General features: G+C 49.3%; 54 protein-coding genes, 1 tRNA gene and 1 pseudogene. 28 read left to right on the top strand and 28 right to left on the bottom strand.

Annotated features, from left to right (window positions below):
• Window positions 1–126: 126 nt before the first annotated feature.
• Window positions 127–306: pseudogene (locus tag IQ217_RS19475) on the bottom strand (hypothetical protein); the annotation flags it as partial.
• A 239-nt stretch (window positions 307–545) separates the two neighbouring features.
• Between IQ217_RS19475 and IQ217_RS07505 the strand changes: the two are divergent.
• The 9 genes from IQ217_RS07505 to IQ217_RS07465 all read left to right on the top strand — a co-directional run bounded on the left by IQ217_RS07505 (window position 546) and on the right by IQ217_RS07465 (window position 7054).
• The gene (locus IQ217_RS07505; protein ID WP_194019467.1) at window positions 546–950 is read left to right on the top strand and encodes a hypothetical protein; all 405 of its coding nucleotides are present in this window, start codon (window positions 546–548) and stop codon (window positions 948–950) included.
• Between the two features lie 49 nt (window positions 951–999).
• Complete coding sequence (locus IQ217_RS07500; protein ID WP_194019466.1) at window positions 1000–1383, top strand: DUF302 domain-containing protein; 384 nt, start codon at window positions 1000–1002, stop codon at window positions 1381–1383.
• 75 nt (window positions 1384–1458) lie between these two features.
• The gene (locus IQ217_RS07495) at window positions 1459–2673 is read left to right on the top strand and encodes an HAD-IC family P-type ATPase (RefSeq protein ID WP_194019465.1); all 1215 of its coding nucleotides are present in this window, start codon (window positions 1459–1461) and stop codon (window positions 2671–2673) included.
• 81 nt (window positions 2674–2754) lie between these two features.
• Window positions 2755–3105 (top strand): HPF/RaiA family ribosome-associated protein, encoded by a 351-nt coding sequence (locus IQ217_RS07490; protein WP_190599008.1) that lies wholly within the window; start codon window positions 2755–2757, stop codon window positions 3103–3105.
• A gap of 107 nt (window positions 3106–3212) precedes the next feature.
• Window positions 3213–3782: a c-type cytochrome gene (locus IQ217_RS07485; RefSeq protein ID WP_194019464.1), complete on the top strand. Its 570-nt coding sequence runs from the start codon at window positions 3213–3215 to the stop codon at window positions 3780–3782.
• 453 nt (window positions 3783–4235) lie between these two features.
• The gene (locus tag IQ217_RS19370; protein WP_338117489.1) at window positions 4236–4679 is read left to right on the top strand and encodes a sterol desaturase family protein; all 444 of its coding nucleotides are present in this window, start codon (window positions 4236–4238) and stop codon (window positions 4677–4679) included.
• Between the two features lie 243 nt (window positions 4680–4922).
• Window positions 4923–5165 carry a thioredoxin family protein gene (locus tag IQ217_RS07475; RefSeq protein WP_194019462.1) on the top strand — a complete coding sequence of 81 codons (243 nt, stop codon included), beginning with the start codon at window positions 4923–4925 and terminating at the stop codon, window positions 5163–5165.
• 12 nt (window positions 5166–5177) lie between these two features.
• Complete coding sequence (locus IQ217_RS07470) at window positions 5178–6185, top strand: permease (protein WP_194019461.1); 1008 nt, start codon at window positions 5178–5180, stop codon at window positions 6183–6185.
• A 194-nt stretch (window positions 6186–6379) separates the two neighbouring features.
• Complete coding sequence (locus IQ217_RS07465) at window positions 6380–7054, top strand: class I SAM-dependent methyltransferase (protein WP_194019460.1); 675 nt, start codon at window positions 6380–6382, stop codon at window positions 7052–7054.
• A gap of 74 nt (window positions 7055–7128) precedes the next feature.
• On the opposite strand, the gene IQ217_RS07460 is transcribed toward IQ217_RS07465, so the two are convergent.
• From IQ217_RS07460 to aqpZ, 4 genes are all read right to left on the bottom strand, one after another.
• Window positions 7129–8526, bottom strand: coding sequence for a 1-acyl-sn-glycerol-3-phosphate acyltransferase (locus IQ217_RS07460; RefSeq protein ID WP_194019459.1), 1398 nt, complete (start codon window positions 8524–8526; stop codon window positions 7129–7131).
• Window positions 8527–8550: 24 nt separating this feature from the next.
• A complete protein-coding gene (locus tag IQ217_RS07455; protein WP_010872494.1) occupies window positions 8551–8955 on the bottom strand; it encodes an NIL domain-containing protein in 405 nt (134 codons plus the stop codon).
• 7 nt (window positions 8956–8962) lie between these two features.
• The gene (gene topA / locus IQ217_RS07450) at window positions 8963–11674 is read right to left on the bottom strand and encodes a type I DNA topoisomerase (protein WP_194019458.1); all 2712 of its coding nucleotides are present in this window, start codon (window positions 11672–11674) and stop codon (window positions 8963–8965) included.
• Window positions 11675–12241: 567 nt separating this feature from the next.
• Window positions 12242–13006 carry an aquaporin Z gene (aqpZ, locus tag IQ217_RS07445; protein ID WP_190599016.1) on the bottom strand — a complete coding sequence of 255 codons (765 nt, stop codon included), beginning with the start codon at window positions 13004–13006 and terminating at the stop codon, window positions 12242–12244.
• A 346-nt stretch (window positions 13007–13352) separates the two neighbouring features.
• On the opposite strand from aqpZ, the gene IQ217_RS07440 reads away from it, so the two are divergent.
• The 5 genes from IQ217_RS07440 to IQ217_RS07420 all read left to right on the top strand — a co-directional run bounded on the left by IQ217_RS07440 (window position 13353) and on the right by IQ217_RS07420 (window position 17458).
• Window positions 13353–13667 (top strand): metalloregulator ArsR/SmtB family transcription factor, encoded by a 315-nt coding sequence (locus IQ217_RS07440; protein ID WP_190599017.1) that lies wholly within the window; start codon window positions 13353–13355, stop codon window positions 13665–13667.
• Window positions 13668–13900: 233 nt separating this feature from the next.
• Window positions 13901–14950 (top strand): histidinol-phosphate transaminase, encoded by a 1050-nt coding sequence (gene hisC, locus IQ217_RS07435; protein ID WP_194019457.1) that lies wholly within the window; start codon window positions 13901–13903, stop codon window positions 14948–14950.
• 4 nt (window positions 14951–14954) lie between these two features.
• Window positions 14955–15758 (top strand): histidinol-phosphatase, encoded by an 804-nt coding sequence (hisN, locus tag IQ217_RS07430; RefSeq protein WP_194019456.1) that lies wholly within the window; start codon window positions 14955–14957, stop codon window positions 15756–15758.
• A gap of 34 nt (window positions 15759–15792) precedes the next feature.
• Window positions 15793–16212 (top strand): hypothetical protein, encoded by a 420-nt coding sequence (locus tag IQ217_RS07425; protein WP_194019455.1) that lies wholly within the window; start codon window positions 15793–15795, stop codon window positions 16210–16212.
• Between the two features lie 205 nt (window positions 16213–16417).
• Complete coding sequence (locus IQ217_RS07420; protein WP_190599066.1) at window positions 16418–17458, top strand: GntR family transcriptional regulator; 1041 nt, start codon at window positions 16418–16420, stop codon at window positions 17456–17458.
• A 66-nt stretch (window positions 17459–17524) separates the two neighbouring features.
• On the opposite strand, the gene IQ217_RS07415 is transcribed toward IQ217_RS07420, so the two are convergent.
• From IQ217_RS07415 to ureA, 10 genes are all read right to left on the bottom strand, one after another.
• Window positions 17525–18937, bottom strand: coding sequence for a DUF3370 domain-containing protein (locus tag IQ217_RS07415; RefSeq protein WP_194019454.1), 1413 nt, complete (start codon window positions 18935–18937; stop codon window positions 17525–17527).
• A 100-nt stretch (window positions 18938–19037) separates the two neighbouring features.
• A complete protein-coding gene (locus tag IQ217_RS07410) occupies window positions 19038–19277 on the bottom strand; it encodes a hypothetical protein (RefSeq protein WP_190599022.1) in 240 nt (79 codons plus the stop codon).
• Between the two features lie 15 nt (window positions 19278–19292).
• Window positions 19293–20183 carry a sulfite exporter TauE/SafE family protein gene (locus IQ217_RS07405; protein ID WP_194019453.1) on the bottom strand — a complete coding sequence of 297 codons (891 nt, stop codon included), beginning with the start codon at window positions 20181–20183 and terminating at the stop codon, window positions 19293–19295.
• 5 nt (window positions 20184–20188) lie between these two features.
• On the bottom strand, window positions 20189–20728 hold the full coding sequence (locus IQ217_RS07400) for a rhodanese-like domain-containing protein (RefSeq protein WP_194019452.1): 540 nt from the start codon (window positions 20726–20728) through the stop codon (window positions 20189–20191).
• Window positions 20729–20798: 70 nt separating this feature from the next.
• A complete protein-coding gene (locus IQ217_RS07395; RefSeq protein ID WP_194019451.1) occupies window positions 20799–21332 on the bottom strand; it encodes a DUF3122 domain-containing protein in 534 nt (177 codons plus the stop codon).
• A 47-nt stretch (window positions 21333–21379) separates the two neighbouring features.
• Window positions 21380–22078: an MBL fold metallo-hydrolase gene (locus IQ217_RS07390; RefSeq protein WP_194019450.1), complete on the bottom strand. Its 699-nt coding sequence runs from the start codon at window positions 22076–22078 to the stop codon at window positions 21380–21382.
• Between the two features lie 130 nt (window positions 22079–22208).
• Window positions 22209–22964 (bottom strand): SIMPL domain-containing protein, encoded by a 756-nt coding sequence (locus IQ217_RS07385; protein ID WP_194019449.1) that lies wholly within the window; start codon window positions 22962–22964, stop codon window positions 22209–22211.
• 224 nt (window positions 22965–23188) lie between these two features.
• A complete protein-coding gene (locus IQ217_RS07380) occupies window positions 23189–24379 on the bottom strand; it encodes a transporter substrate-binding domain-containing protein (protein ID WP_194019448.1) in 1191 nt (396 codons plus the stop codon).
• 215 nt (window positions 24380–24594) lie between these two features.
• Window positions 24595–24667: transfer RNA gene (locus tag IQ217_RS07375), tRNA-Glu, on the bottom strand.
• A gap of 156 nt (window positions 24668–24823) precedes the next feature.
• Window positions 24824–25126, bottom strand: a complete 303-nt coding sequence (gene ureA / locus IQ217_RS07370) for an urease subunit gamma (protein ID WP_190599029.1) — start codon at window positions 25124–25126, stop codon at window positions 24824–24826.
• Between the two features lie 160 nt (window positions 25127–25286).
• Here ureA and IQ217_RS07365 point away from each other — a divergent pair, with 160 nt between their 5' ends.
• Window positions 25287–25700 (top strand): MAPEG family protein, encoded by a 414-nt coding sequence (locus tag IQ217_RS07365; protein WP_194019447.1) that lies wholly within the window; start codon window positions 25287–25289, stop codon window positions 25698–25700.
• Between the two features lie 205 nt (window positions 25701–25905).
• On the opposite strand, the gene crtB is transcribed toward IQ217_RS07365, so the two are convergent.
• The 3 genes from crtB to IQ217_RS07350 form a co-directional block, all read right to left on the bottom strand.
• Complete coding sequence (crtB, locus tag IQ217_RS07360) at window positions 25906–26919, bottom strand: 15-cis-phytoene synthase CrtB (RefSeq protein WP_194019446.1); 1014 nt, start codon at window positions 26917–26919, stop codon at window positions 25906–25908.
• Window positions 26920–26979: 60 nt separating this feature from the next.
• On the bottom strand, window positions 26980–28398 hold the full coding sequence (gene pds / locus IQ217_RS07355) for a 15-cis-phytoene desaturase (protein WP_194019445.1): 1419 nt from the start codon (window positions 28396–28398) through the stop codon (window positions 26980–26982).
• A 298-nt stretch (window positions 28399–28696) separates the two neighbouring features.
• Window positions 28697–28972: a hypothetical protein gene (locus tag IQ217_RS07350; RefSeq protein ID WP_228016639.1), complete on the bottom strand. Its 276-nt coding sequence runs from the start codon at window positions 28970–28972 to the stop codon at window positions 28697–28699.
• Between the two features lie 210 nt (window positions 28973–29182).
• On the opposite strand from IQ217_RS07350, the gene IQ217_RS07345 reads away from it, so the two are divergent.
• The gene (locus IQ217_RS07345; protein ID WP_190599034.1) at window positions 29183–29911 is read left to right on the top strand and encodes a Bax inhibitor-1/YccA family protein; all 729 of its coding nucleotides are present in this window, start codon (window positions 29183–29185) and stop codon (window positions 29909–29911) included.
• A 207-nt stretch (window positions 29912–30118) separates the two neighbouring features.
• Here the strand turns inward: IQ217_RS07345 and IQ217_RS07340 are convergent, their stop codons facing one another.
• Window positions 30119–30373: a DUF1816 domain-containing protein gene (locus IQ217_RS07340; RefSeq protein WP_190599035.1), complete on the bottom strand. Its 255-nt coding sequence runs from the start codon at window positions 30371–30373 to the stop codon at window positions 30119–30121.
• Window positions 30374–30540: 167 nt separating this feature from the next.
• On the opposite strand from IQ217_RS07340, the gene IQ217_RS07335 reads away from it, so the two are divergent.
• Window positions 30541–32364 carry a DUF389 domain-containing protein gene (locus IQ217_RS07335; RefSeq protein WP_194019443.1) on the top strand — a complete coding sequence of 608 codons (1824 nt, stop codon included), beginning with the start codon at window positions 30541–30543 and terminating at the stop codon, window positions 32362–32364.
• 31 nt (window positions 32365–32395) lie between these two features.
• Window positions 32396–32686, top strand: coding sequence for a 4a-hydroxytetrahydrobiopterin dehydratase (locus tag IQ217_RS07330; protein ID WP_190599037.1), 291 nt, complete (start codon window positions 32396–32398; stop codon window positions 32684–32686).
• A gap of 127 nt (window positions 32687–32813) precedes the next feature.
• Here the strand turns inward: IQ217_RS07330 and IQ217_RS07325 are convergent, their stop codons facing one another.
• The 5 genes from IQ217_RS07325 to IQ217_RS07305 form a co-directional block, all read right to left on the bottom strand.
• Entirely contained in the window at window positions 32814–33326 is a 513-nt protein-coding gene (locus IQ217_RS07325) for a peptidylprolyl isomerase (RefSeq protein WP_190599038.1), read from the bottom strand.
• A 66-nt stretch (window positions 33327–33392) separates the two neighbouring features.
• Window positions 33393–34058, bottom strand: a complete 666-nt coding sequence (locus tag IQ217_RS07320; RefSeq protein WP_228023944.1) for a cytochrome b/b6 domain-containing protein — start codon at window positions 34056–34058, stop codon at window positions 33393–33395.
• A gap of 40 nt (window positions 34059–34098) precedes the next feature.
• Window positions 34099–36411, bottom strand: a complete 2313-nt coding sequence (gene glgB / locus IQ217_RS07315) for a 1,4-alpha-glucan branching enzyme (RefSeq protein WP_194019442.1) — start codon at window positions 36409–36411, stop codon at window positions 34099–34101.
• A gap of 208 nt (window positions 36412–36619) precedes the next feature.
• Window positions 36620–37402, bottom strand: a complete 783-nt coding sequence (locus tag IQ217_RS07310) for an MBL fold metallo-hydrolase (protein WP_194019441.1) — start codon at window positions 37400–37402, stop codon at window positions 36620–36622.
• A 64-nt stretch (window positions 37403–37466) separates the two neighbouring features.
• Window positions 37467–38084 carry a hypothetical protein gene (locus tag IQ217_RS07305; RefSeq protein ID WP_194019440.1) on the bottom strand — a complete coding sequence of 206 codons (618 nt, stop codon included), beginning with the start codon at window positions 38082–38084 and terminating at the stop codon, window positions 37467–37469.
• Window positions 38085–38221: 137 nt separating this feature from the next.
• Here IQ217_RS07305 and pyrE point away from each other — a divergent pair, with 137 nt between their 5' ends.
• Window positions 38222–38818: an orotate phosphoribosyltransferase gene (gene pyrE / locus IQ217_RS07300; protein WP_194019439.1), complete on the top strand. Its 597-nt coding sequence runs from the start codon at window positions 38222–38224 to the stop codon at window positions 38816–38818.
• Between the two features lie 53 nt (window positions 38819–38871).
• Here pyrE and IQ217_RS07295 read toward each other — a convergent pair whose 3' ends face one another.
• Complete coding sequence (locus IQ217_RS07295; RefSeq protein WP_194019438.1) at window positions 38872–40260, bottom strand: gluconeogenesis factor YvcK family protein; 1389 nt, start codon at window positions 40258–40260, stop codon at window positions 38872–38874.
• Between the two features lie 191 nt (window positions 40261–40451).
• On the opposite strand from IQ217_RS07295, the gene IQ217_RS07290 reads away from it, so the two are divergent.
• From IQ217_RS07290 to IQ217_RS07265, 5 genes are all read left to right on the top strand, one after another.
• The gene (locus IQ217_RS07290; protein ID WP_194019437.1) at window positions 40452–42059 is read left to right on the top strand and encodes a 2-isopropylmalate synthase; all 1608 of its coding nucleotides are present in this window, start codon (window positions 40452–40454) and stop codon (window positions 42057–42059) included.
• A 253-nt stretch (window positions 42060–42312) separates the two neighbouring features.
• Window positions 42313–45822 carry an EAL domain-containing protein gene (locus tag IQ217_RS07285; RefSeq protein WP_228023943.1) on the top strand — a complete coding sequence of 1170 codons (3510 nt, stop codon included), beginning with the start codon at window positions 42313–42315 and terminating at the stop codon, window positions 45820–45822.
• Between the two features lie 106 nt (window positions 45823–45928).
• Complete coding sequence (locus IQ217_RS18840) at window positions 45929–46201, top strand: hypothetical protein (RefSeq protein WP_199309774.1); 273 nt, start codon at window positions 45929–45931, stop codon at window positions 46199–46201.
• Window positions 46198–46593: a type II toxin-antitoxin system VapC family toxin gene (locus IQ217_RS07275; RefSeq protein ID WP_194019436.1), complete on the top strand. Its 396-nt coding sequence runs from the start codon at window positions 46198–46200 to the stop codon at window positions 46591–46593. The genes IQ217_RS18840 and IQ217_RS07275 overlap by 4 nt, the downstream gene beginning before the upstream one ends.
• 300 nt (window positions 46594–46893) lie before the next feature.
• Window positions 46894–48501, top strand: coding sequence for an NCS2 family permease (locus IQ217_RS07265; RefSeq protein WP_194019435.1), 1608 nt, complete (start codon window positions 46894–46896; stop codon window positions 48499–48501).
• Between the two features lie 53 nt (window positions 48502–48554).
• Here IQ217_RS07265 and IQ217_RS07260 read toward each other — a convergent pair whose 3' ends face one another.
• Window positions 48555–49088, bottom strand: a complete 534-nt coding sequence (locus tag IQ217_RS07260; RefSeq protein ID WP_194019434.1) for an ATP-binding protein — start codon at window positions 49086–49088, stop codon at window positions 48555–48557.
• Window positions 49089–49419: 331 nt separating this feature from the next.
• On the opposite strand from IQ217_RS07260, the gene IQ217_RS07255 reads away from it, so the two are divergent.
• Together IQ217_RS07255 and IQ217_RS07250 are read left to right on the top strand one after the other, a co-directional pair.
• Window positions 49420–50169, top strand: coding sequence for a pseudouridine synthase (locus tag IQ217_RS07255; RefSeq protein ID WP_190599054.1), 750 nt, complete (start codon window positions 49420–49422; stop codon window positions 50167–50169).
• A gap of 26 nt (window positions 50170–50195) precedes the next feature.
• Window positions 50196–50753, top strand: a complete 558-nt coding sequence (locus IQ217_RS07250) for a YqeG family HAD IIIA-type phosphatase (protein WP_228023947.1) — start codon at window positions 50196–50198, stop codon at window positions 50751–50753.
• A 381-nt stretch (window positions 50754–51134) separates the two neighbouring features.
• Here the strand turns inward: IQ217_RS07250 and IQ217_RS07245 are convergent, their stop codons facing one another.
• Both IQ217_RS07245 and IQ217_RS07240 read right to left on the bottom strand, forming a co-directional pair.
• The gene (locus IQ217_RS07245) at window positions 51135–53558 is read right to left on the bottom strand and encodes a DUF3769 domain-containing protein (RefSeq protein WP_194019432.1); all 2424 of its coding nucleotides are present in this window, start codon (window positions 53556–53558) and stop codon (window positions 51135–51137) included.
• Between the two features lie 229 nt (window positions 53559–53787).
• Entirely contained in the window at window positions 53788–53904 is a 117-nt protein-coding gene (locus tag IQ217_RS07240) for a photosystem II reaction center protein I (RefSeq protein WP_010873313.1), read from the bottom strand.
• A 151-nt stretch (window positions 53905–54055) separates the two neighbouring features.
• On the opposite strand from IQ217_RS07240, the gene IQ217_RS07235 reads away from it, so the two are divergent.
• Window positions 54056–54631, top strand: coding sequence for a DciA family protein (locus IQ217_RS07235; protein ID WP_194019431.1), 576 nt, complete (start codon window positions 54056–54058; stop codon window positions 54629–54631).
• 420 nt (window positions 54632–55051) lie between these two features.
• The coding region (locus IQ217_RS07230; RefSeq protein ID WP_194019430.1) for a DUF4347 domain-containing protein at window positions 55052–57671 on the top strand (2620 nt) is incomplete at its 3' end.

The raw sequence follows: 57671 nt of genomic DNA, 5'->3' as shown, positions 1-57671 counted from the left end.
CCAGTTTCCATCATTCCTTGCCATATCGTCTTTCACTATCGGTAAACCACCGCACCAACCTGCCCTATTCCCGAACGGTCTTGACTCCCTCCTCATACAACCTCCTATCTTTGATTCCTAAGCTTTCTCCATTGGCGTTCTCAATCGTGCCATGGGGGCACCACTACGCTCGTTGAAGCGAAGACCGCATTCATTACAGGAATACTCTTACACTATCTGTTCTACCTTCAGCTTCTTTCTTCCATTCTTCACTATCCGTTCACTCTCACAATACACACAGCCTATTTTTTTAATCTTATACTGCATAACCATTCTAACTTTCACTCCCTAAACAGACAGTGCTTTGGCAGTCGATCTCACTGGTCGATGGGATAAATATAGGCGCAAGTTTGTAACGTTTCAAGGCGTTCTCATACAAATCATCCAACTCATACATTGCATATATATTATTTCAAACATCATACTGTCATACTAATCGTAAGTGACAAAACAAGTATGTTCAGATAAAACTTGCAATAGAATTGTAATCAATTTAGGTGATCGCTATGAGTAATCAATTAGGGCTATGGATCGATCACAAAAAAGCTGTAATTGTATCGATTGCGGAAACAGAAGAAAAGATTAAAGAAATTCTATCAGACGTAGAAACACAGCCTCGGCGTTCTGGTGATTCACCCATGAAGGGATCTTATGAAGCACTTCAAGTCCCTGCCGATGATAGTCAGCAGAATACTTTGACCCAAGACTTTAACACTTATTATGATGAATTAATTGACTATATTCGTAATGCGGAATCTATTTTTATCTTTGGACCAAGTAGCGCTAAAAATGAGCTGAAACAATGTCTTGAAGCAAATAATCTTGGTGCTAAGGTTATCGGGATGGAAACATCTGACAGTATGACAAATCCTCAAATTGTGGCGAAGGTTAGAGATTTTTTTGCGGACTAGTAATCCATTAATCGATAAGCTCAAATCGTCAATATCAAAGGACAATTTCATGTATTACATAGTTGAAACTGATAAGTTATTTGACCTAGCGGTTAAAGACTTGGAATCAGTGGTGGTGAGTCATGGCTATGGAGTATTACACATTCATGATTTGGGAGCTACACTGCGGAGTAAAGGGATTGAATTTGCGGAAGAGTGCAAAATTTTTGAAGTCTGTAATCCAGTGCAAGCGGCCAAGGTTCTTGCCATTGATATGTGCCTAAGTATGGCTCTACCCTGTCGAATCTCAGTGTTTACAGAAAAAAATGTTACCAAGATTGGGATGATTAAACCAGAAAAAATGTTGGCGGCGTTGTCTCAGAATCCAGCCCTATCTGCAATTGCCAAAGAGGTTGAGGAAATGACTATTCAAATTATTAATGCAGCGCAATAGATAGTCCCAATTACTGAATGAATCACGATCTGATTTATTTTTCGGTGATTGCTAGATATCAGGAGACATCCCACCATGACTGTATTTGCCGATCCGGAGACTCTTTCCCATTTATCCCTTGAAGAATTTCAACAACAATTAAACACTTCACTTCAGGGATTAAGTCAGAAAGAGGCAGGCGATCGCCAATTGCGGGATGGGGAAAATGAACTGACGGAGGAGAACACTAGTCCCGTCATGCAGTTTTTATCGCATTTTTGGGGGCCGATCGCCAGTGAAACCGCCCATCAACTCGGACTCAAGGGCGATATTCTCGATGCTAGTCTTTTGGGAAAAGTGCCATTGCACCAAATTGGACAAACTAACGAGGCGATCGAGGCGGCCGCAGGGTTTGCCCAAGTCTTTCCCGAACACAAATATCACATTGTCGATGTGCTGCAACAGAGGGGACATTTGGTCGGTATGGCGGGGGATGGGGTGAATGATGCTCCAGCCCTGAAAAAAGCCGATGCAGGCATTGCGGTGTCAGGGGCTACTGATGCTGCCCGTGCGGCGGCGGATATTGTGCTACTCACCCCCGGACTCGGTGTCATTGTGGAAGCCATTCAGGAAAGTCGCCGTATCTTTCAGCGCATGAATAACTACGCAATTTATCGAATTACGGAAACGATTCGGATTTTGTTGTTTATGACCCTTTCGATTCTGGTCTATAACTTCTATCCCGTCACCGCGATCATGATTGTGTTGCTCGCCCTGTTAAACGATGGTGCAATTATCTCCATCGCCTACGATCACACCCGTCCCGCCAAGCGTCCTGAAAGATCGAATATGCCAGTGGCTCTGGGGTTAGCAACGGTTTTAGGACTGACCGGTCTAGCAAGTTCCTTTGGCATGTTGTACCTCGGAGAACGGACTTTCCAACTTGATCGCGATACATTGCAGACATTGATCTATCTAAAACTCTCGATCGCCGGCCATCTAACTATCTTTGTAACCCGTACCAAAGGCCCTTTCTGGTCAATTACCCCAGCACCAATTTTATTAATTGCTGTACTTGGAACTCAAGGGGTGGCAACCCTAATTGCCGTTTATGGATTTTTTATGGCCCCACTGGGCTGGGGTTTAGCAGGAATTGTTTGGGGTTATGCCTTCATCTGGTTTTTGGTTGCGGACTGGATCAAACAAAGAACCTACAGTGTTTTTAACTACGACCAGCCAGTTTATATTACCTCCGGTTTAAGGAAGTTGCATCAATGGTTTTCCCATCCCCATTTACGGAAAACAAACTAACACTCTTAATTTTTTATCGTAGGAGCAATTCATAAACTCCCCTTACTTTTATCCCCATCACAATTACAAGAGGAAACTACCATGCAAGTCCAAATCAATACCGGTCATAACATTAAAGGTCACGAAGCACTGGCTACTGAGGTTAGTAGTGTAGTGGAAGAGAGTCTGAGCCGATTCAGCACTCGCCTCACTAACGTTGATGTTCACCTAAGTAATCAGAACAGCGAGCAGGAGGACGGCAATGACAGTATGCGCTGCATGATTGAAGCCCACATCGCAGGATACCAAGCCCTCGCGGTAACCCATCAGGCAGCAACCCTAGACCAAGCTGTTGACGGGGCTGCGGAGAAATTAACCCACTTGATTGAACACACCCTGGGGCGGCTAGAGCATCAAGCGAGTCATCGGACTGACCCACCTCTGTCTAGTTAGATCAATAGTCAATAAATTTTCCCAATAGTAGGGGCAATTCATAAATTGTTCCTACACAAAATAGGAGTTTCCACTTTCGCTTCTATTTCAATTATGGAGAACCGATCATGAAACATTTAATTAGGCGATCTCTAGCTAAAAATAAATTCATTTCCATTTGGTTATTCATCAGTATGCTAGCAGCAGTACTGCTCTATGCCTGTATGTCACCATTGCCTACAGTTAACAGCGCTCAATATCGGCCAGTTCCCACATCGTCACAAAATGGCAACCCCGTAATGGCCCAACAGCAAATATTTGCCTCTAATGGTGAGCGTATTTATTTCACGACGACAAGTGATCGCGGTACGAATATCACTGCGACTGGCATAATTTCATCGGGAGGAATAATGGGAAATGGAGAAATGATGGGTAATAGCTTCTTAACCTGTGCTTCCTGCCATGGCTCCGATGGACGTGGCGGTGTCCATACGATGATGGGAATGCAGAGAATCAATGCCCCTGACATTCGTTGGTCAGCCCTTAAGGATGAATTCATTGATGATGAAAAATTCCGTTTGGCGATCGCCGAAGGTCAAGACCCTGACGGCGAAAAAATGTTGAACAGAGATATGCCGCGCTGGCAAATGGGCGATGAAGATCTAGCCGACTTGATTGGTTTTCTCAAGACCTTATAAAACCAGCACTCGTGTCTGTTTCTGATGAAAAACTAGAACAAATAAACCAATATATTATTCTATCGAGAGGAAACTGAATTGATCGACCACTCATTTGCGTTCTATGGATTGGCTTTCTTGGGTATTATCCTGGCACGATACTTTGTTCTGGCGGGGGCAATAGACCTATTGTTGTCCGTCGGTTTTGGTCGACCCACTATCGACAACTGTGCAAGTACCACTGCCGATCACAGCAAAGTGCTGCCAGCGTATCGAGATCCACCACCCGGGCGATTTTTTTGCAGAGAGATTTCACCAGAAATTCGACGGGATATCGCACTCTCGGTACTTTCTTCAGTCGTATTTGCACTGGGGACAGCATCGATCCTGTCGGCATACGACTCAGGTATTACCCGTTTATACGCTGACATTCATCAGTATTCACTATGGTATCTATGTGTTAGTTATATCATAGTGATCGTGCTCCAAGACGCCTACTTTTACTTTTTGCATCGGCTGTTTCACCATCCTTTACTATTCCGCTGGTGGCATCAGGGACATCACCGATCAAATCATCTGACACCCTGGACATCTTTTGCTTTCGATCCACCGGAAGCGATCGCCCATGTGCTGTTTTTAGTTGGCATTGCGTTGGTGATTCCTCTCCATTTTATTACTGTCATTGCGGTGCTAAGCACTATGACTATATGGGCAGTGGTGAATCATCTCGGACTTGATCGGTTGCCGGCTAATTTCCCCCATCATTGGTGTGGCCGCTGGTTTATCGGTCCAGCTCACCATGCGATTCATCATCGTCAATATAGATTTCATTATGGACTGTATTTTACTTTTTGGGACAGACAGCTCGGCACCCAAGCACCTTACTATGACCAGGGATTTGACGATGTTACCCACTGAAATGGGTAATCCTATGCAAGGAAGGATCATGAAGGTTAAATTGAGCAAAAATCAATTAGCTGATTCCGAGCAAGTTTAAATTGTTTCCCAATGCGGCTCTCGCACAAGCGAAGCAATGGATTGGTGGCGATCTCAATGATATTTAGGGCAAATATAATTACATTTTTTCATAAATTTTCCATAAAAAGAAAATTTGACAGTCAAATGAACTAAATTAGAAAACATAAAAAAAGGAGTTATGCCATGAGCACTATCAAGATTGAAATTTTGGGTGCAGGCTGTAAAAAGTGTCAACAATTAGAAGTAAATGTTAAAGAAGCTGTAGCAAATCTAAATTTGACTGCTGAAGTTTTGCATGTTACCGACCCCATTGAAATTGCTAAACGAGGTGTGATGTCTACCCCGGCTATGACAATCAATGGCAGAGTTGTCAGTAAAGGTCAAGTCATTAATGCCAAACAAATTCAGCCCCTATTAAAGGGTTAAAAAGGCAAAATTATGTTTGACCCATTTTATCCTTTTGATTGGTTGGCAAACCAAATTGTCACCCAAGTCTTGGGATTGTCGATGTCATCCCATTTAGGATCAAGTCTGCACTTCTTTCTTTATGATGTGCCCAAAGTATTAACATTACTAATTGTAATTAGCTTTATTGTTGGGACATTTCAAAGCTTTTTGGAGCCAGAACGGGTTCGCTCTTTGTTGGAAGGAAAGCGTACTTTTGTGGGAAATATTTTGGCCGCAATGGTCGGAATTGTCACACCATTCTGTTCTTGCTCTGCGGTTCCTTTGTTTATTGGCTTCTTAGAAGCAGGGGTACCTTTAGGAGTTACCTTTTCTTATCTGATGGCAGCACCAATGGTCAATGAGGTTGCTGTTATCCTGTTGTGGGGATTATTTGGCTTGAAGGTAACCCTAATCTATATTGGCTTTGGGGTAGGTTTGGCGATCGCTTCTGGATACATCATCGGACTGATGAAATTGGAAAAATGGGTAGAACCCTTTGTGTGGGAACTGCAAAAATCACGTCAAACAATACCGATAGAAAAAGAAGACGATCTAAAACCAGTGGTGTTAACTTGGGGACAAAGATTTGATCAAGGAAGATTCCAATCCAGCGAAATTGTGCGATCGGTTTGGCTTTATGTGGTGATTGGAATTGCGATCGGTGCGGGGATTCATGGTTATGTGCCGACAGATTTTATCACCAAATATGCAGGGGCAAATAATCCTTTGGCCGTACCAATTTCGGTGATTTTAGGTGTTCCACTCTATGCCAATATTGCGGGGGTTATGCCTATTACTGAAGCTTTAGTCAATAAGGGAATGCCCATGGGTACAGTATTATCTTTCACAATGGCGGTAACCGCACTATCTCTGCCGGAAATAGTAATTCTTAAAAAAGTACTGCGACCACAACTATTAGCTGTATTTATTGGGTTAATGACCATTGGTATTATCAGTATTGGCTACCTATTCAACGCCATCATCAAAGGATGGGTTTGATTATTTTTTCAGAGAGCCTAGCATGGTAGTTGATATTTACTTATTTTGGGGATGATTTGTCTATTTTATCCCCTTTTTTTGTTACCTCACTTATGTTTCAACACTTTTGGGGGTATTTCAATATTCAGTCCTTCGTTAAAATAAATAGTGAAAATGGCTCTTTTCCAACGATTCATCATTAAAAGTTAAACCCCATGGCCCTGCTTAATCCTGACCAGCGCAGTAAGCTCGACCCCAGCAATGATGGTCAGTTTTATGCCTATCCCCGCTTTGTTACCCATGTGGACAATGGCTTCATCGACCAATTAACAGAGCTTTATCGGCAAAAGCTCAAACCTGGCACAAAAATTTTAGACTTGATGGGGAGTTGGGTATCCCATTTGCCCGGAGAAATGAACTTTGCCCATGTGGAAGGTCATGGTTTAAATGAGGAAGAATTGGCAAAAAATCCCCGGCTAGATCATTACTTCGTACAAAATCTCAATGAAAACCCCGCTTTGGGTTTCCCAGATGGAGAATTTGATGCCGTATTAATGGCGGTATCGGTGCAATATTTGCAATACCCTGAAGCCGTGTTTAGTGAAATTGCTCGTATTCTCAAGCCCGGTGGTGTGGTAATTGTCAGTTTTTCCAATCGCATGTTTTACCAAAAGGCGATCGCCGCTTGGCGGGACGGCACCGATGCCAGTCATTTGCAGTTAGTCCGGGCCTATATCCAATCGGTAAAGGAATTTGGCCCACCGGAAATCATTGTTAAACCAGGGCAAAACTTACCGGGATTCTTACAACTTTTAGGTATGGCTGGTAGTGACCCCTTTTATGCAGTGGTGGCTTCGGTGGAGAATGGAACCGTAGATAACCATGGATAGGAGCAGAACTGAAACAGATTTGGAAGGCTGATGATCAATCAGATTGCTAACACCAGGTAAACCATTGGTAACAATTAAATAATCAGACCGGATAACTTTTCCTGTAAAACCTCAGTTACCTTGGCGATCGCCAATTTTCGATTGCCCTGGTAATCGCTATAATAATCATCCACTAGAATGGGTTGACCAAAGGTAAGTTGGGCCCGCTGACGCCCCAGAATGGGACGGTTATTGAGGTTGCCCCCCTTCATACGGGTAATGACATTCCAAAGCAATAAAAGGGTGTCGGCAAACCTTTCCACCGTTGGTTTTTCTTTGACATAGTGGCCCGTTACGGCAACAAAATTTTCCACCAGCCGCATATGCCACATTCTTAAATCTGCTTCTTCAGCAATGCGATCAGCCAAGCCTTTTTTTACGGGAAATAAAGCTTGTTCATCCCGTAATTCTTCTCGATAAATATAGTCCCAACCAGCCTGTTCCAACCGTCGGCAACGATCCGGGAGGGTTCCCTTGGGGGTAATTTGAAAATATTCTTCCCCCACGGTTAAGGCCGCATGAAGCAAATTCTGCAAACGGGAAGCTAGTAATTGATTTGGATCTGTTTCCAAGCTGTTAAAGTTTTCTTGCAAACGGTTGGCTAAATCTTTCATTGTTGGCAAATTTTGATGGTAAAACTGCCGGTAAAAATTCTCCATTAGATCCAACATAACTTCGCCTAAATGGTAAAGTCGTTCGTATAGCTTGGCTTCTCCCAAACTATGGTCGTCGCTGGGGGGAATGCCGCAGTCCTGTTCCAATTGGGAAAGCAAATTTTCAATCTCTTGCCAGGGGGGAGTAAGGTAAAAGTATTGAATACCCACTGGCAAAATTAACGTCTGCTCCTGCCGTTGGGCTTTGCGTAAATCCTCCACGCACCAAAATCCCATTTGGGCAATGCCTGGTTCCAGGGGAGAAATCAGTTCGTTGTGACCGTTGGTGGCTCCTTCCGGCGCGGCGGCCAGGGGGTATTGGCCATTGAGCATTAGTTCCCGAGCCGACCGTAAACCGGGACGGTCTAATTTACCTCGTTGAATGGATGTACCCCCTAAACGGGGAAATAACCACCGTAAAAAATCTCCCCCCCAGAGGGGAATGCCCCGGTCATACATGAAGTGGGAATGGCTTAACGGCGGCGGTTGCAGGGGGCCTTTTTTGAGTGCTGGCGGCAATAAATTCCAAAATAAATACCCCATACACAACGGATCATTGATGCTGGGGTGGCGGAAGGCCAACAGTAGGCGGTTTTTCCCTTGGCTAAAGTCAGTGTAGGCCTGGACTAAAGTTTCTAAATTTTCGGCCTCGATTTTGGCGATCGCCGTTTGGGAGCGGATCCACCAGGGGAGAATCCAAGGTCCGAGCCGGAGCAACCAAGGCTGGAGATCGGGAGCTAAAAAGTCCAGGGGGGGTTGGGCTTGAATGGGGGATTCCATGGAAATAATTGCCGGTGATGGAGCCTAAAAATTAGTGGCGATCGCCTGGACAGGACAGGAGGGAATACATTGCTCACAGACCACACAACGTGAACGACGAAACATCAGGCGAAAACTATCCGGGTCTAAACTCAGAGCTTCTGTGGGGCAGACCCCCGTACAGAGCCCACAGTCCACACAGCTTTGGTCATCAATGACAATTTCGCGACTCGCCAAGGAAACTTCAATACTTTGGGAGCGCATCCATTCCAAAGAAGCCTCCAGTTGGTCAATGTCCCCGGACAATTCCAGCACCACTTTGCCCACCTGGTTGGGGGCTACCTGGGCCCGGATAATATTGGCGGCAATATTAAAATCCTTGGCCAGGCGATAGGTGACGGGCATTTGCACCGCGCTACGGGGAAAGGTCAGGGTCACGCGCTTTTTCATCCTGGTCTCAACTAGCCTCGCTAGACTGGTCTGGATTGGTAGCTTTACTGGGGGATTTTTTCCTAGTGGTGGTGCGTTTAGTGGTAGTTTTTTTTGCGGTACCAGTGGCACTGGCTTTTTTAGTGCTGGTTTTCTTCGTCCCTTTGGCTGTGGTGGTGGTCTTTTTACGGCTAGTTTTCTTCCCACTGGCTGCCTTTTCTGCCAATAAAGGTAAGGCCTTTTCTAGGGTAATGGTTTCTTCCGTTTCCCCTTCCGGCAAGCTGGCATTGACTTTGCCATGTTTGATGTAAACCCCATAGGGGCCTTTGAATAAATTCACCGGCTCTTGATCTTCGGGGTGGAGGCCCAACTGTTTGAGGGGAGTGCGGCTACCCCGGCCCCGTTTTGGTTCCGCCAACAGTTCTAAGGCCCGGTCCAGGGTGATGGTCAAGACATCGTCCTCCCCTTTAAGGGAACGATAATCCTTGCCGTCCTTACCTTGGTCGTGGACCACATAGGGACCAAACCTTCCCAGACTAGCTTTGATATTTTTGCCCGATTCGGGATGGCCCCCCAAAGTACGGGGTAGAGCCAACAATCCCACCGCCATTTCTAGGGTGACATCCTCCGGCTTAACTCCCTTGGGTAGAGAAGTGCGTTTCGGCTTCTTATTTTCCTCCGTGGCTTCCCCTAGCTGGACATAGGGACCATAGGCACCAATCAGCACAAAAATTGGTTCCCCCGTTTCAGGATGGGCGCCCACTTTATCGGGGCCTTCGGTTTTTTGCTTGAGTAACACTGCGACCTGGTCTGGGTTAAGGTCCGCTGGGGTTAAATCGTGGGGGATGGATGCCGTAATAATTTCTTCCCCCTGGGGAATTTCGATATAAGGGCCAAATTTGCCAATTTTCACCTTGGCGGCCAGGTTTTCCAACTCAATGGCCTTGGCGATCGCCGGATCGATCTGGTCTTGGCGTACTTTGACTTGGTTTTCTAGCCCTGATTCCCCCAGGAAAAAGCCCTGGAGATAGGGGAGCCATTGGGTTTTGCCCACGGCAATTTCGTCTAACTTTTGCTCCATACGGGAAGTGAACCCCGTATCCACTAAGTCGGGAAAATGGGACTCCAGCAAACTGACCACCGCAAAGGCCGTAAAGGTAGGGGTTAACGCCTTAGCTCGCATTTGCACATAGCCCCGGTCAATGATGGTGCCGATAATGCTGGCGTAGGTACTGGGACGGCCCACCCCTTCACTTTCCAATGTTTTCACCAAGGAAGCTTCCGTATAGCGAGCAGGGGGTTGGGTTTCGTGGCCTACGGTGTTAATTTCTTGGCAACTCGGGCGATCGCCGACTTTGAGGGGGGGCAAGATTACTTCTTGGTTTTCCAAGGCGGCATCGGGATCATCGGAGCCTTCCACATAGGCCCGGAAATAACCAGGGAAGTCAATGCGCTTACCCCCAGCTCGAAATTCTGCATCTTCCACCTTTAATAAAACGCTCAGTTGGGTGATTTTAGCGTCGGCCATCTGACAGGCCACGGTCCGTTTCCAGATCAATTCATACAGGGCTAATTCCCGTTCCTTTAACCCCGTGCGGTTGGGAATGCGAAACTCTGTTCCAGCGGGGCGAATGGCTTCGTGGGCTTCCTGGGCCCCTTTACTTTTGGTGGTGTATTGCTTGGGTTTGGGACTGAGATATTCCTTACCGTACATTTGTTGGACGCAACTCCGGGCCGCCGTCACCGCCTGGTCGGAAAGATGCACCGAATCCGTCCGCATATAGGTGATGTAACCCTCTTCGTAAAGCTTTTGGGCCACCCGCATGGTATCCCGGGCGGAAATACCCAATTTGCGGTTAGCTTCCTGTTGCAGAGTAGAGGTGGTAAAGGGGGGAGAAGGCTTACGGATACTTGGTTTTTCCTCCGTATTAATCACTTCCCAGGGTTGCCCCCACAAACGATCCCTCAAGGCGATCGCCTGGGCTTCATCCAGTACCACCACCCGTTTATCTGGCAGCAAAGCACCGGTATTAGGGTCAAAGTCACTGCCAGTGGCCAATTTCACCCCAGCGAGGGTGGCTAACTTAGCCTGGAAAGGATTTTTGCTTTGTTCCAGTTCTGCTTTTAGATCCCAGTAACCAGCGGTTTTAAAAGCTCGGCGGGCCCGTTCCCGTTGCACAATTAAACGCACCGCCACCGACTGCACCCGGCCAGCGGATAAGCCCCAGGCAATTTTTTTCCACAGTAACGGGGAAAGGGTATAACCCACCAAGCGGTCTAAAATCCGGCGAGTTTCCTGGGCATGGACCAAATTTTCGTCAATCTCACGGCAGTTGTCCAAGGCATGGCGAATGGCTTCCTGGGTGATTTCATGGAATACCATCCGTTTAATGGGCACCTTCGGCTGGAGCAGTTGTAATAAATGCCAGCTAATGCTTTCCCCTTCCCGGTCTTCGTCCGTAGCCAGAATCACTTCATCGGCATTTTTCAGGGCGGATTGTAATTCCTTCACCACCTTTTTCTTGGTTTTGGGCACCACATAAAGGGGGCTAAAATGGTCTTCCACGTTGACGCCTAAATTGGCCCAATTTTTGTCCTTGTAGGCTGCGGGCACCTCATCTGCCGAAGCCGGTAAATCCCGTACATGGCCCATGGAAGCTTCCACCCGATAATCTTGAGGCAAATAATTGCGGATGGTGCGAGCTTTGGTGGGGGATTCGACGATGACGAGTTTGGACATAGGGAGGGGATGAAACTGGGGATGGAACCGGAGGGGAAAATTTGGGCGGGTCTGAGGTGGACTATCTATATGGATGACTTTAGCGGACTAAGCCATAACTAATACTTATCTTAATCTTCCCAGAAGATCAAACCTGGCTTGGAGGTGTTGACATTCCCACCATCCAATCGTTAGGGAAGACTGGGTGAAATTCCCTGGATTGCCCCAGGCGCTGACGACGTAACTCTGCACATGTTCGGGGCGGGCAAGACACCATTGGTGGTTAGCTTTCTTTGCAAGAGCCCGTTGGTCAGGTTTTAGTTTGTATCCCAAATTTCCCAATCATGGGGGAGCCTGATCTAGTTTCCCGCTAACCTTGGGGTATGGGAGGGCTTTGCAGACACAAGGAACTTTGGGGGGCACCAATGCTGGTAGCCACAAAAATCAGCCCATTGACCCTACAAATTTGCCACAAAAATCTCCCCGAGGGCTAGCACAACGGAGGCTATCTGGGGAGCAACAACATCAACAAAGCTAGGATAACCTAACTCTACGATTAAATAAGGGGAGTGGGGACGATTTCTTTCCCTAGTTTTCCCCTTCTGGTTCTGGGGCCACTGCAGGGCGACTTAAATCTTCCAAGACATTGTGATAGACAAAGCCAGCCAACAATGCTCCGGCGATCGGGGCTAGCCAAAACAACCATAGTTGACCAATTAAAGCAGGATTGCCACAGAAAAGAGCAACTCCGGTGCTGCGGGCTGGGTTGACGGAGGTGTTGGTAATGGGGATGCTGACTAGGTGAATTAGGGTCAGGGCCAAACCGATGGCGGCGGGGGCAAACCCAGCGGGAGCAGGCTTATCCGTTACCCCAAGGATGACCAATAGGAACATGAAAGTCAACACAAACTCGATTAACAGCGCTGCCATGAAGCTATATCCCTGGGGGGAATGGTCCCCAAAACCGTTGGTGGCCAAGGGGTTAGATTGGGCTGGATCGAGGATAAAGTTAGGATTGCCCTGGGCAACGATAAGAATAAAAAAGCCAGCTAAGATCGCCCCTAGTACCTGAGCTCCAATATAGGGGGCTAACTGGGAACTGGGGAATCTTTTGCCCATCCAGAGGCCAAAGGAAACAGCAGGGTTAAAATGACCACCGGAAATGTGGCCTAAACCGTAGGCCCCAGTGAAGACGGTCAGGCCAAAAGCAACGGAAACCCCCAGATAACCCAAACCAAACTCGTTGGTGTTTTCGCCACCGGGAACAGAAATAAATGCGGCAAAAACAGCGCTGCCACAACCGCCAAGCACTAGCCAAAAAGTGCCGATAAATTCAGCAATGTACTTTTTCATTTGCGTTTTAAAAAAGGTAAAAAGAGTTTATTTTAGTCAGGCTCTACTTAAGCCTAGATGCGATCGACTAGTTCGGATCAAAAATATCCACCACGAAAAATAACATTGTTTTGTCAAAATCGGCACAAAATTCGGCAAAACTTTACTTTTGAGCGAAAAATTTGTCTCAATATCCCCCCATCAAGCCTTCCCCTTTGGTTTTAAACTTATATTTCAGCTTGATTTTGCCTTCTGTGTAAAAGTTAAATAATCCTCCAGAAAAGTTTGCACCATAGCCAGACAAAAGCTTGGGGGCATCTCAATCAAGCGCACTGCAAACAATGCATTGGTATTTCCTTATATTGCTGTGAAACCAACGGAAAAAGATCTAATTAGTGCCGGATTCCACGCCCTCTCTGACCCCATTCGCCTACAGGTACTGACGTTACTGGAAAATCAGGAACAATGCGTGTGTGACCTGTGCGAGCAACTGACCATTAGCCAATCCAAGTTATCATTCCATCTCAAGCGCTTGCGGGATGCGGAATTGGTGCACACTCGCCAGGAGGGCCGCTGGATTTATTACCGTCTTAACCCAGACCAGTTTCATTGTCTCCGCCATTATTTAGATTCCTATGGCCAGATAGCTCAGGAATACGCAGCCCGCCATTGTTGTGAATAATTGGCAGTTGGGCAATGGTATCTTTCTGTGCCCCCTCAATTCTTCGGTGGAAAACTTAAGGATTCATCAGCTCCATCTTGGTAGATCAATTAGGAACGTTAAAAACAGCCTCAACAAAACCCCATTGTTCCCCTATGTCCTGCCTTTACAGCGGCAACGGTGTCGGGGTATGGTCTGTATTGGGAGAAGCTTTGAACAAAGGGATTTTTTGCCCCTTTGGCCGTAATTTCGCAATGGTGTCCATCCGTCCATCTGTCCGTCAAACCCCTGCCTATGTGCCCGGGGAACAGCCCCAAACTAACGATTTTATTAAGCTCAACACCAACGAAAATCCCTACGATCCGCCGGCCCAGGTGTTGGCAGCGGTGGCGGCAGAATTACCAAAGGTACGGCTTTACCCTGATCCCGTTTCGACCCAGTTACGTCAGGCGGCGGCGGATTTGTATGGAGTGCAGTTAAATCAGGTGTTGGCGGGCAATGGCTCCGACGATATTCTCAATATTGTGGTGCGCACCTTTGTTGATCCAGGGGAAATCGTTGCTTTTTTAGATCTTACTTACTCTTTGTATGAAACGATCGCCTCGGTGCATGGAGCTAAGGTGCAAAAGATTGCCACCGATGCCAATTTTGATTTAACCGGGCCGGTGATTTGTCCGGGGGCAAAATTAATTTTCCTCGCTTCTCCCAATCCCCCCAAAGGCAAACATTTAAAGCGAGAATTTCTGTGGCAGACCTGCGCCCAGGCCGAAGGAGTGGTGGTAATTGACGAAGCCTATGGGGATTTTTCCGACGAGGACCATTGGGATTTTCTGCAAGAGTTCGACAATGTGATTATTTCCCGCACCCTCTCGAAAAGTTATAGCCTGGCGGGGATGCGGGTGGGATTGGCGATCGCCGCGCCGACATTGATCGAGGAAATGGATAAGGTGCGGGATTCCTATAACCTTGACCGGGTGGCCCAGGCCTTGGGCACTGCCGCTTTACGGAACCAAGCTGAATTTGTACCCCTGTGGCAAAAGGTACGTTCTACTCGCACCCGTTTGATGGCGCAATTGGCCAAGTTGGATTTCCAGGTTTGTCCTTCAGATGCCAATTTTGTTTTTGCCGCCCCCCGTTGGATTGCCGCCGCCGACCTGTACCAAGCCCTGAAGGAAAAGAAAATTTTGGTGCGTTATTTTAACCATCCCCGCATTACCAATTATCTACGCATTACAGTGGGCACCGATGCAGAAATTGACCAATTATTGTCGGCGATCGCCAGTTTGAAGGGGTCTTTGGAATAGAAAAATGTTGCCAGAGGTTGAACAAAGATTAGCCATCGCTCAGCAATTGGCCACCATTTCCGGGGACGTACTCGCTCAATATTTCCGTCGCTCCCATCTCCAGAGTGGCACAAAAACCGACCAGGTTTCCGCCATTGTCACCCAGGCTGACGAAGAAGCAGAACAGGCCATGGTTGATTTAATTCAAGCAAAATTGCCCCAGGACAGTGTAATTAGGGAAGAAGGGGAGAATATTAGCGGAGAATCGGGTTATACCTGGGTGCTAGACCCCATTGATGGCACTTCCTCCTTTGTGCGGGGCTTGCCAATTTTTGCCACCCTGATTGGCTTAGTGGATGAAAATATGCAGCCAGTGCTGGGCATTGCCAATCAACCCATCAGCGGCGATCGATGGCAGGGGGTACAGGGAGAGCAGAGTAACGTTAACGGCATGCCCTTGGTTAATCCCTATGAAAAGAGCGAAATTAATTTAGCCTCCGCCTGTATTGCCTCCACCACACCGTTAATGTTCACCACCCCGGAGCAACAGCAGAAAATGGCAAATATTTATCGCCAATGTCAGCGCACCGCCTTTGGGGGAGATTGTTTTAATTACCTTGCCGCCGCCAGTGGTTGGACGGCCATGCCCGTGGTGATAGTGGAAGCGGATCTGAACTTTTATGATTTTTGTGCGCTAATCCCCATTTTGACCGGGGTTAATTATTGTTTTACCGATTGGCAGGGGCGGGATTTAACCCCCACATCCACCGAAGTGGTGGCTAGCCCCAACATAAAATTGCACAGTGAAATTCTAGCTTTCCTGCAATAATTGATCCGTGTTTGCTTCTGGAGGGGGTTGACGGGTGCAATTAAGCTTTCAGGAACGTTTGGAGTCCATTAAGGCCGGTTGCCTAGGGGCGATCGCCTTTGGGCTGGTTTATGGATTGACCTGGCTGGGGAATAGCTATTTCAGCCTATTAACTACACCAAATTCGGACTGGATGAGCCTGGGTTTGAACGTTGGGAGTAGTTTGCTGAGTGGCTTTTTATTTGCTGTCACCTATCGCTACATCATTCGCCAAGATGACAATGCCCATCTCCGGGACGGGGCCGTGCTGGCCTTTACCCTCGTGCGGAGCGGCGGATTGATTGAATTGCCCACCACTGAAGATCCCTTGGCGATCGCCATTTTGATGGGGGAAAGTCTGATTAGTTTTGCCGTAGTTCGTTCCAGCCTGGATTGGGCCATGGATTGGGGTTGGCTCCGCCCCTTTAACAGTTGAGGGAAATTTTAAAAATTTGTGGCTAGTGAAAATTGATTGGGAAAACGTTGGCAAATTTCGTTAGCGACAACTAATCATTTGGACCAGATGACCAGTGGCGATCAAAACCTAATTGCCAATGAACCTTTCCCTGGTGGAGACCGTCTTTAGCCGTGGGATAAAATCCGGACTTCATCTGCCTACTCCTCGTTTACCCTTCCCTAAAATGCTACAGTTCCAAATTCAAAACGACAGCGAAATTCCTGCTTCTAAGCAGTTATTTGACCAAATCCGTTTTGCGATCGCCTCCCGTCAATATCATCCGGGGCATCGTTTACCCAGCACCAGGCAACTGGCCATGATGACGGGCCTACACCGCAACACCATCAGTAAGGTTTACCAAAATCTGGAAGATGCGGGCTTAGTGGAATCCATCGCCGGTTCAGGTATTTACGTTAAAGCCCCCAGCACCGAGGAGGGCATTATCCTTGATGGCCCCCTATTCCGAGAATACCCCGAAGCCAGCCAGCTAATCCAAAAAACCATTGATGAACTGCTCAGCCAAGGGTTAAACCTTTCCCAGGTGAAAGAGCTTTGTTTAGAAACCATTGACTGGCGACTGCGCAGTACCGCTAGGGTGTTGGTTACCGTTCCCCAACGGGACATTGGGGCCGGACAATTAATTCTCAACGAATTGGAACAAGCCCTGGTAATTCCTGTGCAGTTAGTGCCCATGGAAACCCTCAAACAAGCGCTGTCGGAACTGCCCTCCGGCACAGTGGTCACCAGTCGCTACTTCCTGGCTGAAGCGGAGTCCATTGCCACTCCCTACGATGTACGGGTTATTCCCGTTGATATTTACGACTACAGCAAAGAACTAGAACTGGTTAAGGCCCTACCGGAAAACTCCTGTTTAGGCATTGTCAGCCTAAGTCCCGGCATTCTCACCATTGCGGAAATTCTTATCCATAGCCTGCGGGGAGAATCCCTGTTTTTGAAATCGGCCTTGGTGAGCGATCGCCCGAAATTACGCTCCCTAGTCCGTACCGCCCGCACTATCATCACCGATCCCGCCAGTGAACCCATTGTGCGCCAGGCGATCGAAGCGGAACGCCATGATTTGATCCGGATGCCGGAAATTATTTGTTCGGAACATTACATCGGCGAGAAATCCATTGCCATCCTCAAACGGGAATTGGGCCTAGGGGAAGAGGAAGGGGAAGAAGAACAGAGCCCAGGGGTGAAAGTTAGCGTGGCCAAAAGTTAGTTTTAGTTGTCCTAACTTGCTAAACTCAGGCGATCAATTCCCCATTAGCCTCCCCCAGTTCCCTGGTCAGCGAGTCCTCACTGTCAACAGTTGGGGCGGTGTGGCATCGGGGGGATAGAGTAGATCCACCTGAACAGTGCGTTTTTCCCCCGGTTTTAGGTCTAGGGTGACCAAGTCTTCTCCCTTTTGCCCCCGTCGTTGCACCAGATGGTAGTAACGGTTATTGGTCTGACCCCGGCGATCGGTGTAACTGAATCTTACTGTGCCCCGGAAAAAGACATTGACAGCGGGAGGAACGAGAAAAGTTAACTGGTCATTGGATGCGTCATTAAACTTGAGTGGGGTTTCCACCGTCAGATCAACGGTCTGATTGCGGTTGGTGTTGTTCACCAGGGGTAAAGTCAAACTATATTGCACCCCATAATTGCCATGGGATTCATAGGCCGTATCCGGATAACGCACCGCCATGGGGGCAGACTGATTTTGGCCAGTGCCCATGCGTCCTCCCTCTAGGGAACTGATGGGATAGGAAAAGCCCCGTCCTGGTTCGGGAATATTTAATTGTTGGCTGTTGTCGTCGGTGATGGTGCCCTGCCACTGGGAGCCAATGGAAACCCCTGCCACCCGGCTATAAATTCGCCGTTGGCTATTGCGGGGAATACGGTCCCTGGGTTGCATGAGGTTAGCCGTTTTAAGCAAGTTTTCCCAATCCGCTAAGCGGGGAGCTTGTTCTACGCCAAAATTATCTTGGGGAGCATACATGGCCATGCTGGCCGCATGGATAGGAACGTTGGTGTTGAGACGGAGATAGGCAGAAAAACCATTGCGGGGCAATCTAATCGGTGGCGGCTGCCCGGGCACTGGGGTATAGTTCACCGGCAAAGGCTGATTGATCAGCATGCGACTTTGCCCAGCGGGAATGACAAATTTTTCGGGGTAATCACTCTGCCGTTGTCCCCGCAAAACATCGTTCATTACCCGGCTACCGGGGCCAGCAAAAACCTTACCGTCATTGTTTTCCACCACCGGCGGCAGATCAATAAATAGGGCATCGGGGGAAGTGAGGGAACTGGCTCCCTGGAGAATTTCCACCGTGGCGTCTTGCCGACTGCCATTGAACAATAACACCCCTAGGTATAAAGTCCTGCCTTCGGGAGATGCTTGGACAACGTGGTGGGCAAAGACATCAAACCGACCCCGGAAGGGATGATTCAGGTGGGCGTAGGGATGACCCATGCCAATGGAAGACAGGGTGGAGAGAATAATGCCTTCGTTAAAAATTAGTTCGGGACTATTACTGTTAAAAACCGGAATTTGATCTAGCTGCCCTGGCAAAGGACGCACCGGCTGCACTACTTTTAGTTCTTGGGGAGAGTCCCCAATGTTGGGAGCCGGCTGGGTGATTACCGGGGGAGGAGTGATGGGAATGGTGATCGGATTGGCTTGGGCCAGAACTAGAGGTGTGAGCAGAGAAAGCATGGATGATGAAGCAGGGCAAAAAATCGCTAATGGAGATGGGGACGGTCAAATTGGCTGAAAAGTGTCGTTTTTTCCCTTTAGACAAAAGGTTGCATTGGATTCAGGAGGGGGTATGGCGATCGCCCCACCATTCTTTAAAGGAGATAAGGGCATATAATCCCAAGATAACGAGGGTCGCCCAAGGGGAAAGGTAATGGGCCATGATGCCGCAGGCTAACCCTAGAAAAATTAGCCCCAGGGGAGCAGAAGTTTGCTGTGCATTGGAAAGATAAAAAAAGACGGCAAAAATTAGCAAGCCTCCGATCACCCCTAATGCTGTGTGGATAGCAATGGTTACCATGGTCCGTAAGGTTTTTTATTCCCCATTGATTCTGCCGGATCTACCGTTTTTTTGCAGCAATACTTGGGAGCTTATTTCGGGCAGATAGCTATTGGTCTTGGAACTCCATAGAGTGCCCCGTTGTTGAAAAAGAATAAAAGCGGCGATCGCCATGAGGAAGTAGGCAAAACCCTGCTGTAAATTTCTTGCATCAACAAAACCGGATAGATAGGAACCCAATAAAATTCCCAAGGCAGCGAAGAAGGTGAAACTCACCATCAAGTGATAGTCCAAACTAACTTGGCCAAAATAACCTAAAAAGCCTGCTGCAGAGTTAAAGGCAATAATCAACAAAGAAGTACCGATCGCCTCTTTCATGGGTAACTTTCCTAGCAATACCAGGGCCGGCACAATGGCAAAACCACCCCCTACCCCTACCAATCCAGTTAAAATGCCAATGGCAATGCCCTCAGTCAAAAGCCATAGCCAACAATATTTACAAATGGGGACAGGATAGGCTGCCAAGGCTGTTTCCTCAGTGGAGGCAGACTGGGGCCGCTGTTGGGATTTGAGGATCATAAAAATGGCCGCCACCAGCATCAGCACAGCAAATAAAACCAACTGGAATGTTTCCGTTACTAGGGGATGGGCTGCTAATTTAGCTCCTCCAAAGGCCCCTACCATGGTGGCAGAACCAAAAATCAAGGCCTTAGGCAAATTAACGTTCCCCCGACGCCAATGGGGAATTACCCCAATCAAGCTCACCACCCCCACAATCACCAACGTCATGGCGATCGCCGCCTTGGGGGGAACCTGCATAACGTAAACCAAAATTGGCAAAGCCAATACTGAACCACCGCCACCCAAAAGCCCCAAACTTAAGCCAATGCAACCTGCCAAAAAATAGCCCACCATCTGGAGCACCATGGCTATTACCCCTTAATTTGGTTGTAGGGTAATTTGCCCAACAGATTGGCCATCATGCAGGTGCCAGAAATGCCAGCAAATAACAATCCCGCCCCCACAAAACCACTGAGAAAATAGAATCCTGGAGCAACGAATGTACCTAATAAAACCCCTGTCAACACCAAGCTCCCGGCAATAATTTGCACCTGACGCATAATGCTGATAGGGGCGTTTTTTGTTTTTACCGTGGGCAATCCTGCTTGCTTCCAAGCTAACAATCCCCCTTCTAAATGGATGATTCCTTCCACCCCAGCGGCCTGCAACTGTTGCAGAGCATTACCAGAACGATTACTACTTTGGCAATACAACACCGTAGTTTTTCCTTCTGCCTGGGGCAATTGACTGGGATTAAGGCGAGATAGGGGGAGGGAATGGGCATCGGCGATGTGTTCCCCGACAAATTCCAGGGGTTCCCGCACGTCAACTAAGATAACCGCATCCTGCTGACGTAATTGTTGCAGGGTTTGAGGGGCAATGGTGGGGTTAGTTTGGGTCGAGCTTGTCATCATTAATCTCCGGGATAGTCTCTACAAAATCAGAAAAAAGTATTACACAGGATAACAACTAAATTAGCAATTATTCTGAGGACTTGGTCAACAATCCTTGCCATTCTTGAAGCACAAAATAAGGCACTTTGATTTGTTGATTTCCTTCTTTTAATGGTAAATCTAATGCCCAAATGCCATTCATTTCTAGCTTGGCAAAATCTGCGGTGACTAAAAATTGACCGACATTTTCCCCAGGACTCTCCGCCGCTAAAAGATCGGTTAAGTTAACAGTATTACCATCATTATCCTGAACCACTAAGGGAGCCGGATGGCGAAAGGATATTACCCCAGGAAAACCCACCAAGCGCAAATTAGTTTCCGTTTCACCAGTAGCTTTTACCCGTTTAAATAACACCACCTGCCAAGTATTTCCTTCCTGGTCCCGTAGGGATTGGCGGGATTGGGTCAGGGTTTGCCCTGGTTTTTCGGTGGTTTGCCGCACCAGGGCCGGAGTTGCCCCAGGCCAAAAAGTCGCCCAGGCCAGCCAAAGCCCCAGGCTGAGCACCGCTACGGTGAAGATTTTGCCCCAGGTACGGTAAAGGGACTGAAAGCAACTAGCCATAATTTGCAACGGATTTTTCACCGGGAAATGGGTCTAGAATTAGATTTTTAAAGAGGTACGGCCCTTTGACCACAGAGTTGGTTGGCGGGGACAGCTTCCATAATTTTTTGGGGATCGGGCAGGTTCAAACTATCCATAAATTCGATAAATTCCTGGCGATCTCGCCCCAGCAATCGGGGATTAAAACGTTTTTCTTCCCCAATGGTGGAAACGGTTTGGCCTCGGTAATCATGGCCGGGATAAACCAAAACGTCATCGGGTAGGGTAAATAATTTACTGTGGATAGAGTCATACAAAGTACCGGCATCCCCACTTTGAAAATCCGTCCGACCACAGCCCCGAATTAGTAGAGCGTCGCCCGTTAACACATAGCTTTGATTCACCAAAAAAGCTAAATGGCTGTCAGTGTGCCCTGGAGTGGCGATCGCCTGGATGGGGATGGAACCAACATGGATAATTTCCCCATCCTGCAAATGGCGGTCAGCACAGTCCACGTCAGCATATTGGGGGACGAGGTTTTGACAGCCAGTCAATTGCCGCAGTTTTCCCGCTCCAGTGATGTGGTCAGCATGGACGTGGGTTTCCAAACAAAAAATCAACTTGAGGTCTAATTCTTTTAGTAGGCGTAGATCTCTATCCACTTGTTCTAAAACAGAATCCACTAAGGCCGCAGACTGACTATGGGGATCAGCAATTACGTAAGTGTAAGTGGAGGTTTCTGGGTCAAATAATTGACGAAATTGCATGGTTTTTATCGACTCTACTCTTTAGATCGTGCTACGGAAACAAGCAAAGGTCAATCAGCCACTGGTTAGATCTTTTGATTGCCAGAGAAAATACGGATAAAGTCCGAACCTGAACAAAATCCTGGGATAATTATTTCATACTAAAAGTAATAGAAACCACTGCAGTGATGTCCTTCTCAACGGAAGAGGTGTCATACATTCCCATATCGCTAACATCGGTGGAATTGCGGGAGGTAATTTGAAAAACCCCCGTTTGGGCACTCCGCACTGGTCCCACCTTACTATTGGTGTTACTGGCGATCGCCTCGGCCCGAGCTTTGGCATCCTTGGTTGCTTCCGCCACCATTTCAATCCGGAGGGGAGCTAACTCCGTGTAAAGGTACTGGGGAGGCTCCACGGTCAAGTTAATGCCCTCATTAATAAGTTCTGTGGCTTCCTGGGACAATTTAGCGTAGCGTTCCACATCATCAGCTCCGATCTCAAAGCGCTGGGTGAGGCGATAGGCCAAGGTTCTGCCAGTTTCCTGGCCATTTTCGGTAATTTCGGGAATGGCATAGGTTTCCATTGCCCCCATACTAATGGCTTCCTTGGGCACATTTTTCCCTTGTAGGTAAGCCTGAACCCGTTCCGTTTGACTTTGTAAATCCTGGTAAGCGGCCTGGGCTGTGGGTTGCTGACTGGAGACAGACAATCCCCAAGTAATGTAGTCGGAAGTAATGGGGCGTTTAGCTGACCCCGTAACGATCAAAACATCATTGGAGCTTTTCACTTCCAGTAAGGCCTTGGCGGCGATCGCCGTACTGACCACTAAAGACAGGGAAAGTAAGGCTAAACCAATCAATAATTGGGGAAATTTCGGCGGTAACAGGGCCTTGGTTGTATTCATGGAGAGTGCAGCCAAATTTTCAAAAAGAACTTAGCTGCCATTGCCGAGAAAATAAGCCCCAGGAATACAGCTAGTCCAAGGCTAGCACCCAGGGGAGGAATTTCCTTTGGCTAGGGACAGTAAAAACTCGGGCCGTCCTTGGGCCAAGCCTATGATTAATAGGATTCTGGCGATCGTCGAGACAGGTATGTAAGCAAGTCCAATTTGGTTAATGGGGCAGTAATCTAGCCGGAAATTTCACCACTATCGTCGGGGGGAAGGTCTTGATTTTCTTCCACGCCTGGCCCCAACCACCGTTCAGTAAATTCAGTTATTCTTCTGCTATAAATTAAATCCAGTATTTCCACATTGAGGGGCTTTTTCAAGGGGCTATTTTCCTCGATCACAAAACCATAGGGTTCTAAGGAAATACGAATTTCTGTTACTTTTAATTTCGCCTCGGGATGCTGTTGGGTGTAATAAATTAATGCCGGTCGGTCGAACATTACCGCCTGCACCTGCTCTTTTTCTAGCAAGGCCACTGCCCCAACTAAGTTATTGGCCTCCTTGATATCCGCTCGATAAAACTGGGCCCAATCCACCGCAGTTGTGTCCCGCACCACAGCTATATCTTTATTTTTGATGTCATTGACGCTACTGAATAGGGGAGTGGCATTGGCTTCAGATAGGGCCGTAGTGAAAGCTGAAGCTAATCCCGCCGTGATGGAGGAAAAACTCAGTAGCGCCACCACCATCCATACCCCTGCCACCAGTTGTCCTAACTTAGTCCGCGGCGATCGATCGCCATAGCCCACCGTTGTTAGGGTAACCAGGGCAAACCACATGCCATTTTGCACTCCTTCTGGGTAATGGGGGGAGAACTGCTCTGGATTTTTGCGATGTTCTGCCAGCCAAATTAAATTTCCCACCAAAAACAACAGTAGGGTAAGCACTCCCGCCGAAGACAGGGCCGCCAGACCAAAAAAGGGAGCCAATCTCTCCCATAGGCCCAACGGTTCCCCAGGGATCAATATTCCGACTCCACTGCTGAAATAGGGTTGGGTAAAGGTGATGCCTTCGATGGCCGCCCGCTCTGGGGTGACGCTAATGGGGCCAATCAAAATATCTAGCTTCCCTTCTGCCACCGCTTTAATGCCCTCGGAGATAGAGTTTTGTCGTAAATACTCCGAATTCCATTTCTGGGACTGGGCAATGGCTCTCCACACATCCAAACTAATGCCAGTTACCTCTCCATCATTTTCTCCGTGAATCACAAATGGTGGATTGCCCACCACCCCCACTTTCAACTTTTGGGAATTGGATGGTCCGGCAACTTGACCCTGCACCGGTTCGTTCCATTGCCCCGTAGTCATGTCAATGGCGATCGTGGCAAAACTAAGGGAAACCACCAGCATTAGGCGACGCAGGATTAACATTAGTCAAACAAAGCCTCGAAGACAAATAACTACGACCCTATACTGCCATAGAGTTTGGGCCTTGCCATGGCGGTGCTGTTTTCGTCCACAAGTTTCCGCCTATGCTTTTTGCTTTTTGAGCCAGCAGAGGAGTTTAAACTTTCTGGGGAATTTTTTCAGTACGCAACAAAAAAGAAGTCCCGAAGAACCCCTTTTCGTTTTTTCTTTTTTTTTAATACCCCCAAGGGAATTCGAATCCCTGTCGCCTCCGTGAAAGGGAGGTGTCCTAGGCCTCTAGACGATGGGGGCTAGGCGGTCTTGATAACGAGCCGTTATTTCAGACGTTTTTAAATATAGCGATAAAGATTGATCACTGTCAACCCTAGGCAATGATTTTTTTCCACGGTCAACGGGGCTGGGGTTTAACGACCAAAAAGTAGGCCGCTCTGTCTAACCAACCCATTGCTAGCGAATGGGGTCGTGGACTGTCACCAGTTTGGTGCCATCGGGAAAAGTTGCTTCCACCTGCACCTCTGGCAACATTTCCGGCACCCCCTCCATGACTTCGTCCCGGCTCAATAGGGTGGCGCCATAGTTCATCAACTCCGCCACAGTGCGACCGTCCCTGGCCCCTTCGAGAATGGCGGCGGAAATATAGGCCACTGCCTCGGGGTAGTTGAGTTTCAGCCCCCGGGCTTTACGGCGTTCTGCTACTAGGCTAGCGGTAAAAATCAGTAGTTTATCTTTTTCTTGGGGGCTTAACTGCATGGGATAAGAAAAACAAAAAGAGCTTGACTGGGAAAAGCAAAGAGTTGGGGAATAGAATACCCTGACCGTCAGTATAGCGATTAGTCCGACCAAATTAATGGTTGGGGGGAGGGGAGCTTTTTGGGCTAGTCTGAGACTATACATTCTCTCAACGGGACCGATGACGACAACGGAGCTACTCTGGCCAGCTTTGATCACTGCTTTGGCGGCGGTGCTTTATCTAGTATTGGTGATTAATGTGGGAAGGGCCCGGGCCAAGTATGGGGTAATGCCACCGGCCACCACAGGGGACGAAAATTTTGAACGGGTGCTGAGGGTGCAATACAACACCCTGGAGCAGTTGGCATTTTTCCTGCCGGGGTTATGGCTATTTGCTCTTTACCGAGATCCAACCATTGCCGCTATTTTGGGAGCTGTCTGGTTGCTGGGGCGCATTCTCTACGCCTGGGGCTATTACCAAGCGGCGGAGAAAAGGATGGTAGGTTTTGCCTTGGGTTCCCTTAGTTCTATGGTCTTGGTGGTGGGGGCATTGCTGTCCATTCTTTGGCAGTTATGGCTCCTGGCTTCTCCTTAAATACCTTTAAGTGCATAGTGCGGTTTCCCACGGTCTGATCGGGAAAGCACTGGGGCGATCGCCTTTGTTCGCTACACTGATAGTTTGAACCCTTCATAAAGTGAGTCCTTAGCCCGCCATGGTTAGGGGCTTTTTTTCCACCGCATCGAGTCAAATCAGTAGCTACTATCTATTGATCAAAATTTTTCAAAATTTTACTAAAACCCTACAGCACCTGGGCTCTCAACCAGGCCACGGGCAAATACAGCAACTTCTTGGGGGTGGGCACATAGGCCCGGCGATCGAACACGTTGTAATTGTTTGCTTCAATCACATTCAAAATGCCTTTGTATAGCATTAGTGCAGTCCACACTGGCCAACGGGCATCCCGATTTAAGGCTCGAATACCCCGTTCTGCATCTTCAAAGTAGGCCCGGGCCCGTTCGATTTCAAACTTCATTAGGCGACGCCAACGGTCATCGTTGACCCCATTAAGCAAGTCCTGTTCGCCATAGTCGAACCGCTCCAAATCTTCCAGGGGGAGGTAAATTCTGCCCCGTTCCACGTCTTCCCCCACGTCCCGCAAAATATTGGTCAGTTGGTTAGCCACTCCCAAGGCGATCGCCTCTTCCTGGGGAATGTACACCGCATCGGGTTGCCAAGGAGCTTGGCCATTGCCAGTATCCACCCCCAATACGGCACTGGACATCAAACCGACAGTGCCCGCCACCCGATAACAATATAGGTCTAATTCTTCAAAGGTTTGGTAACGGGAACGGTAAAGGTCCATCCTTTGCCCGGCGATCATGTCCCGAAAGGGCTGAATGTCGAGGGGAAAAGTTTCTAGGGTATCCACCAGGGCTACATCGGCATCATCCTGGGGGTGCCCAGCAAAAATGGCTTCTAGGCGTCTTTCCCAATGGTCCAACGTTTCCGGGGTGGTGGTGGCCGCCTGGGGTCCATCCACTAGCTCATCAGTCCTACGGCACCAAAGATAAATTGCCCAAATAGCCCTCCTTTTCGCAGGGGGCATCAGCAAAGTTCCCAGATAAAAAGTTTTTGCGTACTGGGCCGTTACTTGACGACAAATTTCGTAAGCTTCCTCAACAGAAGCACAGGGCTTTGCAGATGGAGACGGTTTGGGCAGTTGTAACATTAAGGACGGACGGGGTTCGGAAGTCAGCCACCAGGATTGGGGTTTGGTAACTGCACGCTGGGGGGAAATTTGACCGTTAGCCATTTAGCATTGTCGCATTAGGGTTGCCATTTGTCAGGAAGATTACCAGGGAGTCCAGGCGGCTTAACCCACGGTGACTATTTCCCGGGTGGGGGGAACGGTTTGGGGGGTGAAATCGGCGGCGATCGCCTGGGCACATTGTTTGCCGGAAAGCACGGCCCCTTCCATACTGCCCAAGTATTTTTGCATGGTGAAGTCCCCTGCTAAGTAAAAGTTTGGCACCGATGTCCGTTGATCGGGGCGACAGGCCTGCCGTCCTGGAGTCGCTTTGTAGACAGAGCGGGGGGTTTTGACCACGTGGGATTTCAGCAGTTGGGCCGGATTATCGCCGCCAAAGTGTTGGGGAAAGAGTTGTTTAATCTCCGCCATGGTGGCCGCCACAATCTCTTCGTCGGATTTGTTGATCCAATCATGGGCTGGGGCCAGCACCAACTCCAACATGGATTTGTCTGGATCACTATATTCCCGGCAGGTATTACTCATGTCGGCGTAAACACTCAGCAACGGCGATCGGGAAAAGAGGAGATGGTCAATGTCCGTTAATTTGCGGTCGAACCAGAGGTGGAGGTTAATGACTGGCACTCCTTCCAGTCCTTGGATTTGCTTGAATTCAGGATAGTCTCGCCAGGGGGCCGGCACCATGGTTTTGAGGGGGTCCACTGGCATGGCAGAAACGTACAGGTCCGCGGTGACAACCCGATCTTCTGCTCCGTCTAAGCCCCGGATTAGGTAGCCTTTAACAGTGCCGTCTTCGTTGAGCAAAATTTCCTTGAGGGGAGCATTGAGATGTACTTCTCCCCCCCGTTCCGTGATGTAATCCACCAACGGCTGGCAAAGGCGTTCCGGCGGCGCTCCATCCAGGAATGCCATCTTAGAACCATTTTTTTCCTGTAAAAAGCGATTGAGGGCGGTGAGTAAAATGGTGGCGGAAATTTCATCGGGGTCAATGAAGTTGAGCGCCTTACTCATGGCAATAAAAACTTCTTTTTCGATGCGGGGGGGAATGTTTTGTTTGGCCATCCACTCGGACCAGGTATATTTATCCATTTCTTCCACATAGCTCTGGCCCTGGACAATGGCGGGTAAAAGCCCCAAACCAAAGCGAATTTTTTCCGGCCAGGTGAGCATATCGTTATTGCGGAGAATAGCCACCAAACCATTGATGGGAGCCGGAATATCAGGAAAATCAAAACGGGAATAGGTGCCTGGTTTCTCCGGTTGGTTGAAGATCATGCTGTGTTCTTTCCATTGCAGACGATCTTCGATGTCCAATTCCTTAAACAACTGCAACATGTTGGGATAGGCCCCAAAGAAAATATGCAGGCCGGTTTCATACCAATCTCCGTCCTCATCTTTCCACGCGGCGATCTTCCCGCCTAATACATCCCTACGTTCCAAGACGACGGGGGTAAAGCCCGCATCGGCTAAGTATTTGGCACAGGCTAGGCCGGCTAATCCGGCTCCGGCGATCACAACGCGCATAGGTTACTGTCTCGCTAAGGCATTTGGGGTTTACGGGTTGATTGTTATTATACTTTACGTTTCGTAATATTTTGGGGGATTTTGCCAAGATAGCCAATTTGTATTAAATGCTACCAGGGCGATCGCCAAGGGTGAAAACTTCCTCTGGCCAGGGGATGGGAGGATTTTATCGGCCCAGGGTCCCCCCCTCAAATGGCGACGGTAACTTTTGCCCTGCCCCCCGGATCCTCAGCGATGCCAGCTAAACTGCGTCCATAGTAATGATCTGGAAAAAATAGTCAACCGCACCGGCAAGGGATCAGGAATAGTCTTCCTCGCTTTCGGCTTTCTCCATCGCTTCTGTTTCCTTTTTCTTTTCTGCCAGTACACAAGCCTGCCCTGCCCCCAATACAAAGCCGGCGATCGCCCCGAACCAAATTAAGCGCCGGCCATACAACGTGCGATAGGGCTGACTCATGTTGACCTGTACTTGGCTAGGCCGTTGACGCAGAGCTATTTGCCCCATGCCCCAACCAAACACAGTGCCGAGTAGGGCAGTCATAACCCCGCTCAAGACAACAACACGGTAATTCATAGGACTAAGGCCTCCTGGTCTGACAATGGAACAATACACAGTTCATGCTTAGCTCAGCCGGCGGGATCAAGGGGCGTAAATAGCCCGTAAATAAACGCTTAGAGGGACTTACCAGCACTTAAAGCAAGGCCATGGTTGTCGATAGTATATTAAAGGGAAGGGAAAAAATTTTTCTCCCCTGTGATTATCCTAGTCAAAAATCCACTTTTTATGAGTAATACCAGCAATTTTCGTCAGATCATGGCGGAGGCAAAAGGCCAAAGTCTGATCGGGCCAAACGTGATCAAAAATGCCCTCCCCTATCTTGGCGGAGGCTTGGTACTGACAGCGGCGGGAACCTTTGGCGGTCTCAGCGTCATGCAGGGTAACCCTGGTCTATTTATGACCACCTTTTGGGCTGCTTTAATCGGTAACTTCATTCTCTTTTTTGTGGCCATGCGGGTGGCCCAAAGTGGTAACAACGCCACCGCCCTGCCCCTGTTAACTTTGTACAGTTTGCTTTCGGGCTATACCCTGAGCGGCATTATTTACCTGGCGCTCCAGACTAGTGGAGTAGGTATACAAGGCATTGGTATTGCTGCCTTGGGCTGTGGAGTAACCTTTGTGGTGGCCCGTAGTGTTGGCTCTAATTTATCGGAAGAAGATGGCATTGCCCTGAGCAAAACCGTAAGTCTGGCCTTGATTGGCCTGGTGGTGGTGATGCTCCTCCAAGTGGTGCTTGGGTTTTTCGGCATAATTACCCCCACATTTCTGGAAGTAGCGATTTCCGCCTTCGGTGTCTTGCTGTTTGCTGGAGTATCGGTGGTGGACTTTTTCGTGCTACCCCGCACCTACCGGGATGATCAATATCTGGCCGCATCCCTGTCCATGTATTTGACCTATATCAACCTTTTTATCTTCATTCTGCGCCTACTGATTGCCCTCAACGGTCGAGACTAGTTTAGATCGGGCGATCGCCTGATTGCTATCGTTGATGCTGACTAAAACATCAGTCTAAAAAACCCAAAATAAAGCTAATCCCCCAGTTGCATTAAACTAGGGGATTTTTTTCTGGGGGATCGGGAAAATGGAATGAAATGGAGGCTTGAATCCCTGGCCATGGGGAGCTTGATTAATAGTCAAAACTTAGCCCCTGGTGGGGAGTTCTCAGCCTTCGATGGTTAATTTTCTCGGCTTATAGGAGCGTTCTATCTTATATTCGATGCCCTGGGCTCCCTCCATCTCCAAATCCTGGAGATAACCTTGGTGATGGGCGATCGCCTCTTCCTGGGAAGCAAAAGGTCCAAAATAATAAATACAGCGGGGGGACTGGGTGGAAACACGAATCCACCATTTACGGTTGGCAAAAAAAGCTAGACTGACAACGGAGAAAAAAACGAGGAACAGCAGAACGCCAAACATAAACAACTCGCTCGATGGAAAGTAATAGATGATATGGGAATGATTTAAGGCAAGATGACTTGGGAGAGCCTGGACGCAAAAAGGCAGGGCAGGATAATCCGACCAACTCTCCCCAGAGTATAGTATTGGTCAAAGCACAATGGAGACTATTCATTTCATCCCAGCCTATGTCCAAGTCGAAGTCCTCCGGGCACCGTTTTTCTTTGTTGATGTTACTGCGGTTACGCCGTGGCTTTACAGCTAACCTGGACTTGACCGATGAACATAAGGTGCAAATCTACACCCAGCTTTCTGAATCCGTCAGCCTTAGGGACATCAGCTACTGGATTGAGGTTTTGTTTGCAGCGGGCATTGCCACCCTGGCTTTGGTGCTCAACAGTCCAGCGGTAATCATTGGGGCGATGTTAATTTCCCCCCTGATGGGGCCAATTTTGGCCAATGGTATGGGTTTGGCGGCGGGGGATGTGGTGCTCTGGTTGCGGGCAGCTTTTAACTTACTGCTGAGCTGTAGCTTGGCCATTATTTTTGCGGCTATTTTAGTAGTAATTGTTCCTTTTAAGGAAATTACCCCTGAAATTTTGGCTAGAACTAATCCCACCTTGTTGGATTTAATTGTGGCTCTGTTTTCCGGCGCCGTGGGATCGGTGGCCACCTGCAAACAAGCTAAAGGGGTAGCAGCCTCCTTGCCTGGGGTGGCGATCGCCGTGGCCTTGATGCCGCCATTGTGCGTAGTGGGTTACGGCATTGGCATCTATTTCAGTCTTAATTCCTCCCAGGGATTAACGGTGGCCAAGGGCGGAGGACTGCTGTTCATCACCAACCTCGTAGCCATTGTTTTCACGGCCATGATTGTCTTCTTTTTCGTCCACTTTGATGTGCGGGCAGTGCGGGAAGCCATTGGGGAGTGGAAACAGGAAAATCCCGAGAGCCAAGTGGTTAGTTCCTGGTTGAGAAAATTCCCTGCCTACACTACCTTCCAGCGGGTCGGAGGATTACCCAGTCGCTTTTTACTTATCCTGGTCACCCTGGGCATGATTTCCTTTCCCCTGACTAAATCCCTGGAGCAGGTGCGTCGTCAAGTGACCCAGCAACGGGAAGAAAACCAGCTAAACTCCACCATCAAACAGGTGTGGCAGGATAACTTCGGCGACACTGGCAATGAAGGGGAGTTTCATTCCTACATTGACCAGGTCAAAGCGAAGCAAGACGATAAGCAAATCACTGTGCAACTCCAAGTGGTGACCGATAAGCTTTACAGCCAAGACGATGAAAAACGTTTTATTGATCAGTTGGCCACCGCCCTCGACCGTAGTCCCAGCAATATCAGTTTGCGCTTTGTGCAAATTCCCACTAGCCAAGCGGTCAATACGGAACCCATTGCGGTGGTTTCAGAGTTAAGTTATCTACCGGATTTACAGGGGGAATTAATGGCGGAAATAGGCCGTTCCCTGGCCCTAGTCACCCTACCCGACACGCTGCAGTTGGTGGATTACCAAGTGGTACTACGCAGTGATAGTTCCCCCCTTAAGTTGGTGGTGGTCTATCTTGGCGATCGGGATTTACAGGAAGATGCCCAAGCTATCCTCTCTGGCCAAATTCGGCGTTCTTTACAGGTTAATGATGCCGTTGTGGAGTACCAACGCCTGGCCACAGATCAAGGCGTTATCCCCCTCACCATTGTTGACGAAACCGTGGCGATCGACAGCGCTCCCCTTAACCTTTCTAGCCAAGCTCAAGCAACCCTTAACACTGTGGGGCAAATTCTCCAGGCCTACCCAGTTCTGCATTTGCGCCTCACCATCCAGCGCCCCCCGGACAGTAATCCAGCCAGTCTTTTTTCCCAAACCGAACAAATCAGAACCTATCTGAGTGATAACTGGCAAATTGCCGATAGCCGGGTACAGGAAACCACCAACGTGGGCGAACCAACCCAGGTGTCCTTCAGTCTTTTTCTTCGAGATGATATAACGGACGGTAAGGGCAATCCCTAATCAATAGTTGAAAATTTAGATAAATTGCACCATGGCTACACCCCAACGTTTAACTGACCCAGAAATCCAAACTGCCCTGGGGGAACTCAGCGGTTGGAGCTTGCAGGGCAATAAACTCCATCGTCAATTTAAGTTTGGCAATTTTAATCAAGCCTTTGGTTTTATGACCCGACTGGCATTGGTGGCAGAAACCCTAAACCATCATCCAGAATGGTCTAATGTTTACAATCGAGTCACCATCGACTTAACGACCCATGATGCCGGGGGCATTACGGAATTGGATGTGAAATTTGCCACCAAGGCCAATAGCTTTGCTGATTAATTTTGGCCGAATTTGATCAATAAAAACCCCCTCGATTATCAATTTAAAACTAATCAAGGGGGGGATGTTACTTTATTTTTCCAACAAGGTTTTCAGCAAAGTCTATACAGACTAGTGGGAATCCGACTTATTTGATCTCGCCACAATCGCTGATGGCGATCGCCTGTTTAGTTTGACCACTTTGGGAACCATTGGCTTCTAGTTGCTCGAGAATTTCTAAACCTTCCACTACCTCCCCAAACACGACGTGTTTTCCATCGAGCCAAGGGCAGGGTACAAAAGTTAGAAAGAACTGCGAGCCATTGGTGTTGGGCCCCGCATTGGCCATGGACAGTAGACCAGGGCGGTCATGCTTTAACTGGAAATTTTCATCGGCGAACTTTTCGCCGTAAATAGATTCCCCGCCGGTGCCATTACCCCGGGTAAAATCTCCCCCCTGGGCCATGAAATCGGTGATTACCCGATGGAAGTGGGAACCTTTAAAATGTAGGGGTTTACCAGCTTTACCCACACCTTTTTCCCCAGTGCAGAGGGCCCGGAAATTTTCAGCGGTCTTGGGGGTAACTTCGTCAAACAATTCCATCACAATGCGACCTGCGGCATCGTTACCGATGGTGATATCAAAAAAAACTTTGCTCATCGTACAAATTTCATTGGGCAACCTATTTTACCAGATTCTTGAATGCCCATAGTTTGGCCAAGGAAGCTAGGCAAAAAGGGGAACTGTCAAGGCAAACAGCAATCCCGCTAGCACTAACCATTGGAGCCACTGCAAACTTTTGGCAGATAACTGCCAGCGAAAATCCCTGAGCCATTGTTGGGGATTATCCTTGGCTCTGCGCCCCCAACTCACCATTGATCTCCAGAGGGGAATGCCTCCCACCTTGGCACTGAATAGTAAGTGGAATCCTAAACAAAGAACCACCACCAGCCAGGCCAGGAGATGGAACAGGTAGGGCAAATGGTTGAGTTGTTTTTGGGGTAGCCAACTTTCCTGCATCATCCGACCAGTCACCACCGCCATGGTCAAGGCCACCAGCATGAGGGTATTGGCCAATCTCTGCAATGCGAGCCAAAAGCCCGGAGTGCCGGGTTTCCGTAACTGCTCCCAACTTTGGTCAGACCACAAACGGCGATCGCCAAGGTGAAAGCAGTAAATGGCAAAGGGAAACATGAACAGAAATAGTGCCAAAGCCCCAGTGCCATGGAGATCCTGGGTATAGTAAGGTTTCGGCAACGGCAAAGATCCCCAACGACCGTCATAGGTGTTGTAGACCCAAAAGCCACTGGCGATCGCCAAAAGGGTCAATAGGGCCATGGCCCCATGGAGGAGCCGCAACAGTAGGGGCTGATAGGGTCGAGTTGGGGACATAGGGAAAATTTGGTGAGGAAATTATAGCCAACTCAGCTAACTAGGCTATCTCAGAGCCCTCCTGGGTCGGGATGGCATTGCCTTCAGCCTTACGGTCTAATTTCAGCACCAACACCGAGAGGGGCGGCAAGCATAGATCAAGGGAGTAGGGTTGTTCATGGAAAGACCATTCCTCCGTCCATTTTCCGCCTAAATTGCCCATGTTACTGCCGCCATACTGCCGGGCATCACTGTTAAACAACTCCGTGTAAAAACCAGCTTCAGGCACTCCCACTCGATAATGGCTATGGGGTTGGGGAGTGAAATTACAAATAGTCACCACAAATTCAGCGCTATCCTTTGCCCGACGGATGAAGGAAACTACACTGTGGCGATTATCACTGCAATCAATCCATTGGAAACCCGCTTCTTCAAAATCATTACTGTATAAAGCTGGCTCATTTTTATACAAATGGTTCAACTCAGTGAAGAATTGTTTGAGTTGTTGATGGGGCGGATAATTGAGCAGATGCCATTCCAAATCGCCCCACACATTCCACTCACTCCACTGGCCAAATTCCATGCTCATAAACATGGTTTTCTTGCCGGGATGGGTAAACATATAGGTGAATAGAGCCCTCACGTTGGCATACTTTTGCCATTCATCCCCAGGCATTTTGCCCAACATATTGCTCTTACCGTGCACCACCTCATCGTGGGAGAGGGCCAGCATATAATTCTCGCTGTGGTTGTACCACATACTAAAAGTAATACTGTTTTGGTGGAACTGGCGGAACCAGGGGTCCATGCTGAAGTAGTCGAGCATATCGTGCATCCAGCCCATATTCCATTTCAGGTTAAAACCTAAACCGCCAACGTAGGTGGGCCAAGACACCATGGGCCAGGACGTGGATTCCTCGGCAATGGATAAAATACCGGGGAAGTAGCTGTAAACCACGCTGTTCACCTGGCGCAGAAAGTCCGCCGCTTCCAAGTTTTCCCGGCCGCCATACTCATTGGCTACCCATTCCCCTTCTTCCCGGCAATAATCCAGATAAAGCATGGAAGCCACCGCATCCACCCGCATGCCATCAATGTGGTACTTATCAAACCAGAAAAGGGCATTGGCCACCAGGAAGTTCCGTACTTCGTTCCGGCCATAGTTGAAAATTAGGGTGCCCCACTCCTTATGTTCCCCTTTACGGGGATCGCCATGTTCGTACAAATGGGTGCCGTCGAAAAAGGCTAAGCCATGGCCATCTTTGGGGAAATGCCCAGGTACCCAGTCAATAATGACGCCAATGCCGTTGAGGTGACATTGATCGACAAAATACATGAAATCTTCGGGACTGCCAAAGCGGGAGGTGGGGGCGTAATAGCCCGTTACCTGATAACCCCAGGAGCCGTCAAAGGGATGTTCGGCGATCGGCAATAGTTCAATGTGGGTATAGCCCAATTCCTTTACATAGGGAATTAACTTATCCACCAGTTCGTAATAGGTCAAAAACCTGGCCCCGGTATTCCATTCCGACACTTCCACGGGCACCCCTTCCCCATGCAAAGTTTTTACCGGCTCGTCGTAGGCCGTGTGGAGCCAGGAGCCCAAATGGAGTTCGTAAACAGAAACTGGTTTATTGAGGGGATCACTGGTGCGTCTAGCTTCTAGCCAATCTTCGTCATGCCATTGGTAACGGTCCAGGTCAGCCACAATGGAAGCGGTTTTTGGGCGTACTTCCTGGTAAAAGCCATAGGGGTCGGTTTTTTCGTAGATATGCCCTTCCCAGTTTTTAATTTCATATTTATAGGAGGTGCCCACCCCCAACTCAGGGATAAATAATTCCCACACCATGTTGTTGCGTTTCCGCATTTGGTGCAGTCTACCGTCCCAATTATTAAAGTCCCCCAAAATGGAGACATTACGGGCGTTGGGGGCCCAAACGGCAAAATAAACCCCTTTAACACCGTCCACCGTCATCAGGTGAGCGCCTAATTTTTCATAAATGCGGTGGTGATTGCCTTCCCCAAATACGTGCAGGTCAAAATCCGTTAGTTTGGGAGTTTTAAAACCGTAGGGGTCGTAAATTACCCTTTCGTGGCCATCCTCGGTAATGCGTAGCTGATAATTTTTCGGTTCTTCTAAGTCCAACACACATTCAAAAAAGTTGGGATGGTGGGCCGTGGTCATGGTCACTTCCCGGCGATCGGTGGGCAGCAACACTGTCACCGCTTCAGCAGTGGGTAAATAGGCACGAATGACCCATTGATTGACCTTGCCATGGTCCCCCAGGGGATGGCAGCCCAACACTTCAAAGGGATCGTGGTGAAGATTATGGACAATCTGATGGACTTGGTCAGCGTTGATGGTGTAGGTCATTCGGCTATGGTGATTTTTAAACGTTGGCGGTACTGCAATGGGTTTGCCCAGCCCAAGCGAGGGGAATATATCCTCCTACTCCTGGCTATGACTGCGGAGAAAGAATTTTGATTCGGGAATAAACCTACTTTATACACTTTTTTGCAGTTTTCCCTGGGGCAATCATATTTAAAAGCACTGGGGCAGCAAATGCTTTGCTTATCCCAATTTAGCCAACCGCAGCTTGGGGCACATCCAGGGGAATGGTCAGGGGCACTCCCACTTGGGGCTCCAACAAGGTAGCTTGGATGCCTTCGCTGCCTAGGGATTGGCGGAACTGGTCTAAATCACCATCTAACCGTAAAACCTTAGTGAGCAGGCCGCTATAGCTCAATTCCGCAGCTCCGGAGGTGGGCACGATCGCCTGGGGATAAACGGTGCGACAGAGTTCTAGGGTCGTTTTTTGGCCGTTGAGCACGGGGATAAAACCGAGAATATTAATGCCAATGACGGGGGTCAAAACCACATCAATGGGACCAAGATCCTGCAACTGGGAGGAGTGGAAACCGTGGGGTTCGTAGTAAAGCTTAGTGCCGGTTTGTAAATCCGTTAACACATAAGCATTTTCCACCAAGGTAGGGCCAATGGGAGAACCGGGCAGGGCGAGAATTTCCACCCGGTCGTTAAGGACAAATTTTTGCTGATGGGGCAGAGGATGAACCTGTTCATAGCCCAAATCGGTGGCGACTTCGGCGGCCTTGGGGGAACCCAGCACAGGCCAGCTTTTATTTAATTCTTTCAATGTCGGGGGATGGGCATGGTCTTCCAAACCCTGGGAAAGCAAAATCAGATCAATGTCAGTGGGAATTTCCAGGGGCTGGGGGCGAAAACCCCGGAACAACCAGGGCGTATTGCCAAAGGTTAGGTCCCCCACCAACCAAGGATCGAGTAAAATCCTTTGCCCTCCCATTGCAATTAACCAAGAGTTGCTGTCGTACCAGGTGAGTTCCATAACCAATTTTTTTCCCTGCAGATCGTCCCCTCCATTGTAAACGATTGTAAAGAGGGGCCAGGTTTCAGGACAAAAGAACGGATGAATTGCTTGGCGGGCAAGGTAGGGGATTGGCGATCGCCGTTGGGGGCCAAGCCTGAAAACGCCAATGGAAAAAGGGCGGTAAAAAGGGGGAGAATTGCCAATTCATTGACCAAGCGGTGGAGGGCATATCCCTAGCCAGACAATGGAAAGCTAACCGCTCCCACAGTAGGGGTTCCGCCACCAACCGACTGCCCCAATGGGTAATTTGGGCCCATTGCCGCTGGGGACAGTTGACCAAGCAGAGACTGTTGCCCACATAGTTATCGCTGGAAGCCATTAACAATAGACTTTCCCCCATTTCAAAACAATTAAATTGTCCTGGCTGCCAGGCTAACAGAGGGGTTTTATCGGTGGCGGTTAGATATTCCGTTACCCCAACCCCTTGGACATCAAAGCTAGGAATGGGATTGGCGAATTCAGGCCCTGGTTTGACTGTGCCTTGGAATGTGCCCTGCAGTTGGCTCCCGTCACTGAAGGTGTAGATCCATTGCCAGGGTTGGGGGGATGGGGTGTTTACCCGTTGGCGGACTAGGTTCACATTGACGGCGATCGCCAAGGGGGAAATGGAGAAACCTGCTTGATAATGTGCCCTGCCCATGATCCTCCCCTTCCCCTACACCTAGGGATTATTACTCAGTGCTGTTATCTCCAGCTTATCGGTATTGCGCTTCTCTTGGGTGCCATACAATGAAAAACTGATCTCGGATATTTATATCAGTTAAAAAAGTCGACTCCATGACCGATCTGACCCTGGCCGCCCTTAAGACTGCTCCCCTGGAACAAGTACGTCAATATTTACTTCGTCTGTTGGCCATCCATGCCTATAAGGAAGGAGATTTTATTCTCTCCTCCGGTCAACCCAGCACCTATTACATCAACGGTAAATTAGTTACCCTACGGGCGGAAGGAGCCCTGGCGATCGGGCGATTACTGTTGGCAGAGTTATCGGCGGGCATCGAAGCAGTGGCGGGGTTAACCCTGGGGGCCGATCCCATTGTCAGCGCTGTTAGTACCGTGTCTGCCTACGAAGAAAAACCCGTAGCGGCATTAATCATTCGCAAAGAAGCCAAGGGCCATGGCACCAAAGCCTACATTGAAGGGCCAGAGTTAGCTCCGGGAACTAAGGTGGTGGTGCTGGAAGATGTGGTCACCACTGGCAAGTCCGCCATGTTGGCAGTGGAAAAGTTACGGGATGCGGGTTACCAAGTGGACACAGTCATTGCCCTCGTCGATCGCCAACAGGGAGGAAGGGAATTTTACCAAAGCCAGGGCCTAGGCTTCCAAGCCCTATTCACCATCCCTGATATCCAAGGGGTTTATCGCCAAAGCTAGACCGGAGACGAGATCAGTTAACATTCCGGCTCAATCTTTCAAACTGAAACCCACTACTGGCCCCCGTACCAGCGCATTAACACCCTGGCTAATCGTTGGGGGTCGTGGCGCACCTGATGGCTGGTTTCGTCTTCCTGCATTACATTGGCCAGCACAATGCGGCAACCCTTTTGGATCACCGCTTCCCGGTCGAGGTAAACGGGGTGGGAATTTTCGGCGGCGTATTTTTCCAACACCGGAGCAGAAGGGGGATTTCTTTGCACCAGCACGGCATCGTAGAGCCTTTCCGCACAGACCTGATCGATCGCCGTTAAATGGTCCGAGACCGTGTAATTATCCGTTTCCCCCGGTTGGGTCATCACATTGCAAATGTATATGCGGGGCACCTGGGCTTTGGCGATCGCCGTTTGAATTTCGGGAATGAGTAAATTGGGCAAAATGCTGGTGTATAAACTGCCTGGGCCAATGATGATGTAGTCGGCCGCTTTAATGGCCTTGAGGGCCGCCGGTAGGGCCTTGGGGGATGCCGGTACACAACCAATACGCCGAATTTTGCCCTGGGCTTCAGGAATATTTGATTCCCCTTCCACATAGCGCCCGTCCTCCATCTCCGCCCATAATCTGACATCATCCAGGGTGGCTGGTAACACCTTCCCCCGCACCGCTAACACCTTCGAACAGGCGATCGCCGCCATTTCCAAATCCCCGGTAATTTCCGCCATGGCAGTGAGGAACAAATTACCAAAGCTGTGCCCCGAGAGCCCATCCCCCGCTTTAAAACGGTATTGAAACAACTCCGTTAATAACTTTTCTTCGTCCGCCAGGGCCCCAATACAATTGCGGATATCCCCCGGGGGTAACATGCCCATTTCCCGCCGTAAACGCCCCGACGAGCCGCCATCATCCGCCACGGTAACAATTGCCGTGATATTAGCGCTGTAATGCTTCAGGCCCCGCAAAAGGGTGGATAGACCAGTGCCGCCCCCCACCACCGCAATTTTGGCCCCTTTGTTGAGACGACGGTGGGCCAAGAGTACATCCACCAATTCCTGGTCATTGTCCGGTTGTAAGACCTCGGAAATGGAACCAACGGTGCGACTTTGGCCCCAAAACACAAAAAAAAGCCCCAGGGCCAAAATCAGGGGACCGGAAACGTAGTTGGGCAGAAGATTGGTTAAAAACCCGAGGGTACTGGAAACAAATTCCGTAATGCGAAAAATCGGCGTTAACTTGATCCAGATGGCTAAGCCCAAAAATATCAACGTCAGGCCCACGGCACTGATTACCATCCAACGTTTGACAAATAGCCCCGGAGCCATCCATTTGAACCAACGATTCACCCGGGGGGGAGTGCGCTGGGAAACCCGATCGCCCAACTTCCGTTGTTCGGTCTTGAACTTGCGCATGGCAGACTTAGCGGACTTAAAGCGGCTATGGCTCATGGAACAGGGATGAAGGCAACGGCTGGGCAAAAAAATTGGCCATGGGGCAAAAAAGCAAATTACTCCTTACGCACTACGGGGAAACTGGTCGCTACCGATTTTACCCCCTCAAAGCATGCCAACGTCTAGATAGACAAGATACAATCAGAATCTATCTGTGTCTTTTTCACCCTTGAAAAGGTGCGTTTATTATGAGTAGTCCGGCTGATCGTATTTTGATTTTCGACACCACGCTTCGGGATGGGGAACAGTCCCCCGGAGCTACCCTGACCGTGGAAGAAAAACTATCGATCGCCAGGGCCCTATCCCGTCTGGGAGTGGACATCATTGAAGCTGGTTTTCCCTTTGCCAGTCCGGGGGATTTTGAGGCGGTGCAGAAAATCGCCCAAACGGTGGGCACAGAAAACGGCCCAGTAATTTGTGGTTTAGCCCGGGCCACAAAGAAAGATATTAAAGCGGCGGCGGAAGCCTTGAAACCGGCGGCCAAGCATCGCATCCATACTTTTTTGGCCACTTCTGACATTCACCTGGAGCATAAGTTAAAGAAAACCAGGGCCGAAGTGTTGGCGATCGTGCCGGAAATGGTGAGTTATGCCAAATCCTTGGTGGATGACATTGAATTTTCCCCCGAGGATGCCGGGCGCAGTGACCCAGAATTTTTATACCAAGTGTTGGAAGTGGCGATCGCCGCTGGGGCCACCACCATTAACATCCCCGATACGGTGGGCTACACTACCCCCGCCGAATATGGCGCTTTGATCAAAGGCATTGCCGATAACGTGCCCAACATTGACCAAGCAATTATTTCCGTCCATGGCCACAATGACCTGGGCTTAGCGGTGGCCAACTTCCTGGAAGCGGTGAAAAATGGAGCCCGCCAACTGGAATGCACCATCAACGGCATCGGTGAACGAGCAGGCAATGCGGCCTTGGAAGAATTGGTCATGGCTTTGCACGTGCGGCGCAGTTACTTCAATCCCTTTTTGGGGCGGCCAGCGGATTCCACCGAGCCCCTCACCAACATTGACACCAAGCATATCTACGCCACTTCCCGTTTGGTGTCGGAATTAACCGGCATGATGGTGCAACCCAACAAGGCCATTGTCGGGGCCAACGCCTTTGCCCATGAGTCTGGCATTCACCAGGATGGGGTGCTGAAAAATAAGCTCACCTACGAAATCATGGATGCGGAATCCATCGGTTTAACCAATAATCAGATCGTCTTAGGGAAGCTATCCGGTCGGAACGCCTTTGGCACCCGTCTCAAAGAATTGGGTTTTGACCTGAGTGAAACGGAATTAAATAATGCCTTTATTCGTTTCAAGGAAGTGGCGGATAAACGCAAGGAAATCACCGATTGGGATTTGGAGGCCATTGTTAACGACGAAATTCGTCAGCCCCCTGAACTATTCCGCTTAGAACGGGTGCAGGTTTCCTGTGGCGAGCCTGCCGTTCCCACCGCTACCCTGACCCTCCGTACCCCCATCGGTGGGGAAGAAACCACCGTGGCGATCGGGACAGGCCCCGTGGACGCAGTTTACAAAGCGATTAACCAGATTGTGCAACTACCCAATGAATTACTGGAATATTCCGTCACCTCCGTCACGGAAGGTATTGATGCGTTGGGCAAAGTTAGTGTGCGCCTACGCCATCAAGGGGTAATTTACACCGGCTATGCGGCCAACACTGACATCATTGTTGCCTCCGCCCGGGCCTATCTGGGGGCATTAAACCGTCTCTATGCAGCGCTGGAAAACCAAAAATCCCAGGGCCATCCCCCGGTGGTGGCCTCTCTGTAACAAACATCACAATTTGTTGCTAAACTTCCCCTGCAACCCATGGGTGATGGGGGAAAGACCTATAATTTGGCCATGATCCCCGGGGATATGGTGACTCCGGGGAGGTGTTTTTTTCGCTGAAATACGTTGGATGAACATTTGGTCTCGTTTCAAGCTCCCCACTTTGCCATGGTGGGTTGCCAAATCAAGGGGCTTACCGCAGTTCGTTGCCTCGACTCGTCTGGGGATGGAGGTTGGGCAGGATGATAAATCGATGGGCAATGATTTGGAGCGTCAACAACAAAGGGAAATTCACCAGCTCAAACAACAGTTGAGGGCGGCGGAAACGACCACAGCAAAATTAGCCCAGAAGTTGTCCCAGCATCACCAACGGGGTTTACCTTCCCCACAAAGTAATACGTCAAGTCTGCAGACAGCCCTCGCGCGACTGGGGCAATGGGGTTTACTTAGCCATGATTTATACGGATTTTTTGATCAAGCCACCGATTTAATTAGTGCCACTTTGGGGGTGGATTATTGTGGCATTTGGGAACTTTTACCCAACCGTTCTGCCCTACTGCTCTGTGCTGGGGAGGGCTGGCAACAATCCCTAATCGGGAACTACACCATTGATGCCACTGACCGTTCCTACGCCGGTTATACCATCCGCTATAACGGCGATCGCCGGGTGGAAGACTACGAGCCAGTGATTGCCCTGGATCTGAGATTGAGTACTAAATTTCGGGCCTCCCCTTTATTGCATAACCTAGGCATTATCAGCGGGGTCAATGTGATTGTGGCGGGGCCGAGAACGGCGTTTGGGGTGTTGGGCGTTTACAGTCTCACCACCCGCGAATTTACGGAGGAGGAAGTTGATTTCCTCACGGTTGCGAGCCATATCCTGGCCGCTGCCATTGACCGCCAGGAATACGAAGAGAAATTACTGTTGTTGGAGCAGGCGATCGACGCTAGTTCCAATGGGATTTTGATCACCGATGCCCTTGATGCCGATAATGCTGTGGTTTACGTCAACCATGGTTTTGAAACCATCACTGGTTTTAGCCGCGAAGAAGTGATGGGGCAAAACTGCCGCTTTCTGCTCGAAGAAGACCGCCAAGGGGAACAGGGCAAACAGTTGGCCATACTCCGCTCGGCGATCGCCCGTGGCCAAAAATGCGAAGTGGTGCTGAAAAATTACCGTAAAGACGGGGTGCCTTTTTGGAATCATTTATACCTGTCCCCCATCTATAACCAGCACAATTTTTTAGTCAACTTCATCGGCATCCAAACCGATGTCACTAAACAGAAGCTCACAGAACAACAACTACGGACCAGCCAAGAATTTTTCAGTAGGATGATCGTCACCATCACCGATGGGCTATTAATTGTCGATCAAGAAGGCATTATTCAATTTGTTAACCCCGCCGCCAAGCAGATGTTTAAACGACGGGAAGGGGAACTGCTGCAGCAACCCTTTGGTATTCCCTTTGTGGCGGATCAGGTGACCGAAATTACCCTCACCCCCCTCGGCGGAGATGTGGTGGTGGCGGAAATGCGCGTGTCCCCCATCCATTGGCAAAAGGGTAAGGCCTTTTTGGTTTCCCTGCGGGACATCAGTGAACAACACCAAGCCCGCCTGGCCCTGGCGGAAAGTGAAAAAAAATACCGCCACATTGTGGAGCTAACCTCCGAGGGAATTTGGATTTTAGACCAAGACCAACAAACTACCTTTGCCAACCAGCAATTGGCGGATATGTTGGGCTATTCGGTGGAGGAAATTTTAGAGAAAAATATTACGGCCTTTGTCCTTGCCATTCACCATTTGCCGGAGTCGCAAAACAGTCATCAAGAGACTTTGCAATCTTTCCCTCGCTGTATGTTGCCCAACCATTATCAGGTTTACGACGTCCAACTGCAACGACGAGACGGTAGTGTGCTCTGGGGTTTGGTGTCCCGCAGTGCGTGGTATGACCAATGGGGTAATTACCGGGGGGAGCTGGCCATGCTGACGGACATTACCAAACGAAAATCCGCCGAGCAGGCCCTGTCCGCCAGTGAGCAACGCTTGGAGGGAATTTTAGGCTCCATCCAGGATGTGGTTTGGTCCGCCGATGCCGCTAGTTTTGCCACCCTTTACCTTAATCCCACCACCGCCATGGTCTATGGCCAACCCCTGGAGGTGTGTTACCAGAGCAAAAATTTTTGGTTTGAAGGAGTTCATCCTGGCGATCACCCTTTGCTGGAATATCACCTGCAATTATTAATGGAGAAAGGCCAGACGGAGTTGGAGTATCGCATTGTGCAACCAGGGGGCAAGGAGCGGTGGCTATTTCGCCGTAGTCAATTGGTGCGGGATGCCCAGCATCAACCCCTGCGTATCGACGGCATTGACAGTGACATCACTGAGCGTAAATCGGCGGTGGAAAAACTCCACTACAACGCCAACCATGATTCCCTGACTAATTTGCCCAATCGGTTAATGTTCCTCGATCGCCTGGGCCATGCTCTGCAAAGAAATTTACGTCGCCAGGATTTAAGGTTTGCGGTGCTATTTCTGGATTTAGACGGCTTTAAAATTATCAACGACAGTTTGGGGCACACCTGTGGGGATTTACTGCTCCAGGGCATTGCCCATCGTCTGCGTCAATGTTTGCGGCCGGAGGATACCTTGGCCCGGTTAGGGGGGGATGAGTTCACCATGTTGATTGAAAACATCACCTGTCCCGAAGATGTGATCGCCGTGGCCCAAAGAATTCACCAGGAATTACAAAGGCCGTTTAACTTGGACGGCCAGGAAATTTTCACCAACACCAGCATTGGCATTGCCCTCAACCATCCCCACTATGGCCATCCCCAAGATATTTTGCGGGACGCAGACACCGCCATGTACCGAGCTAAGGCCGCCGGTAAGGGTCGCTACGCTATTTTCAACCAGACCATGCACCACCATGCTGTGCAGAGGCTCCAGCGGGAAAATGACCTACGGCGGGCCATTGCTCGCCACGAGTTGCAGTTATATTATCAACCGATTATCTGCCTCAAAACTGGACAGTTACAGGGGGTGGAGGCCCTGGTGCGTTGGCATCATCCCGAAGAGGGTCTGCTCCTGCCGGAAGAATTTGTGGCGATCGCCGAAGAAACGGGCTTAATTGTCCCCATGGGGGATTGGATTCTCTGGGAAGCGAGTCGGCAATTATTGCAAATTAAAGAAAAATTTCCCCACATTCCCCATCTCCAGGTAAGTGTTAATGTTTCCGGCCGTCAATTGCGCGACCAACGGCTCATCCAAACGGTGGATCAAATTTTGGCCATCACCAGTTTGAGGCCCCAGGACCTCAAACTGGAAATCACCGAGAGTTTATTGATCGATAATTTGGACTTGGCTACCGATGTGTTGACCAGTTTACGCCAGAGAAATATCCAGATTTCCCTTGATGATTTTGGCACGGGCTATTCTTCCCTCAGTTATCTGCACCGCTTTCCCATCAACACCATTAAAGTGGACCGGTCCTTTGTGAACACCATGGAGCCCAACGACCAAAACACTGCCATTGTCCACACCATTGTGACCCTGGCCCACACCCTCGGATTGGATGTAATTGCCGAAGGCATTGAAACTGAGCGGCATCTAACCCAACTTCATTGGCTGGGATGCGATGCGGGGCAAGGATATTATTTTGCCCACCCCATCCCCTCAGAGGATTTGCTGGACTTTTTAGCAATTCAAATGCCCCGTTGGCTTATGCCGGTTGTGACTGAATTACCCCCGCTTAAGCCAGCTTAGTGAACCAAATCTCCATGGCCAGAAAAATGACTGTTTTTCCCCAGGGATGGAGTAGCCTTTTTATGTTGAGCCGTTGATCAACTCGGCTTACCGCTTCCTAAGTGCTATGAATACTACGGCGATCGCCGGGTATATTGAAAAAACTCCAACCTGGAGACCAGTAATTATGAACTTACAAGAGATTCAATCGCAAATTCTAAAATTACCTACCCAAGATAAATGGGAACTGGTTCAAACGCTTCTAAATGCTATCCAAAAAGATACTACTGACCTCAAAAAAAACTCAAAAAAAACCTATCCTCTGCGCGGCTTACCTATCACTATTAGTGAAGATTTTGATGATCCCATGCCAGAATTGTGGGAGGTATTAACGGAATGATTCTCCTTGATACCCATACTTGGCTGTGGTTACTTCACGATCCTGATCAATTATCGACCCCAGCCCAGGGCATTATTGACGAATCTGAAAATAAAAGCACCATTCTTATTTCCAGTATTTCAGTCTGGGAAATTGCCACTAAACAAAGCCTCAATAAACTGCAACTTCCTCTACCGATTCACGAATGGTTTGAATTAGCCAAACAACAACCTGGCACAGTTATTGAACCTCTTTCTCCTTCCGACGCAATTGATAGTGCTAATCTGCCTGGAAACTTTCATAAAGATCCTGCCGACAGAATTTTAGTGGCGATCGCCCGGCGGTACGAAATCCCATTGATTACCTGTGACCAAAAAATCTTGAGCTATTCCCATGTCAAAACTATTTGGTAAAGCCTAATTGCCGAGGGCATTGAAACTGAGCGGCATCTAACCCAACTTCATTGGCTGGGATGCGATGCGGGGCAAGGATATTATTTTGCCCATCCCATCCCCTCAGAGGATTTGCTGGACTTTTTAGCAATTCAAATGTCCCGTTGGCTTGTGCCGGTTGTGACTGAATTACCCCCGCTTAAGCCAGCTTAGTAAACCAAATCTCCATGGCCAGAAAAATGACTGTTTTTCCCCAGGGATGGAGTAGCCTTTTTATGTTGGCTGCTAGTTGGCCCCGTTCACCATTTCATTAACAGGCTTATGACTGCTCTGGCGATCGCCCCGCGTTGGTTTGTCAAACAGGACATTGATGGCTTCTTTGGCCTGGCGGTGAACAACTTGGTGCAGATCCTGGTGATTGTGGGATTAACCCAATCGGTGTTGCAATTTCCCCCCACCCTGATCTATGGGCGTATTTTGCCCAGTATTGCCATTAGCCTGATTGTCGGCAACTTTTATTACAGTTGGCTGGCCTATCACCAGGGAAAACGGGAAGGAAGGGATGACATCACCGCTTTGCCCTATGGCATCAACACAGTCAGTTTGTTTGCCTATGTTTTTTTAGTTATGCTCCCGGTGCGATTATTGGCGATCGGCTCTGGAGCCAGTAGTGAAGCGGCGGCGGAGTTGTCTTGGCAGGCGGGCTTAGTGGCCTGTTTTGGCTCCGGTCTGATCGAATTGGCGGGGGCTTGGGGAGCGGATTGGTTACGGCGCTATACCCCCAGGGCCGCTCTACTTTCCACCCTAGCGGGCATTGCTTTGACTTTCATTGCCCTTGGTTTTTTCCTCCGCACCTACGCCCATCCCTTAGTGGGCATTTTGCCCTTGGGGGTCATTCTGCTCAGCTATTTCGGCAAGGTTACTTTCCGGTTACCGGGACTAAAATTGGCTATTCCCGGCGGATTGATGGCCATTGTGCTGGGGACCATTCTGGCCTGGGCAACGGGATTAGTCACTTGGGATGCCCAACAAGTAGAAACGGCGATCGCCCCCTTGGGAATTTATCTACCCAGCCTGGATCTGGCCAGTCTCTGGGAAGCAAAAGGGGTATTGGTCAGCTATTTCAGCATCATTCTGCCCATGGGACTATTTAATTTGGTGGGCAGTTTGCAAAACTTGGAAAGTGCGGCGGCGGCCGGAGATGATTATCCCACGGCACCTTGCTTAGCAGTGAATGGCCTGGGCACCATTGTGGCCGCCCTATTTGGTTCCTGTTTTCCCACCACCATTTACATTGGCCATCCCGGTTGCAAAGATATGGGCGCAAGGATTGGTTATTCCTGGCTCAACGGTTTGGTGATGGCGGTTTTATGTCTCACTGGCAGCCTTAGTTTATTGGTTTATCTGATTCCCATCGATAGTGCCATGGCGATCGTGCTCTGGATTGGCATTATCATTGTCAGCCAGAGTTTCAGTGCTACTCCGGTCAATCATTATCCTGCTGTAGTGGTCGGCCTATTACCGGGCATTGCCGCCTGGGGTGCCTTAGTGGCCAAAAATTCCCTCCGGGTCGCAGGTCTAGGCACTCCGGATAATCCCATTACTCCCGAGTTAGTACCCGCTTTTCAACAGGCAGATTTGTTTATTACCGGAGCCTTTGCTTTGGAACAGGGAGTAATTTTCTCGGCCATGATCCTCGCTGCTATGACCGTTTACATCATTGAGCAGAAATTTGGCCTAGCTGCCCTCTGGGCGATCGCCGCTGGGGTCCTATCCTGGTTGGGATTAATGCATAGTTACCGATGGACTGGGGCCGACACATTCATGGCCCTGGGTTGGGGTGCTGGAGCCAGTTGGGCAGTGAGCTACTTTTTGCTCGCTCTTTTATTGATTTATGTGCAATGGACTAACCCAAAACAGGAAAATTAACAGGGGTTGAGCCCGAGGATAGAATCTTCCCTGATGTTGATCTTGGTAGGACACTAGCTGCCATAGCCTGTCCCCGATTTGATTTTGCTGGTGGCATAAAGACTCTTTGGATAGGCAAGATTGCCATTCTCATAAAGTACGTCTATGACGGTAGTAAAGCCCTCTGCTGGCGTTGGAGGAAATTGTTTTAGGGTTTGATGGTAGTCTTCAATTATAAAATCCGGTACTTTTCGTTCTCTCTGTTGATTCCATTGCTGACAAATTTCTAATGGAGTTTTTACATACAGACCAATAACATCAATATCGCCAAGCTGTTTGAGTTTTTGGAGTAGTTCTATCCGCCATGCCTTTTTAGCATTAGTAGCATCATAAATAATTGAATACCCTGCATTAACATGTTGTTTTATTTGTCTAAAAACTTCATTTTCCAGCTCTTGCCAGTTACCTTGAATGGATTCATCTCCAAATAATTTTGCCCTAACTTTATCAGTGGAAACAATTTGATAATCGCAATTCTCTTGCAGAATTTTGTTGGCAACAGTTGATTTGCCACTAGACGGACAACCAATTAAAGTTAATATATGCATGGTCTTAATCTCATCTAAAATCAATATACAAGCTTAATCTGCGTAGAGCTGAACAATAAATATGCCTTCCCAGGATCAATAATGGTAATCAATACCTCATCTGTCAGAGAGCTTTATCGTCGGGGGAATACAATCGTTGTGAAAGAGACTCAGTTTTACCGACATGGCCAAAAAGCTCAATAGAGCCTTGGTATATTGCCTGCAAACGAGGAAAGGAGACGGATCTATCATGGTGGGCGCTGCATAAATTGGCATAATTGAGTCTCATTCCCTATTAATTTCCGTTGTGCTTATCCTTTCTTCCCTACCCTTTGAGGTTGTCAGATAACCTATGGCTGAACGTATTCAAAAATTGCTTTCCCAGTGGGGCATTGCCTCCCGTCGCCATGCGGAGGAAATGATTCTGGCGGGGCGGGTTAGCGTCAATGGCAAAGTGGCTAGCTTGGGGGACAAGGCCGATCCCCAGCGGGATTTTCTCTCGGTGGATGGGAAACAAATTAAGGCTGATAATCGCCCCCGAGATCTTTACTTGCTCATCAATAAGCCGAGGGATGTGCTTTCCACCTGTGAAGACCCGAGGGGCCGGAAAACGGTGCTAGATCTACTTCCCCAGGATTTACAACGGGGCAAAGGACTACATCCCGTTGGTCGGTTAGACCGTAATTCCACCGGCGCTCTCCTGCTCACCAATGACGGCGAGTTGACCCTGCGGCTGACCCATCCCCGTTACCATTTGCCCAAAACCTATGACGTTTGGTTAGAGGGTAATCCCAGCGATGAAGATCTGGAAAAGTGGCGATCGGGCATGATGTTAGATGGCAAAAAAACCCTACCGGCCACCCTAGAGGTAATTTCCGAAACCAAAGACCAGATTCACCTGTTAGTTACCCTGACGGAGGGGCGCAATCGGCAAATTCGTCGTTTGGCCGAAGAATTGGGATTGACCGTGTTAAAACTCCATCGCCGCACCATTGGCCCCCTACAGTTGCACACCAGGGGAAAGGTGCTGGGCAGTGGCCAGTTTCGCTTTCTTTCCCCAGCGGAAATTCGACTGCTGAAAAAACAGGTTAATCTGCCATAGTGCTCGCACACTTGTATTTTTATTGTTTGTTGTTAAATTCCCTTATTTTTTGCCCTACCATGACCCGCGCAAAGTTACTACAACCGGATTTAGTTTTGGGTAAAACCATTGTAGAGTTGTCCCTCGCCATCCTCGATCGCCATGGGGTCAAGGGTTTAGTGTTGGATGTGGACGAAACCCTGGTGCCGTTTAGGGGGGATCAGGTGTCAGAGGAGTTGCGGGAGTGGATTGATCCCATCAAAGCCAAACTGCCCATTTGGTTGGTGAGCAACAATATGAGCGAGTCTCGCATTGGGGGGGTAGCCCAAACCCTAGATTTACCCTTCCTCTATGGGGCCGCCAAACCTTCCCGTCGTAAACTGCGCCAGGCCATTACGGAAATGCAATTGCCGGTGGAAGCTGTTGCCATGGTGGGCGATCGCCTCTTTACCGATGTGCTGGCGGGGAACCGTTTGGGGATGTTTACCATTTTGGTGGAGCCCATGGTGTTACCAGGCAAGCCCCTCTATCCTTGGTCGATCAGAAACATAGAGGTTTGGCTTTCCCAAAAACTGGGGGTTACCCTCCAGGGGGCCCTTGAGTAAGTTTGCTTAAAGCTACAACCCGGGGACTACCTAGCCGATCCGGGGATGGGTTGCTCCCCTGATTCCCTTGGGCTATAATTTTGTTACAAAACTTAATAAGAAATGATTATGAGAATTATAAAGAGAATCTTAAAAAAAACAACGATCGCCTGGGGATCAGCCATAATTGATACAACGAAATAACACGGGGTCACCTTTATAAAGACCCTTAACATAATAAAAAACCCGGGGATCAGGTCATTTTGGCTTGATCCCTTTAAAATTATCTGAATTTTTCCCCGTCCATAGGCCGAGAATTGAACGGTGTCCTCCGCTACAAAAATGTCAACAAAAGCAGACATAAATTTGGGAACAATTGTCAGCCCCAGCCTATGTTGAGCTTCAACGAATAACCCCTTGGGTAACGGGGCGGATGTCACTGCCATCAAAGGTGCCCGGGTTCCCACTCCAGTTGAAATCGCTGATGCGTAGGTTGATCGAGCCCACTTGGAGTTGGGGGTTGTAGCGTAGTTGGATATTGTAGGTGCGGCGACTATATTCCAAAACGTAGTCAGTGCTGATTTGTTCGTTGGCGGTCAAGCTGTAGGCTCCCTGCACCCCAAACCGCAATGGCCCGTAGATTTGTTGGGTTAAACCAAAGCTAACTATCTCCGTGTCGGCAAAGCGGTCAAAGAAAAATGGCGAAGCATCCCCCCGAATGCCTTGGGAGTAGCCAATGTTAAAGCCGGTGTAGTCCAAATAGGGCTTGGAGAAATTGCCAAATTGCCCAAAAAAGCCGACGGTGCCGGTGAGGGACGGTTGGGTACTGCCATCGCCGTAGTAACTGCCCACGCCGGTAATACCAGTGTTGAACACCACGTAGGGCACCACCACATTGGGGGAATAGCGCAAGCCTTCTTCCGCGGTGGGGGGGAGGGCTTCCCCGGCCCAAAGCACAAAATATTTAGTCAGGGACGCGGCCCCCTGTAAACGCATCAGGCTGACCAGGTTATCCCCGGTGGTGGGGTTAATCAATTCTTGGCGATCGGTACTGGCTTCCACGCTCTGCACAGATGCTTGATAGTTGAGGGCCAAGCTGGGATCTTCAAAGGGGTAAATGGTGGGGGAAACAATAATCGCCCCCACACTACTTTGCACCGTCTGGAAACCGAGGGAGCCGTTGTATAAGCGCTCGCGGTAATTGTACTCAAATCGTAGATCGTAGGGATTGCCCAAATCCCCCAATTTATTCTGCAAAGCTAGTTTGGCCCGGAGAGAATCGTCAATGGCATCCAAATTGAGGTTGGAAAAGTTGAGGGTATTCAGTAAATTCATCCGCTCATTGAAGTTGACGTTCAACTCCGTAATCAAACCAAAGGCAGCGGGGCAAAGGGCACAAACCTCCGCATCGCTCTGGTTGGCCAGGGGGAAAGCGTCGGGGAAAAAGACCTTTTGCACCAGGTATTGGGGCTTAACTTGAAAAGTGACACTGTCGGTGTCAATGGGGGTGAAATTCCCCTGGACGTATAAGCCGCCCCGGTCTTCGCCGTCATAGCCAATGCTAATTAATCCCGGTTGGCGATCGCGGCGATCGATGGTGAGACGGTCCTGGAAGGGCAGGGATGTGGTTTGGTCGAGCAGCACCCGGGAGCCAGTGAGTTTGAGTTCATCCACCTCCGGGGCGACGTTATAGTAATCGGCAGTTTCTGCTTGTACCTCTAGCTCCGGAGGGTTAAAGGGATCGTTGGTGATGCGAACTTTCTTGGCCCGCCAACCATCGGCGTCGAAGTCCACCTGCTCTGCCTGGAAACGGAGGCGATTGACTTGCCCACCAGTGTCCGTTTGGCTAGCACTCTGGGCCCCTGGGTTACTGGCCCCAATGCCGGCCCGAAAGCCTTCTTGCCCCACTACATTGGTGAGGGGCTGATTAATGGCTAGGCGATCGTTCAAGCTTTGGTTAGAAACAATGGGGTTGCCAAAGTCAGCGGGCACAGTTTGGGCAAAGTCCCGGGCGGTGCTGGGCTGGTAAATTTCCCCGTTGGCGTCGTAGATTACCCCCTGGTTGAGCACAAAGAAGTATTCAAATCTTTGCCCCTGGAGAATTTGTTCTCCCCGCTTCAGGGTGACGTTCCCTTCAGCCACGGCAAACCGGTCCGGCAAATTAACCCGTAGGCGATCGGCCAGCAGTAGCCCATTGGCAAAGCGCATGGTGACGTTCCCGGTGGCGGTGACCACTTCCCGATTGCTGTCAAATTCTTGGTGGTCGGAAATTAGTTCGATTACTTCCGGAGGAATGGCGACTTCATCTGCCTCCGTGGCCGGAATAGGGGAACTATCAAGAAATTGGCTGGGCTCTGGGTTATTTTCTGTTGTCGTTGGGGGAGGGGTGACTCCAGGGTCGATTTCCAAGACTTCATCGACTTCATCGATCGCCTCTTGGCCATTTTCTTCAACTGTGGGCTCAGCTTCCCCCGTGGGCCCTGTGATCACTTCTAGCTCCGACTCGCTGGGGGCTGTGATCAGATATTCTTGAATCTCTCCGTCCCGGGATTGACTGATAATTTTCTTGGCCGTGGGAATGGGTACCTCCACAGGCCGATCGCCGATTCTAGAGTTGGGGGCAACGGGGGCACCCCCCAGGGACAAACCAGAGTTGGGATTAAGGTACAGATCCTTGGCCGAAGCCTGGGCGATCGCCGGGTCCGCCGATGGAGGAGTGGACGAGGAAAGTGTTGCCCCGTCAGTTGCCAGCATTTCTTCAGTCTCCCTCGGACTGATCACTTCAATGGGTACCGGAGGAGGGGGAGGGGAAACAATAGGGGGCATTTAAATCGACGAACTAAACGCCAACGCTAACATTTGCTTTGTTTGGACTGAAATATAAAGCTAAGGCTAACTGGGCTTGGTTAACAAGGGGGACGATCAATTGCCAGAAATCGTTTCGTCTGTGGCCCCAGCGACAAAAAACTCTCCGGTGGGGGAGAGCAATCAGGTTCCAATCTACCCCTGGCACAAAAATTAGTCTAGGGAGAGAGGAAAATTTTTTGGCTAAAGCTTATTCAAAGTCCTTGCGGCCAGGGTTCCGGGTGGGGTCACTGGAAAGGAAGCCGAAGATAAACAGGGAAATAAACAAGCCAACAACGATATAAACGGCGATTTTAAGGGTTAACATAAATTCTCCTTGTTAAATTCAAAGGCGTAGCCAAGCTTAATTGAGCAAAAATCCGGGCGCAGAAACCATTCTACCTTGCCTACTTTACCCCATTTCGGTCTAGGCTTTGGGGGGATGGCCGGGGAATTTCCACCGCCAAGGGAGGCACACCATGGGCTTAAACAATCTCGACCACCTACTGGGCCATCTCAGGCGATCGCCGGGGTGGGAACAACTGCGCCGTTACCAATTGGTCAAAGAAGCTTGGCAGAAGGTGATCGATCCCCGTTTACAGGACTGTACCAAACCCCTCGGCATTCAACGGAGTGTACTGACGGTGGCGGTCATTTCCCCGGCCCTGGCCCAAAATCTTCAACTGCAGCGCATTAATCTTTTGGCCAAACTAAATCGAGAGTTGACGGAGCCTTTGGAGGATCTGCGCTTTTCTCCCCTCCACTGGCACCAACAACATTCGGGTAAACTGCCGGAGGCCTCTGCCCCCATGCCCCGGCCTGCTCCTCCCCCTCCAGGCGATCGCCGTGAAAAAGTCACCAGTGCAGCAGAAGCCCTGGAAAAGTGGCTCACCACCCTAAAAGAACGAGCCGAGGTTTTGCAGTCCTGTCCCCAATGCGGCAGTGCGGTTAACCCGGGGGAAATCGAACGTTGGGGCTGCTGTAGTGTCTGTGCCACCAAGCCCTGGCGGGAAATTTTTTCCCAATCCCGGCCAGAAAAAGATGGACATCGTTAGTTGTCAGTAGAATGCCCGGTCTAAGTGTAATTACGAATTTGTTGCCCCCAGCCCTCAGGCCTTGGTGGAGGGTTAATTTTTTTACCGGCAGTCGGGGAAACTCAGTAACCTGACAAATTTGCATGGCAACCGTGAATACTTTTAGTTTTTTTTGGGTAAGATGGGGTTAGATATCGGTAAATACGGAGAAATTTCGGGATGTTTTTTTCATCTGTCCCCATTCGCGAGGAGATTGCGGAAAGGTCAAAGGGCTTTTCTCTAACTGTTTTTCCATGTTTGGTTGCGCCGTTGCTTTAACTAAGTTTAACCGCCTAACTGAATTTATCTGGAGCTCCGGCCCCGAACTGAGCTGCCATTGTGTTAGCCGCTGCTTGAATCCTAAATAATTTTTCAATTTTTTCGAGTCTTTTAATCCTGAATATGCACAACTCGACCTTGTTTGTCCTTGACTCCCGGGTGTTCCATGGGGGCCTGCTTCAGGCGGCTATTCTGCCCAATGTTGCAGCAATAACCCTAGACCCCGACCAGGACGGTCTCCGGCAGATTACTGAAGCGATTGGGAGACAAGGTGCTGTTCGTTCTCTGCATATTCTTTGCCATGGTTCCCCTGGCTTTCTGCACCTAGGTAATGGTCATCTGGGCTTGGATAATTTGGCCCTTCGCAGTCAGGAGTTAAAAGGCTGGTTTGCTGGGGTAGAGTCCCCCCAACTATTTCTCTACGGTTGCAATGTGGCTGCCGGAGATGCCGGTGCGGAATTTGTTGAAAAGTTAGCTGGGTTAACTGAGGCTGGGGTCGCCGCTTCCACTACGGCGATCGGGCATCAAGCCCTGGGTGGTAATTGGCTTTTAGATTTTCAAACGGGTGATATTGTCATGGAAAATATTTTTTCTGCTCCTGAGTTAGCGGCCTATCCCGGCGTCTTGGATGGCAACGGCGAATGGTCTTTGTTCGGTCTAGTAGATTCCTCTGGTATCTACACCGAGCGGCTCGATGCCCTGCAATTGTTAGTACAGGAGCAACTTTCCGGCTTTTTTGCCCAATCTGACTATCTCACTCAGTTAGCCATCCCTTTTAGCGCCACCGCTGGCACTACTGGCTGGACAGGGAATGCAGAATCTTTGCGGTCTTCCATTTTGGATGGTAGTTACCAAATCCGTTTGGAAGTACGTTCTGGCGCCGAATTACAGGGAGCTTTGGGGGCCTACAGTGCGACCGGAACCACTGGTACACCGACTATTTATCTGAATGCCGATTGGTTTGCCACCGCTAGCCAAGAGCAAATTGTTGCTGTCTTGCTCGAAGAAATTGGCCATGATTTTGACCAGATTTTAAATGACGGGGCCGATAGCCAAGGCGACGAAGGAGAAATATTTGCGAATGTAGTATTGGGTAATGAATTTTATCTGGCTTCATTACAACAAAATGTCGATCAAGCCCAAATTACCATCGATGGTCAATCCCTTTCCGTTGAACAGTCAGCTCCACCGATTGATGTTGGAGGCCTGCTCCTAAACTTCGATGGTGGCGCAAGCCCTAATAACGCTTCTAATAACTCTACTAACCCTGGCATTTATCAGGCAGGTACTGGTACTGGTGCTGCTACCATCGGCGCAGTCTATAAATTTACTAATATCGTCACTGTTGCAGGAACCCAAATCGATGCTCTGGTGACAATCGATAACATCTCGAATGCCACACTTGTCTCCATAGATGATCCCAACCCTAATGGAAACAATAACTATACAGTTGGCTCTCTTACTATTCCGGACAGTGCTTTTTTTGCTCCCAGGGTTAATGTATCTAGTGCCAATGGAAGAGTTGATTTCACGATTAATTTCCAAGATACCGCCGGTAATCCGCTCGCTCTGACTAATTTATACAGTAATTCCATCGATATCGATGGTCCCGAATTCGTCGAGTATGGCGGATTTGAACTATATCAGCTTGCTAATAATAACCCTTCGACCAACTTAACTGCTTCTGCGGGTGAAGGAGATCAGATCAGATTTACTGGTTCAGGGGAGTATAGTGGTCTGGCTCTCAACGACCAGGGCCGGGTACAAACGAGATTCGATTCGGTTAGTTCTATAAATATCTCTATAGGAGCTACAGCGCCGGTTAATTTTAATGGGGGGCGTCAATTTGGATCCGTTTTTGTATTTATTCCCTACGCCAACGAACCCACCACCGTCACCGTCAATGATGCGCCAGTAAATACCCTACCGGCAACATTCAACGTCAATGAGGACACGAACTTAACCTTGAGTGGTCTGTCCATCAGCGATGTAGATGCTGGATCCGGCAATGTAACAATAACCCTGTCTGTCAATTCAGGAACTTTATCTGCATCACCAGGAGGAGGTGTCACAGTAACCGGCTCTGGAACTGGCTCCATTGTTCTGAGCGGTACAGTAGCCAACATCAATACATTCCTGGGTGTTAGCTCTGCCCCCGTTTTTGCTCCAACTGCCAACTTCAACGGTGCCGTTACCCTCACCATGGTAACCAATGACGGAGGTAATACAGGTTCAGGGGGGGCTAAGTCTGATTCCGACACCTCAACCATTACTGTCAATGCGGTCAATGAACCACCAGTATTGACAGGAGACTTGAGTGCAACGGTAGCCGAAGGTGGAACCTACAGCATCCTAGCGGCAGATTTAGGTTACACCGACCCCGATGATGTAGATGCGGGTGTAACCTTCACGGTGAGTAACCAGAGCAATGGCACGGTATTGGTGAATGGTGTTGCCGCAACCTCCTTCACGGGAACCCAATTGACGGCAGGGCAGGTGAGCTTCCAGCACGATGGTGGTGAAACAACAACAGCCTCCTTTGATGTCCTAGTAGAAGACGGCAACGAAGATAGCTCAACACCAATAGCAAGTACCTTCAATTTCATCGTTACCCCGGTCAATGAACCACCAGTATTGACAGGAGACTTGAGTGCAACGGTAGCCGAAGGTGGAACCTACAGCATCCTAGCGGCAGATTTAGGTTACACCGACCCCGATGATGTAGATGCGGGTGTAACCTTCA

It is taken from the genome of Synechocystis salina LEGE 00031 (assembly GCF_015207985.1).
Classification (GTDB): Bacteria; Cyanobacteriota; Cyanobacteriia; order Cyanobacteriales; family Microcystaceae; genus Synechocystis; species Synechocystis salina.
The sequence above is the reverse complement of the archived record's forward strand: the minus strand, read 5'-3'. Positions and strand labels throughout refer to the sequence as shown.

What these genes read in the sequence shown, in the direction of transcription:
- hisN (WP_194019456.1), top strand. Translation starts at nt 14,955, where the DNA reads ATGTTGCCAGAGGTTGAACAAAGATTAGCCATCGCTCAGCAATTGGCC.
- crtB (WP_194019446.1), bottom strand. Translation starts at nt 26,919, where the DNA reads ATGGCTAACGGTCAAATTTCCCCCCAGCGTGCAGTTACCAAACCCCAA.
- pds (WP_194019445.1), bottom strand. Translation starts at nt 28,398, where the DNA reads ATGCGCGTTGTGATCGCCGGAGCCGGATTAGCCGGCCTAGCCTGTGCC.
- IQ217_RS07390 (WP_194019450.1), bottom strand. Translation starts at nt 22,078, where the DNA reads ATGCAATTTCGTCAATTATTTGACCCAGAAACCTCCACTTACACTTAC.
- IQ217_RS07420 (WP_190599066.1), top strand. Translation starts at nt 16,418, where the DNA reads ATGCTACAGTTCCAAATTCAAAACGACAGCGAAATTCCTGCTTCTAAG.
- IQ217_RS07470 (WP_194019461.1), top strand. Translation starts at nt 5,178, where the DNA reads ATGTTTGACCCATTTTATCCTTTTGATTGGTTGGCAAACCAAATTGTC.
- IQ217_RS07290 (WP_194019437.1), top strand. Translation starts at nt 40,452, where the DNA reads ATGAGTAGTCCGGCTGATCGTATTTTGATTTTCGACACCACGCTTCGG.
- IQ217_RS07380 (WP_194019448.1), bottom strand. Translation starts at nt 24,379, where the DNA reads ATGTTAATCCTGCGTCGCCTAATGCTGGTGGTTTCCCTTAGTTTTGCC.
- IQ217_RS07235 (WP_194019431.1), top strand. Translation starts at nt 54,056, where the DNA reads ATGGGCTTAAACAATCTCGACCACCTACTGGGCCATCTCAGGCGATCG.
- IQ217_RS07460 (WP_194019459.1), bottom strand. Translation starts at nt 8,526, where the DNA reads ATGGAATCCCCCATTCAAGCCCAACCCCCCCTGGACTTTTTAGCTCCC.
- IQ217_RS07345 (WP_190599034.1), top strand. Translation starts at nt 29,183, where the DNA reads ATGAGTAATACCAGCAATTTTCGTCAGATCATGGCGGAGGCAAAAGGC.
- topA (WP_194019458.1), bottom strand. Translation starts at nt 11,674, where the DNA reads ATGTCCAAACTCGTCATCGTCGAATCCCCCACCAAAGCTCGCACCATC.
- IQ217_RS07395 (WP_194019451.1), bottom strand. Translation starts at nt 21,332, where the DNA reads ATGGCTAGTTGCTTTCAGTCCCTTTACCGTACCTGGGGCAAAATCTTC.
- IQ217_RS07325 (WP_190599038.1), bottom strand. Translation starts at nt 33,326, where the DNA reads ATGAGCAAAGTTTTTTTTGATATCACCATCGGTAACGATGCCGCAGGT.
- ureA (WP_190599029.1), bottom strand. Translation starts at nt 25,126, where the DNA reads ATGCAGTTAAGCCCCCAAGAAAAAGATAAACTACTGATTTTTACCGCT.
- IQ217_RS07485 (WP_194019464.1), top strand. Translation starts at nt 3,213, where the DNA reads ATGAAACATTTAATTAGGCGATCTCTAGCTAAAAATAAATTCATTTCC.
- IQ217_RS07240 (WP_010873313.1), bottom strand. Translation starts at nt 53,904, where the DNA reads ATGTTAACCCTTAAAATCGCCGTTTATATCGTTGTTGGCTTGTTTATT.
- IQ217_RS07245 (WP_194019432.1), bottom strand. Translation starts at nt 53,558, where the DNA reads ATGCCCCCTATTGTTTCCCCTCCCCCTCCTCCGGTACCCATTGAAGTG.
- pyrE (WP_194019439.1), top strand. Translation starts at nt 38,222, where the DNA reads ATGACCGATCTGACCCTGGCCGCCCTTAAGACTGCTCCCCTGGAACAA.
- IQ217_RS07255 (WP_190599054.1), top strand. Translation starts at nt 49,420, where the DNA reads ATGGCTGAACGTATTCAAAAATTGCTTTCCCAGTGGGGCATTGCCTCC.
- IQ217_RS07265 (WP_194019435.1), top strand. Translation starts at nt 46,894, where the DNA reads ATGACTGCTCTGGCGATCGCCCCGCGTTGGTTTGTCAAACAGGACATT.
- IQ217_RS07340 (WP_190599035.1), bottom strand. Translation starts at nt 30,373, where the DNA reads ATGTTTGGCGTTCTGCTGTTCCTCGTTTTTTTCTCCGTTGTCAGTCTA.
- IQ217_RS07320 (WP_228023944.1), bottom strand. Translation starts at nt 34,058, where the DNA reads ATGTCCCCAACTCGACCCTATCAGCCCCTACTGTTGCGGCTCCTCCAT.
- glgB (WP_194019442.1), bottom strand. Translation starts at nt 36,411, where the DNA reads ATGACCTACACCATCAACGCTGACCAAGTCCATCAGATTGTCCATAAT.
- IQ217_RS07295 (WP_194019438.1), bottom strand. Translation starts at nt 40,260, where the DNA reads ATGAGCCATAGCCGCTTTAAGTCCGCTAAGTCTGCCATGCGCAAGTTC.
- IQ217_RS07305 (WP_194019440.1), bottom strand. Translation starts at nt 38,084, where the DNA reads ATGGGCAGGGCACATTATCAAGCAGGTTTCTCCATTTCCCCCTTGGCG.
- IQ217_RS07415 (WP_194019454.1), bottom strand. Translation starts at nt 18,937, where the DNA reads ATGCTTTCTCTGCTCACACCTCTAGTTCTGGCCCAAGCCAATCCGATC.
- aqpZ (WP_190599016.1), bottom strand. Translation starts at nt 13,006, where the DNA reads ATGAAAAAGTACATTGCTGAATTTATCGGCACTTTTTGGCTAGTGCTT.
- IQ217_RS07475 (WP_194019462.1), top strand. Translation starts at nt 4,923, where the DNA reads ATGAGCACTATCAAGATTGAAATTTTGGGTGCAGGCTGTAAAAAGTGT.
- IQ217_RS07465 (WP_194019460.1), top strand. Translation starts at nt 6,380, where the DNA reads ATGGCCCTGCTTAATCCTGACCAGCGCAGTAAGCTCGACCCCAGCAAT.
- IQ217_RS07350 (WP_228016639.1), bottom strand. Translation starts at nt 28,972, where the DNA reads ATGAATTACCGTGTTGTTGTCTTGAGCGGGGTTATGACTGCCCTACTC.
- IQ217_RS07310 (WP_194019441.1), bottom strand. Translation starts at nt 37,402, where the DNA reads ATGGAACTCACCTGGTACGACAGCAACTCTTGGTTAATTGCAATGGGA.
- hisC (WP_194019457.1), top strand. Translation starts at nt 13,901, where the DNA reads ATGGTGTCCATCCGTCCATCTGTCCGTCAAACCCCTGCCTATGTGCCC.
- IQ217_RS07410 (WP_190599022.1), bottom strand. Translation starts at nt 19,277, where the DNA reads ATGGTAACCATTGCTATCCACACAGCATTAGGGGTGATCGGAGGCTTG.
- IQ217_RS07385 (WP_194019449.1), bottom strand. Translation starts at nt 22,964, where the DNA reads ATGAATACAACCAAGGCCCTGTTACCGCCGAAATTTCCCCAATTATTG.
- IQ217_RS07365 (WP_194019447.1), top strand. Translation starts at nt 25,287, where the DNA reads ATGACGACAACGGAGCTACTCTGGCCAGCTTTGATCACTGCTTTGGCG.
- IQ217_RS07500 (WP_194019466.1), top strand. Translation starts at nt 1,000, where the DNA reads ATGTATTACATAGTTGAAACTGATAAGTTATTTGACCTAGCGGTTAAA.
- IQ217_RS07275 (WP_194019436.1), top strand. Translation starts at nt 46,198, where the DNA reads ATGATTCTCCTTGATACCCATACTTGGCTGTGGTTACTTCACGATCCT.
- IQ217_RS07260 (WP_194019434.1), bottom strand. Translation starts at nt 49,088, where the DNA reads ATGCATATATTAACTTTAATTGGTTGTCCGTCTAGTGGCAAATCAACT.
- IQ217_RS07285 (WP_228023943.1), top strand. Translation starts at nt 42,313, where the DNA reads ATGGGCAATGATTTGGAGCGTCAACAACAAAGGGAAATTCACCAGCTC.
- IQ217_RS07335 (WP_194019443.1), top strand. Translation starts at nt 30,541, where the DNA reads ATGTCCAAGTCGAAGTCCTCCGGGCACCGTTTTTCTTTGTTGATGTTA.
- IQ217_RS07495 (WP_194019465.1), top strand. Translation starts at nt 1,459, where the DNA reads ATGACTGTATTTGCCGATCCGGAGACTCTTTCCCATTTATCCCTTGAA.
- IQ217_RS07330 (WP_190599037.1), top strand. Translation starts at nt 32,396, where the DNA reads ATGGCTACACCCCAACGTTTAACTGACCCAGAAATCCAAACTGCCCTG.
- IQ217_RS07490 (WP_190599008.1), top strand. Translation starts at nt 2,755, where the DNA reads ATGCAAGTCCAAATCAATACCGGTCATAACATTAAAGGTCACGAAGCA.
- IQ217_RS18840 (WP_199309774.1), top strand. Translation starts at nt 45,929, where the DNA reads ATGAATACTACGGCGATCGCCGGGTATATTGAAAAAACTCCAACCTGG.
- IQ217_RS07405 (WP_194019453.1), bottom strand. Translation starts at nt 20,183, where the DNA reads ATGGTGCTCCAGATGGTGGGCTATTTTTTGGCAGGTTGCATTGGCTTA.
- IQ217_RS07455 (WP_010872494.1), bottom strand. Translation starts at nt 8,955, where the DNA reads ATGAAAAAGCGCGTGACCCTGACCTTTCCCCGTAGCGCGGTGCAAATG.
- IQ217_RS07505 (WP_194019467.1), top strand. Translation starts at nt 546, where the DNA reads ATGAGTAATCAATTAGGGCTATGGATCGATCACAAAAAAGCTGTAATT.
- IQ217_RS07400 (WP_194019452.1), bottom strand. Translation starts at nt 20,728, where the DNA reads ATGACAAGCTCGACCCAAACTAACCCCACCATTGCCCCTCAAACCCTG.